The sequence below is a fragment of the Bradyrhizobium sp. I1.14.4 genome (assembly GCF_050435825.1).
Classification (GTDB): domain Bacteria; phylum Pseudomonadota; class Alphaproteobacteria; order Rhizobiales; family Xanthobacteraceae; genus Bradyrhizobium.
Genome location: NZ_JBNDLA010000017.1, coordinates 55,141 through 111,956, shown reverse-complemented (window position 1 = coordinate 111,956; position 56,816 = coordinate 55,141). Strand labels below are relative to the sequence as shown.

The window sequence follows — 56,816 nt, the reverse complement described above, 5'->3', positions numbered from 1 at the left end:
CCGAAGGGGTCGGCGGTCTGGACCGGGGAGGCCGGCGCCGGTGCCGGGGTCTGCGATGCGGCGGGGCTGTCGGCCGGCGACTTGGTCTCGGCCGGCGGGGGCACGGGTGTTGCCGATGGCGCAGGCGCGGGGGTTGGGCTCGGGCTGGCTGCCGGAGCGGGCGAGGCTGATGGCGACTGGGCGGGCGCCGGGCTTGCCAGTGCGATCGCGGCCAAAGGGAGCAGCGCGACCAGGGCCGCGCGGAGCGTGTTGATACGGTTCATTTTTTCTTCTCCATCCCCTTCCTCAAACGGCCGCTCGATCTGTCCCGGCGCGCGCGGTCCGCGAGGTCCGATATTCCTAACACGCGAGTTCTGCATTCGTCCCATGACAGATGCGTCATGGGGCCCTGCAGACTGGCCAACAGGCCACCACTCGCCATATAACCGGGCAGAATTTGGGAAAGTCGATGAGCGCGCTCGCCAATCACGCATTCGCCAAGATGAACGGCATCGGCAACGAGATCGTCGTCGTCGACCTGCGCGATTCCAAGGCACAAGGTCGGGCGCAGGTTTCGGCGGAAGAGGCGCGCGCGGTGGCCTCGCCGGCCGGTGTCCCCTATGACCAGTTGATGGTGCTGCAGCCGCCACGGCTCGACGGCACCGAAGCGTTCATATCGATCTACAACAATGACGGCTCGGAGGCCGGTGCCTGCGGCAACGGCATGCGCTGCGTGGTGCGGCGGATTTTCGAGAAGACCGGCCAGACCACGGCGACGTTCCAGACCCGCGCCGGCCTGCTCAATTGCTGGCAGGGGCCGGCGCCCGATCTCTACACCGTCGACATGGGCGCGCCGAAGTTTGGCTGGCGGGACATTCCGCTGGCTGAAGAATTTCGCGACACCCGCTACATCGAGCTGCAGGTCGGGCCGATCGACAAGCCGGTGCTGCATTCGCCCTCGGTGGTCTCGATGGGCAATCCGCATGCGATCTTCTGGGTCGATGACGTCAATGCCTACGACCTCGAACGGTTCGGGCCGCTGCTCGAGAACCATCCGATCTTCCCGGAGCGCGCCAATATCACGCTCGCCCATATCGTCGATCGCGACCACATCACGATCCGCACCTGGGAGCGCGGCGCCGGCCTCACCAGGGCCTGCGGCTCGGCGGCCAGCGCGACGGCGGTCGCGGCGGCGCGGCTGAAGCGCGCCAACCGCATCGTCGAGATCACGCTGCCCGGCGGCAAGCTCGGCATCGAGTGGCGCGAGCGCGACGATCACGTGCTGATGACCGGCACCGCCGATTTCGAGTATGAGGGCCGCTTCGATCCGGCGCTGTTCGCAAGCGTCGCCTGATCGGTCATGGAATCCGTCTTGGGATCGGTTATGGGCGTCGACGTTGTCACCTTTGGCTGCCGCCTCAACGCGTTTGAATCCGAGGTGATTCGCCGCGAGGCGGAGCAGGCGGGACTGACCGACACCATCGTCATCAACAGCTGCGCCGTCACCAATGAGGCGGTGGCACAGGCCCGGCAGTCGATCCGCAAATTGAAGCGCGAGCGCCCGGCGGCGCGCATCGTGGTCACCGGCTGCGCGGCACAGACGCAAGGCCAGATGTTTGCTGACATGGCCGAGGTCGATCGCGTCGTCGGCAATGACGATAAGATGCGCGGTGATGCCTGGCAGGCGACGCGCGCCGCGTTAGAGGCGCCGTTCGGCACCGACGCCAGCGAGAAAGTCGCGGTCGCCGACATCATGGCTGTGACCGAGATGGCGCCGCATCTGCTGGATGGATTCGAGCGTGGCCTGCCTCGCGTATTCGTGCAGGTGCAGAACGGCTGCGATCATCGCTGCACCTTCTGCATTATCCCGTATGGCCGCGGCAATTCGCGCTCGGTGCCGATGGGGGCCGTGGTCGATCAGGTCCGCGCGCTGGTCGAGCGGGGCCACGCCGAGATCGTGCTGACCGGCGTCGATCTCACGAGCTACGGCGCCGACCTGCCGGGCACGCCGAAGCTCGGCCAATTGGTCAGGCAGATCCTGCGCCACGTGCCCGAGCTGAAGCGGCTGCGGATCTCGTCGATCGATTCGATCGAGGCCGACCGCGACCTGCTCGATGTCATCGCCGACGATGCGCGGCTGATGCCGCATCTGCATCTGTCGCTGCAGTCTGGCGACGACATGATCCTGAAGCGGATGAAGCGCCGGCATTCGCGCCAGGACGCGATCGATTTCTGCGCGCAGGTACGCCGGCTGCGGCCGGACATCGCGTTCGGCGCCGACATCATCGCCGGCTTCCCGACCGAATCTGAAGAGATGTTTGCGCGCTCGCTCGATCTGGTCGAGCAATGCGATCTCACCTTCCTGCATGTGTTTCCCTATTCGCGGCGTCCGGGCACGCCGGCGGCGCGGATGCCGCAGGTCGCGGGCGGCGCGATCCGGGAGCGCGCGAAACGGCTGCGCGCGGCAGGCGAAGCGGCGCTGCTGCGGCGGCTCGCGGCGGAGGTGGGTGCGACGCGCGAGGTGCTGATCGAAAGCTACAGGCAGGGCCGTACCGAGCATTTCCTGCCGGTGGCGGTCAACGATGATGTGCCGGGCGAGGTGCGGCGGCTCATTGTGACCAGTCATGATGGTGCGCGTCTCGTTGGGGCGTGCGGCGATGCTATCTAGCCATGCAGGATCAAGTAAATGCGACCCCGAAGCCCAGGCGAGTGCCGTCGAACGAGGGAAAGCTGGCCGGGGCAAAGCCACCGTTGCGACCCAAACACGTCTGGTCGATCCGGACAAAGCTCCAGATCGAGGGACGCGCTCGCGACTTCGCCATGTTCAATCTGGCAATCGACAGCAAGCTTCGTGGCTGTGATGTCGTTGCCATCCGGGTAGAGGATGTCGCTGCCGGTGGATACGGCGGATCGCGCAACGGTCCGGCAAAAGGAAAACTGGGCGGCCCGTCAGATTTGAATTGAGCGAGCAGACCCGCCAAGCCGTCTAGACCAAGCCGTCTAGAACCAGAAATTGAACTGCGCGCGCGAGCGATCCGCCCCGCGGTGGTTACGCTGCCCAATCTATAACTGCGTCTATAAAGGTTTGAGCCTGACGGATCGCATCTAGTCTGGTGGCGCAAACGCCGACCGTAACCGTTTTGCCCTTTCCCACGGTCCATTTCCAACTGCGCGGAAAGTTCATTTCAACGACCGAGAAACTGATGCCGCGATGTTCCACGGAGGGCCTCCGTTGACCATTTCGTTGCGCGCCGATGGAAACTACTGCTTTCGCCAGACGAGGTCCAGCTCAGCTTCGAAATGGGCACGGCATGTCGCAAACATGCCATCGATAAGCGACGTCACCCGCAAAGGCGTGCGCTCAGCCGTTTCCGAACAGGTGGCCCGGCCCAGGAACTTGCGGTTCCCCTGTTTCCAGAAACATCGCGACCGAGATCGCAAATTGTGATGCGCGATATGCGGCGCGTACGCGGGCGCAGTGGGCGAAGCCATTGCGCCCGTTGGACCGGCACGAACACGAACTCAACGCGCGTCGGAAAGACCCGCCAGCATCATCGCCTCCTTAAGCTCGCGCACGCTCTCATCTGCGCTGCGCTCAGGCGCCAGCGACCATGGCGTCGGATTCAGCGGCAGTTGCGAAACATTGGCCGGTCCGCGCGGCGGCTCGAACAAATTCGCCTCGCTTGCATTTGAGCGAATCTGGTTCAGCTGCCGGATGGCGCTGCGCATCTCCGCCAATTCGGCATTGAGCGTCGCTCCGATCGGCTTGGCTGCGGAGCGGACGCCAAGTGCGCGCGCCGCATCGGGGAGGCCGGCGCCGGTCAGCCAGGGATGACCGATCGGCTGAGCGGTGCCCTTGAGAATCTGGAACAGTCGCTCGACCCGTTGAAAATCCCGTCTGGCGAAGCCGCCCTTGAAATCGCTGTGGTGGGCGAGGATCAGCGCCGCGAGCGCCGTCACATGCGCCGTAGCGAGCGAGGTGCCGTCGCACACCGCGTAGGTGTCCGGCGACTGGCAGGCAATGACAGCCACTCCGGGTGCGCATACGTCGAGCTCGGGTCCGCGACAGGAGAACGCCGGCACGAACAGTCCGCGCGCGACCGATATGGTCGCTGCCGCTTCGGCCGCCTGCGGGCTATCGTTTGGAGAGCTCCCCAGTTGTCCGATCGCGCCGACCGCCACCACCTGCGGGGAGCTCGCGGGGAACAGCACCGCAGCAGCGGAATTTCCGGCCGCGGCGATGACACCGACGCCCTGCTGCTTCGCCGCGGCGATGCGCTGCCCGACGATCGCCGAGCCCCGTTCGCAGCCGTAGCCGAGGCACGCGACATCGATGCCGTTCTGCAGGCAATAATCGAGTGCGGCGACAAGGTCGCTGCAACGCGCGTCGGCAGGAAGCTTGCACACATGCAGTTCCGCTTCCGGCGCATAGCCGCGGATACCGCGGGCGGTATCCGCAACCGCGCTGATGACGCTCGCGCACGGCGTGCCATGGCCGATATCGTCCTGCGACCAGGATCGTTGTTCGCCGCTGCCTCCGATATCGACGCCGCGATTGATCCCCTTCAATTGCTCGTGGGTGACGGCAACGCCGCTGTCGATCAGGGCGATCTTGATTCCGGCACCGCGACACCCGGTGGGGAGTTGATCGAATCGCATCGCTTGAGCGCCCCAATCCGGCCTCTCGGGCAGCGACAATGCTTGCAGGGTGAAACTGTTCACGGTGTCGGACCGAAGCTCGGGCCGCTGCCGCCACAAGCCCCAATGGCTGGAACGCGGCCTGATCAAGAGCCCGGACATGGTCTCCGGCAATTCACCGTAGAGCGTGAGATCGGCTTTGCCGTTGCCGTCGGTCAGGCCTTGAATCGTCCCGCGTTCCCCGACGAGGAGGATAGCGGCGTGTTCGACCGGCTTGCCATTCTCGCTCAGCGCCTGGATCGTCACCGTAAAGGCCGGGCCGAGTTCCGTCATCGCAGCCATCAGCGGTGTTTGGGGCGAGGCGCCTGTAACCGAGGCCGCTCGCAAGGCACGGTCCGGCTCGATCACGAACGCACCGGCAAGAGACCGGCGCAACGCGACCATGGTTTCGTCTGACGCCCGCACCACAGATATCGGCGGGCAGATATTTTCGCGCTCCGCGTAGGTTCGCCGGATTTCAATATTGCCGAGCTGGTTCAGTCGATCGACCAGGGTTTGTCTAGTGACGTCCAATCCTGCCGGCGCGATCATGTATTGGCTGTTGCGCACACTTGCCGGCCGGCGCGAGGTGGGGCCCTTACCATCCGAATTTTCGCTCATGGCGTTACCTCCAAGAATTCAATGAACGGACGACAAGATCTGATCAGCCGCAGCCGCGCGCAGTGGCGGAACCCGGGGATCGCCGGTTCGGATCATTTCTATCGCACGGTAGGACAGCCAAAGCAGGTTGAAGGCCTGCGCATAGTCGCGGCCTGCGAAGCGGTGCGCGGCCTGCGTGACGATCGGAACGCAATTCTGAAGGCCGGCATATTGTCCGGCATTGGCCTCAAGATAGGCAGAGAGCGCGCGCAACTGCTCTGCGATGATGTCGCCAATGAAGTTTTCCGCCGCCTGACGGTCAAGTGCTGGATTTGCAAGCGCCGGATTCGCAAGCGCGAAATTGCCGAGTCCGCCCTGAAGCCCGCCCTGGAACGGGGGCTCGAAGGTGTGGGACGCAAAACCTCCCTGCGGGAAAGCTTGCGATTGCAAGCGCTGGAGGAGCGGCATCAAATCGCCGAGCAAGCCGACGAGTTGCTGGATTTCGGCCGACGGCGGCTGTGAAGCGGTCGTGTTGGAAGGATTGGAGGCGGACATGGTTGTTCTCCTTGATCGGGCGTGTCGATATTGACGCGTTGAAAGCGATCGACGGCGGCCGCCGCGCCAGGCAGGCGGCGGCCGCAGATTGCCGGTACAGCCGACAGTGTAGTTGCTGTCAGATCATCCGCTGCTGATTGAAAGCCTGAAGGTTGCCGATGACCTGGGGAATCACGCCGATCAGCTGGCGCGTGACGTCAGCGACGTCCTGCTGTGTCAGTTGTCGCGGTTGTTGTCCCCAAGGGGACGGGGCGCCGAACGCGGATTGGAATTGCGGCACACCAAATGGCGTCCCGAATGTCTGGGCCGGATGGCCTTGGGCCAATTGACCCAAGCCATATTGGCCCAAGCCTTGCTGTCCGAAGCCTTGCTGACCCAAACCTTGCCCGCCCTGCATGGCGGCGTATTGCAGCTGCGGTTGGTTCTGCAGCATTCCAACGATCTGCGGCACGATCGGCAGCAGCTGGCGAACCACTTCGTTCACATCCTGCTGACTCAATTGGCGTGTCGGTTGACCGAAGGCCGCGTAGCCGATCGCCCCATACGGCTGTTGCGCCTGCGCCAAGATTTGAGGCAGCGCCGGCACCAATTGCCGAACCACCTCATTGACGTCGTGCTGCGAAAGCTGGCGCTGTTGCTGACCGCCCCACTGAGCCCATGGCGGTTGCTGCTGGCCCCAGCCCTGAGGCTGCGCGCCAAATCCGATATTATATCCGGAGCCGCCGAGCGAAGGCTGGCTGCCATATTGACCGTATTGCTGGCCGTAAGCCGGCTGTCCCATTCCATAACCACCTTGAGGGCCGTGGCCGCCAAATCCATATCCGCCCATCGCCTGCATCAACGGCGCGTTGCTCCAGGCGCCATAGGCCTGGGCGGCTTGGGGCTGGGCGGCTTGAGAGAAGGCCGCCCATGCTTGCGGATTGAATTGCGAATTGTGTTGCTGGGTTTCGAAGTAGGTCATCGCTTGTTCTCCTTGCGATGGTTGGTGCCCTCAGCCCACGACGAACGAAGACGACGTGCTCCCGTCTTCGCACTCGAACTGGTCTTTGCGATCGAACATTTCGCGACGAGCAAGCCGCCATCCCAGCGGCATCACGCACACGCGCGCGATCACTCGATGGGAATCAATCGGAACCGGTTGTATGCAAAAAGATAGTTCAGCCCATACCCGTCAACGTCTCTGCCACTTACCGGGCGAGCGCTGCGTTACGCAGGCCAAGACAGCCATGATGGGACAACGTAGAAAGGAGAATTGCTAATCCAGAACTGTTGCTTTCCGCGCTGATCCCGGTTGCGAGCTAACCTTCGTCTGGGTTGCTCTCGTTCTGGGGTATTTGCTCCTGACTTTTTTCGTTGTGCATTCAATGCTCCACAATGCGCCACACGAGCGATGGTTTCGCGAAGGTCTCGCGTTATTTTTGTGATAACACTGTGCACGGTTCCAGATTGCGACGTGTTTCGCCGCGCATTCGGCAAACGCGTTGACCTAATTGGACCAGCAATTCACTTTGCAGGTCATTTTTTGCAGGTCATTTTCTTCTGTTCGAGCACGATCTTTTCGGAAAACCGGGTCCCACTTTTCCGGGGCATGCCTTAAGCGAGGCAGAGCAGCGCGCCGACCCGTTCCGATGTCGCGGGGTGGCTGCGAAGCAAGCGCATCGTACCGTCGTCTCGCGCGGCCGCGGACGGGACCAGCAAACCGGCGTGGTGGCGTTCCAGCTTGTGGAGCGCTGCGATCAGCGCTTGCCAGTCTCCGGTCAATTCGAGGGCGGTGGCATCCGCGTCCAACTCGCGAGTACGCGACAATGCCAAGCAAAGCAGCTGAGCGATCGAAGGCGCGGCACGCAGCAGTGCGGCAAGCGGTGGGCTGACCGCCATGCAACCATGTTGCGCGCGCAACAAGGCAAGGCCGGCGAGCGACGTCCATTCGATCGAGCGATGCAGCGCTGCCGCCCAACTCATCGTCCAGATATCATTGTTGCGGATATGGGCGACCTCATGGGCGAGGATGCCGGCGATCTCATCGCGCGTCATGCCGCGCAGCAATCCCTCGGTCAGTATGATCGCGGCGCCTTCGGGACCGCCGAGCGCGTAGGCATTCATCTGCGAAGGCGCGGGAAGACAATAGATATCCGGCAAACGAGACAAGCGGGCGCGCTGGCAGACGTCCACCAGGATGCTGAACAATCCCGGCGCTTCGGCTGGGCGGAGCAGGCGGGCGCCGAACCAGCGGAAGATGGTTTCGTGCGCAATTGCCGATCCGTCTTGTCGCGGCGCGCCTCCGGTAAGTGCCCGGTGAATGCCCTCGGTTCCACCGACGATCCAGCCGCAGACCGCCAACAGCAATGTCATCCCGGCGATCGCCAAGGCCGACGACCGGTGATTTGCGGCTTGATGAAAGGAGCGCCGAAGCTGCGACAGATCCGGGGAGCACAGATCGACACGGCAGCTCAAGAATATCCCCGGCTGATCCGTCGGCAAATGCAGGTCCAGGACGATCGACGCGCCGGATCGCACGAGCTGCAGCATTTGCGCGCGAGGTACGGCATGGATCAACGCAAATGAAATGCCGGGAGACGACGCGGCGTCCCTGACGACGCATTGTCCGGTTCGATCCTCACGCCACGCCACAGCGCCGACGTTGAACACCCCAAAATCCCCCCAGCCACCCATGCCAACCACAATAGACTCCACTTCCTGCGCCGTCATGCCAATTTCATGCCATAGCCACAGGATTGTCATTGGGGAGCGCCGGGTTGGTTAGCCAGCGCCCGGGCCCCTTAAAATTTAAGTTAGGTTTCCGCCGGAATCTCCTTTGTCGAGGTCAGCGGCGGCGCCGTCGGGAGCGGAATCTGGCGACCAAGCCTGACTAACTTGTTGCGTAGGTCTCCTTAGGGTCAAAAGCCGTCGATGACGGCCGGGTTCGGCGATTTCTGCTTCGCTTTCAGGAGGCGACGTCAAAGGGTACGCATCCCAAGGCGACGCCTGCGGGAAGCTGTTGAACGTGCGGCGCGAGAGCTGTGCGCGCGCGCGTGCACGATGCGTGGCGGAATGGATGGCTTGACCGGGCGACCCAGTACGCCGTGGCCTCTCGGCTCAAGCATCGGTGTCTCTGGAATACTGGATCACCCGCATGCGCGGGTGATGACACGGAATACGCTGTTTGACAGGTCGAATCGGAATCAGTCGCATCGCGCGCAACGTTGTCAGTGAGCACGTCCGCCGGGCTTTGGAGGTTGCGGCGCGCGAACCTGCCAGAACCGCAGCAGGCGATCGGCGTTCGCGCGGGTCAGTTTCGCAAACTGGCTCTTCGCTTGGGCGAGCTCGACCGGTCCCATCGAGCCGGTCGAATAGCGGCATTCCATCACTGCGGCGGTGGTCTCCCAACTCAGGCCCGCCGCGCGGCACGGCACCAGCAGGCCTTCGCTGCGCAGGCTTTGCATCAGGGGGCGGATCACCTCGATGCGCGACTGCGCAAGATCCGCCAGCGCGGCGATGGTCTCTTCATATTTTCGCTGTCTGGCGAAGCCGAGCAGGGCGGCCTCGTGCAGCTCGCCGGCGTCCTTCAGCTTTGCAATGTGGCGCCTGGCCGCGGTGAAATCACGGACCTGCGACATGTCGCGCTCGACGCCGGCGGCGACCGCGGCGATCGCGTGCCGGATCTCCTCGAACAGATACGGGGGCGCGCGTTCCAGCAACCGGCCGCGAACCTCTTCCGTCGCGTCGTGCAGGAGCTGAAGGCGGAGCTCCGACGGCAGGTCCGCGCGGATGCCGGTCTCGACGGCGAGGACCGGATCGTGCTCGGCTTGCGCGAGGATGACCGCAAATCCGGCGGGCGATACCTTGGCGCCGGGATTGCTGACCAGGCGGTGGCTCACGCTCGCAAAGCGACGGGCCAGAAGTGCATCAGTGACGACTTCCTTCAACCACCAGCGGCCGGCGACAGCGAGCAGATGCTGCTCGCTCTTGGTCTGCGCGATCACGACCAGATCGTCCGCGCTGAGCCGCGACGACTCTTGCAGGATCGGTCGCGCGATCCCGATCTCGTCGTTCCCCGCGAGGCGGCGGACGATCGCGGGAGGTGCCTGGGCCACCGGCGCGAGTTGCTCGCTGATGTCGACGAGCGCCATCCGGGCGCTGATATCGGCCAGCGCCCTCAGCTCGATGGTCTTGACCAGCCGCTCGAGTACATTGTCGAACAGCTCGACCTGCTCGCTGTTGAATTTGCCGGCGGAGGCAAGGAAGAGGCTGGTGACGCGCCTGGCCGTGGCGATGCATCTTTCGGGCGAGCCGGCGCGTATCGCCGCCTCGACTTCGTCGACAATTGCCTGCCCGGCATTCAGCATTGCTCGTCCTGAGCCTGTCGTGGTGCGCTTTTCTAAGCCGCCTGCAGGACTACCGGACGAGGCTGAAGGTTCCGTAAAGGATAATGGTCCGTAAAATCCCGGAGATCACTGCCCGTTCCAGCCGCAGCTTTTCAGCCGCTCCCGCATGTGCTCCGGCGCCGGCGCGACGACATGCACCGGCTCCTTGTTCCTGGAGATCGGGATGCCGATCTCGCGTGAATGCAGATGCAGGGTCGGCTCGCCGAAGCGCGGACCATTGCCATAGATATTGTCGCCGACGATCGGCCAGCCCATAGCCGCCGAATGCACCCGCAGCTGATGGGTGCGGCCGGTGACCGGCTCCATTGCGAGCCAGGCAATGCCTTGACCGCGGCCCAGCACCTTCCAGTTGGTGATCGCCTTCTGCCCATCCGGGTCCGGCTTCTGCCACCAGCCGCGCTCGGCGTTGAGCCGGCCGAGCGGCATGTCGATGGTGCCTTCGTCCGCAGTGGGGCCGCCCTCGACCACGGTCCAGTAGGTCTTCGAGATCTTGCTGTGCTTGAACAACAGCCCGAGCGAGGCGGTCGCCTTGCGGTGGCGTCCCAACACGAGGCAGCCGGAGGTGTCCTTGTCGAGCCGATGCGCCAGCACCGGCGGCCGCGGCAGGCCGAACCGCAGCGCGTCGAACGAGGCCTCCAGATTGGGGCCGCCCTTGGGGCCGCGATGCACCGGCAGGCCGGCCGGCTTGTCGATGACCAGCATCAGCCCGTCGCGGTGGAGCACCCGCGCCAGGATTTCTTCCGCGGTCAATTGGGGAACATCGATCAATTCGTCGAGACTTTCGTTTATGGGCCGAAACGGCTAACACGTCCGCGCCATGAACGATACCACTGCGGGAACTCCCAAACAGAGCTGGTGGCAGCGGCTGAAAGGCGGCCTCAAGCGGACCTCGAGTTCGATCGGGACCGCGGTCGCCGACCTCGTCACTAAGCGTAAGCTCGATTCTGCCATGCTCGATGACATCGAGGATGTGCTGCTGCGCGCCGACCTCGGCACCGATGTCGCGGTCCGTATTGCGGAGGCTGTCGGTAAGGGCCGGTACGACAAGGCGATCTCGGCCGACGAGGTCAGGGAGGTCGTTGCGACCGAGGTCGAGAAGGTGCTGGCGCCGGTGGCCAAGCCGCTCGAGATCGATACGACGCTGAAGCCGTTCGTGATCCTCGTGGTCGGCGTCAACGGCTCCGGCAAGACCACGACGATCGGCAAGCTGGCCGCGAAATTTTCCGCCGAGGGCCGCAAGGTGATGCTGGCCGCCGGCGACACCTTTCGCGCCGCGGCGATCGAGCAGCTCAAGGTCTGGGGCGAGCGCACCAAGTCGCCGGTGATCGCCGGCGCCCAGGGCTCGGATTCGGCGAGCCTCGCCTTCAGCGCGCTGACCGCTGCGAAGGAGCAGCAGCGCGACGTGCTGCTGATCGACACCGCCGGCCGCCTGCAGAACAAGTCCGAGCTGATGAACGAGCTCGAGAAGGTCGTACGCGTCATCAAGAAGGTCGATGCGACGGCGCCGCACGCGGTGCTGCTCGTGCTCGATGCCACGGTGGGACAAAATGCGCTGTCGCAGGTCGAGGCGTTTCATCGTACGGCAGGCGTCACCGGCCTCGTGATGACCAAGCTTGACGGCACGGCACGCGGCGGCATCCTCGTCGCGCTGTCGGAGAAGCACAAGCTGCCGGTGCATTTCATCGGCGTCGGTGAAAGCGTCGAGGACCTGGCGCCGTTCACGGCGAAGGATTTTGCCAACGCGATTGCAGGAATCGAATCTTAGGTTTTCGTCATGCCCCGCGAAGGCGGGGCATCCAGTACGCCGCGCCGCTGACTGGAATCGAGGCCTCTCGGAGTACTGGATCACCCGCCTTCGCGGGTGATGACGGCAACAAAGGTTACATAATGGACAAGACGCAGCCGCACCCGCTGTTCAAGCTCGCGACCGAACTCGGTCCGCTGCTGGTGTTCTTCATCGCGAACGCAAAGTACCATCTGTTCGTCGCAACCGGCGCGTTCATGGTGGCGATCGTGGCGGCGATGATCGCGTCCTATGTGGTGACCAGGCACGTGCCGATCATGGCGCTGGTGACCGGCGCGATCGTGCTGGTGTTCGGCACCCTGACATTGGTGCTGCACGACGAGACTTTCATCAAGGTCAAGCCGACCATCATCTACGGCCTGTTCGCGGCCGTGCTCGGCGGAGGTCTGCTGTTCGGCCGTTCCTTTATCGCCGTGATGTTCGACCAGATGTTCAACCTGACGCCGCAGGGATGGCGCATCCTCACCCTGCGCTGGGCGCTGTTCTTCGCCGGCATGGCTGTTCTCAACGAGATCGTCTGGCGCACGCAGACCACTGATTTCTGGGTGAACTTCAAAGTGTTCGGCGTGACGCCGCTGACCATGATCTTCGCCATCGCGCAGATGCCGCTGACCAAGCGCTATCACCTCGAGCCGGTCTCGCTCGAGACCAGCGAAGCGGACGCCGGCGACCTAAGAAAATAAATCCGGACGCAGCGCGGTGATTGTGCCGCGCTGCGTCCCGAGGCTTTGGCGATCAGCTCTTCTGCTTGGCGACGATCTTGTCCTTGATCTTGTCGTAGGTCGCCTGCGGCAGGATGTTCTTCTGCACCAGTTCATCCTTGCCCTTGTAGGGGCGGCCCTTGATGATCGCGGCCGAATAGGCCTTGCCGACGCCAGGCAGCGCGTCGAGCTGGTCGGCGTTGGCGCTGTTGATGTCGAGCAGGTCGTCCTTCGCCATTCCCGTCGTCTTCAAGTCAGGGGTGGCGGCTTTCGGAGCCGGAGCCATCTTGCTCTCGGACTTCGCGGCCGGCGCGGCCGGCTGCGGAGTTTGGGCCATCGACGGCGTCGCCGTGATCATGCCGAGTGTGAGCGCGGTGGCGAGAAGTGAAGCGAGCGTGGTCTTGCGCATATGTCCCCTCCTGAGGAACGTTGATGTCAACGCTGCTGAGTTGGGGGTGCGTTCATGGCGTTGCCGTGGCCGCGAAATGAACCGCAGATAAACGTGTCGAATTATTTTGTCGCAGGTTTGCGCGCGATCTGTTCGCGCTTCGCGTGGTGGCGACGCGGTTACTTGTCCGCGCGCAGCGCCTTCTCGATCTCGGCCCTGAGTGCGGTGTTGACATTCTCAGGCGTCACGGGGCCGACCAGCTTGTAGACGATCTTGCCCTCGCGCCCGACCAGGAAGGTCTCGGGCACGCCGTAGACGCCCCATTCGATGGAGGCGCGGCCGTCGCCGTCGACGCCGACGATGCCGAACGGGTTGCCGTAGCGGCCGAGGAAGCGCCGGGCATTCTCGGGCGTGTCCTTGTAGTTGATGCCGATGATCTGGAAGCGGTTGTCCTTGCCGAGCTCCGTCAGCAGCGGCGCCTCGTCATGGCAGGGCACGCACCACGACGCCCAGACATTGACGACGCTGACCTTGCCCTTGAAGGCGGCGGGATCGAGACCCGGGACCGGCGCGCCGTCCCGCACCAGGCCGTCGAGCGCGGGCAGCGCGGTTTGCGGCGCCGGCCGCCCGATCAGTGCCGACGGAATTTTGGAGGGATCGCCGCCATAGAGCCGCAGCAGAAACAGTCCTGCGAGCCCAAGGAAAATGACCAGCGGCAGCACCACCAGCAGGCGGCGGCCTTGTGGCGGACTGTTTGTCGCCTGGTCGCTCATCGGATACCCGCCGCGCTGCGGCCGGAGCGGCGCGTGACGCCGCTGGCCTCGATTTCCTTGAGGCGCGCCTGCTGCCGGCGATAGTCGGCGGCGATCCAGACGATCAACAGCAACACAACCGCCGCGACCAGCGCATAGGACGTCACGATGAAGGAGGCGTAGGGACCAAGCGACATCGTGCTACGCCGCCCCAATTTCTTTTGACGCGTGTCCTTCACGCGAACCGGTGCCCACTTCGCTCGTGAACGCGATGCGGCTGGCCTGCATCATCTGCAAGCTGCGCACGCGCCGGCGCAGGATCTCGTTTCGCATCGCCGCCAGATGCAGCGTGATGAAGAGCAGCGAAAACGCGATCGCCATCACCAGCAACGGCCACAGGAACGCCTTGTCGAGCGTCGACCCGCCCATGCGGAGCACGGAGGCCGGCTGGTGCAGCGTGTTCCACCAGTCGACCGAGAATTTGATGATCGGGATGTTGATCGCGCCGACCAGGGTCAGGACCGCGGCTGCCCTTGCCGCGCGCGAAGGGTCCTCCACCGCGCGCCACAGCGCCATCAGGCCGAGATACATCAGGAACAGGATCAAGACCGAGGTCAGCCGCGCATCCCACTCCCAGTAGGTGCCCCACATCGGCCGGCCCCACAGCGAGCCGGTGACGAGCGCAAGGAAGGTGAAGGCGGCACCGATCGGAGCTGCGGCTTTCGCGGCGACGTCGGCAAGCGGATGCCGCCACACCAGCGTGCCCAGCGCCGCCACGCTCATGACGCCCCAGACGAACATCGACAGCCACGCATTCGGCACGTGGATGAACATGATCTTCACCGTGGCGCCCTGCTGGTAGTCGTCGGGCGCCATTGCCGACTGGTAGAGCCCGATCGCGAGCAGGATCGCGGTCACGCCCGCCAGCCATGGCAAGATGCGCGCGGTCAGCACCAGAAACTTGGTCGGGTTGGCGAGGTCGGTCAGCGTCATAGCACCCTGATAGTCGTCCGCTGTGTCGCAGGCAATTGGCCGAATTCCTCTCGGCGAGATTTGATTAGGGCTGGATTGATCTTGCCCATTTCAGTCCAGCCCGTGCCGCAGGCTCGCGGCGGCGGCAAATGGGCCGATCACGAGGCTGGCAAGCGACAGCGCGCAGAGGATCGAGAACGGTGTTCCAAAGGGCAAGGAGCCCGATATCGCCGCCTGTGAGGCCGCGACGCCGAAGATCAGCACCGGGATCGACAGCGGCAGCACCAGCACCGCGAGCAGCAGTCCGCCGCGATGCAGCGTCACCGCCAATGCCGCGCCTATCATGCCGGTGAAGGTCAGCGCCGGTGTTCCCGCCAGCAAAGTCGCCGCGACCGCAAGCGTCGCGGTACCGTCGAGATTGAGCAGCAGGCCCAGCACCGGCGTCGCGACGATCAGCGGCAGTCCGGCGGCGATCCAATGCGCCAGTGCCTTGGCCGCGCAGGCGAGTTCCAACGGCGTCCGGCTCATCACGATGAGGTCGAGCGAGCCGTCCTCATGGTCGGCCGTGAACAGGCGGTCGAGGGTGAGCAGGCTCGCCAGCAGCGCACCGAGCCAGAGGATGGCGGGGCCAAGCCGCGACAGCAGCGCCAGATCCGGCCCGACCGCGAACGGCATCAGCACCGTGACAGTGAGAAAGAACAGCACGCCGATCAGCGCGCCGCCGCCGACGCGCAGCGCGATGCGGATATCGCGGCGGATCAATGCGGCAAGCGCACTCATGAGTTAAATCCGCGGTGAGCGCCGATGACTTGCCGCGTAGCCGCTGCGCACCCTCCCCCTTTGCGGGGGAGGGCGGGGGAGAGGGGTGGCCCCGGGCGAGATGCTTGATGCGGGAGGCGTACTCGCAGTCTCGGCCGTGCATCGTCGACACGCATAATGAGAGAGCACGTCGTGCGGCACCCCTCTCCCTGACCCTCCCCCGCAAGGGGGGAGGGGACGGAAAGACCTCTGCTCAGTGACAAGAGGCGTCGCACGCTCATGCCGCGCCTCCCATCCGCAAATCGCGCGCGGCGATGCCGAGCGGCAGATGGGTTGCCGCGACGATCAGGCCGCCGCCTGCGAGATGGTCGCGCATCAGGTCGACGAACAGCGCCTGTCCGGCCGCATCGAGCGCCGATGTCGGCTCGTCCAGCAGCCAGACCGGCCGCCGCACCGAGATCAGGCGCGCGATCGACAGGCGGCGGCGCTGCCCGGCCGAGAGGTAGGCTGCCGGCAGGTGCGCGGCGTGGTCGAGCGCCACGGCAGTAAGGCATTGGCCGGCGTCCCGGGTCTCGCCACCGAGGAATTCCCGCCAGAAGGAAAGATTTTCCGCGACGCTCAGCGCCGGCTTCAGGGCGTCGCGATGGCCGAGATAGTGGGCCTGTTCGGGCAGGCTGAGCTCGGCGTCGCCGCCTTCGAGCGCGATCGACCCTTCGGCGGGAACCAATAGCCCGGCGAGGACGCGCAGCAGCGAGGTCTTGCCCGCGCCGTTGGGCCCGGTGATGGCAACTGCCTCGCCGGCTGCGGCCGACAGATCGAGGCCGGAGAACACCTCGCGGCCGCCGCGCACGCATTTCAGATTTCGTCCCGAAAGCCGCATGGTTCGTCTTGTCACAGCCCTCTGAAATCTTTCGCTACCGCGTGAGAATTTTTGGGTCGCGCAACGCTGTCGCACGTTTGTCGGTGTGGCGGCGCTTCTGGAAAGGTTCTATAAGCCCGGAACTTGATGCAGCACACACAATCGGCGGCCGCAAGCCATCCAGGCCATCCCTCGGCCAGTGTCGATCGCCGGTGTTTAGTTACCCTTGCCGGGTATAACTGAGAATTGGGATTCCTCGCATGACCTCGCTCGACAGCTTCAAATGCCGCAAGACCATGAAGGTCGGCGGCAAGTCCTACGTCTATTACAGCCTGCCCCAGGCAGAGAAGAACGGACTAAAGGGGATTTCGAAGCTGCCGTATTCGATGAAGGTTCTGCTGGAGAACCTGCTGCGCAACGAGGACGGCCGCACCGTCAAGAAGGAAGACATCGTTGCGGTGTCGAAGTGGCTGAAGAAGCGCCATCTCGAGCACGAGATCGCGTTCCGCCCGGCGCGCGTCCTGATGCAGGACTTCACCGGCGTTCCGGCCGTGGTCGATCTCGCGGCGATGCGCAACGCGATGCAGAGCCTCGGCGGCGATGCCGAGAAGATCAACCCGCTGGTGCCGGTCGATCTCGTCATCGACCACTCGGTGATTGTCAACTTCTTCGGTGACAACAAGGCGTTCGCGAAGAACGTCACCGAGGAATACAAGCAGAACCAGGAGCGCTACGAGTTCCTGAAGTGGGGCCAGAAGGCGTTCTCGAACTTCTCGGTGGTGCCGCCCGGCACCGGCATCTGCCACCAGGTCAATCTCGAATATCTCGCCCAGACCGTGTGGACCAAGAAGGAGAAGATGACGGTCGGCAAGAAGACCGGCACTTTCGAGGTCGCCTATCCCGACTCGCTGGTCGGCACCGACTCGCACACCACGATGGTCAACGGCCTCGCCGTGCTCGGCTGGGGTGTCGGCGGCATCGAGGCGGAAGCCTGCATGCTCGGCCAGCCGCTGTCGATGCTGCTGCCGGAAGTGGTCGGCTTCAAGCTCAAGGGCCAGCTCAAGGAAGGCGTCACCGCAACCGACCTGGTGCTGACCGTCACCCAGATGCTGCGCAAGCTCGGCGTGGTCGGCAAGTTCGTCGAGTTCTTCGGCCCCGGCCTCGATTTCCTTTCGGTGGCGGACAAGGCGACCATCGGCAACATGGCGCCCGAATACGGTGCGACCTGCGGCTTCTTCCCGGTCGATGCCGCCACCATCGATTACCTGAAGACCTCGGGCCGCAAGGCCGATCGCGTCAAGCTGGTTCAGGCCTATGCCAAGGCGCAGGGTCTGTTCCGCACCGCCAAGTCGGCCGATCCGGTGTTCACTACCACGCTGACGCTCGACCTCGCCGACGTGGTGCCGTCGATGGCCGGACCGAAGCGCCCCGAAGGCCGCATCGCGCTGCCGGCGGTCCCGACCGGTTTCGCCACCGCGCTGGTCAGCGAGTACAAGAAGCCTGAGGGTGAAGCGAAGCGCTTTGCGGTCGAGGGCCGCAACTTCGATCTCGGTCATGGCGACGTCGTGATCGCGGCGATCACGTCCTGCACCAACACCTCGAATCCGAGCGTGCTGATCGGCGCCGGCCTGTTGGCGCGCAAGGCGGCCGCCAAGGGCCTCAAGGCCAAGCCGTGGGTGAAGACCTCGCTCGCGCCGGGCAGCCAGGTGGTGGCGGAATATCTCGCCAATTCCGGCCTGCAGGCCGATCTCGACAAGGTTGGCTTCAACCTGGTCGGCTTCGGCTGCACCACCTGCATCGGCAATTCCGGCCCGTTGCCGGAAGACATCTCGAAGTCGATCAACGAAAACGGCATCGTCGCCGCCGCCGTGCTGTCGGGCAACCGCAACTTCGAGGGCCGCGTCTCGCCCGACGTGCAGGCGAACTACCTCGCCTCGCCGCCGCTGGTGGTCGCGCATGCGCTTGCCGGCACCGTGACGAAGGATCTCGCGGTCGAGCCGCTCGGCATCGGCAAGGACGGCAAGCCGGTGTTCCTCAAGGACATCTGGCCGACCGCCAAGGAGATCAACGCCTTCATGAAGAAGTACGTCACCGCGACGATCTTCAAGAAGAAGTACGCCGACGTGTTCAAGGGCGATACCAACTGGCGCAAGATCAAGACCACGGAAAGCGAGACCTATCGCTGGAACATGGGCTCGACCTATGTGCAGAACCCGCCCTACTTCGAAGGCATGAAGAAGCAGCCGGAGCCGATCGTCGATGTGGTCGACGCCCGGATCCTCGCGATGTTTGGCGACAAGATCACCACCGACCACATCTCGCCGGCCGGTTCGATCAAGCTGACCTCGCCCGCCGGCAAGTTCCTCAGCGAGCACCAGGTGCGCCCCGCCGACTTCAACCAGTACGGCACGCGGCGCGGCAACCATGAAGTGATGATGCGCGGCACCTTCGCCAACATCCGCATCAAGAACTTCATGCTGAAGGGCGCCGACGGCAATATTCCGGAAGGCGGTCTGACCAAGCACTGGCCCGACGGCGAGCAGATGTCGATCTACGACGCCGCGATGAAGTACCAGCAGGAGAGCGTCCCGCTGGTGGTGTTCGCCGGCGCCGAATATGGCAACGGCTCGTCGCGCGACTGGGCCGCGAAGGGCACCCGCCTGCTTGGGGTGCGTGCGGTGATCTGCCAGAGCTTCGAGCGCATCCATCGCTCCAACCTGGTCGGCATGGGCGTGCTTCCGCTCACCTTCCAGGACGGCACGTCGTGGTCCTCGCTCGGCCTCAAGGGCGACGAGAAGGTCACGATCCGCGGGCTGCAGGGCGATTTGAAGCCGCGTCAGACGCTGACTGCGGAAATCGTCTCCGCTGAGGGCGGCAAGCGGGAAGTCCCGCTGCTCTGCCGCATCGATACGCTGGACGAGCTCGATTACTATCGCAACGGCGGCATCCTGCACTACGTGCTGCGCAAACTCGCGGCCTAACGCGGATTTGTGATCGGTGCCTCACTGCTTAGTGAGTAGCGGCTAAAAAGAAGGCGGCCTATGACAAGGCCGCCTTCTGGCGTTCTGGGGCACGCAAGTTCAAGGGACAACTTCATGCTCCGTACAAATACGGATGGAAATCATCACGACTGGTTCGCAGTATGACAGCGATGATGGCCTATAACTGTATCTCGCGATGGTCCAGCGCTCTTGGTATCTGCGCGATCGTCGCGATCATCCGCCCTGCTCACGCCGATCCGCGTGCCGTCGTCGAACTCTTCACCTCGCAGGGCTGCTCGTCCTGTCCGCCCGCGGACAAGATCATCGGTGATCTCGCAAAGGATCCCAACGTCATCGCGCTGAGCATGCCGATCGACTATTGGGACTATCTCGGCTGGAAGGACACGCTGGCCGATTCCCGCTTCAGCGCGCGCCAGAAGGCGTACTCGCATATGCGCGGCGATCGCGACGTCTACACGCCGCAGGCCGTGATCAACGGCTCCGCGCATGTGATCGGCAGTGACCGCGCCAGCATCGAGGGTGCCATCAGGGACACCGAGATGAGCGGCAGCGTGATGTCGGTGCCGGTAACGATGACGCTGAGCGGCAAGCAGATCAATGTTTCGGTCGCCGCATCGAAGTCGCCCACGGTGTCGCGCGGCGAAGTTTGGATCTGCTCGATCTCGAAGTCGGTGCCGATCTCGATCGCGCGCGGCGAGAACCGCGGCCGCGAGATCACCTACCACAATGTGGTGCGCAATCTCCTGAAGGTCGGCGACTGGAACGGCTCGTCCGGGAACTGGACCGTGCCGCTCGAGAACATCACGCGCGATGGCGTCGATGCTGCGGCGGTCTACGTCCAGGACGGCAATCGCGATAAGCCGGGCCCGATGCTCGGCGCCGCATTTACCTCGCTTCACTAGAGCATTTTCGGTTCTGATTGATTCAGAACCGAAGCTCTGGATTCTTGTATTGACGCGTTTTCTTCACGCGAACCGGCGTCCACTCCGCTCGAAAACGCTCTAGCGCGTTGCTGCGCAAGCCTGCCGTCAGTCGCGTCGTTGGGCCGCACACAGGTCATTGCGCGGGTAGACCCGGCAGCAAACGCGCATCAGTGATTTGCTGAAGGGAAGGCGCTGAGCTTCGCGCGCGCGTCGCGATCGCGCGTTATTGAGCCGGTCCCAAAAACAAAAAGGACCAACTTTCGTTGGCCCAGTGTTGGGATTTGACTCCCCTGCGAACAGGCCCGATCCCGACGGCCCCGGGGGGCTGGGGGCTGAGGAATCCGGAACCGAAAGGACCGGGCCAACGCAGTGTTTTCTTTTCGCAGGGCAGCGGGGCGGGCGATGGGCGGAAGTGGGGCAGCAATATGATTCCGCTAACGTTCCCGTGACTCTTCGGTTTTCCGGACAATCCGCCGCGCCTGACCGTGGCTAAGGCCCGTTTGCATTGCGAAGGCCCCTTGCAGGCTCCGTCGCTTAGCGCAATCATGTCACTCTCGTGACGATCCCGAAGTGGGGGCACCGGCCTTCGGAACCGACACCGAGATGACAGGAGGCGCTCGATGAGTTTGATCTCGGAGGACACTGATCCGAGCGGGAGCCGCGCCGCGGCGCGCCCCGCCGCCGCGATCCCGCAGCCCAACCGCGTGACCTTCAATCGACTTGAGCTCAACCGCATTCTCAATCTCTACGGCCGTATGGTCGCCGACGGTGAGTGGCGCGACTATGCGATCGACTTCCTGAAGGACCGTGCCGTGTTCTCCGTGTTCCGGCGCGCCTCCGAAATGCCGATCTACCGGATCGAGAAGGATCCCCGGCTTGCGCGCAAGCAGGGCATGTACAGCGTGATCTCCGCGACCGGCCTGATCCTGCGCCGCGGCCATGAACTCGAACGCGTGCTGTTCGTGATCGACCGCAAGCTGTCGCTGGTGTAGGCGCGGCAAACTCAACAGAGCATAGCGGTCATCGTTCTAAAGCATGATCCGGAAAAGTGCGAAGCGGTTTTCCGAAAAGATCATGCTCAAACAAGGAGCTAAAGCGCGATGGCGATTCAACCAGACCTCATCGCGCTTTAGTCCGCCGGCACCGTCGCGCCGCCATCGCCGAGCGCGCGCTGCATCATTACGGTGTCGAGCCAGCGGCCGAATTTCAGGCCGACATTCGGGTGGGTCCCGATCAGCTCGAAACCGCAGCGGCGGTGCAGCCCGATCGAGCCGGTATTGGCCGAGTCCCCGATCACGGCGATCATCTGCCGGAAGCCGCGCGCGTCGCATTCGGCGATCAGGCGGTCCATCAGCTTGAGGCCGATGCCGCGGCGATGCACCGTGGGGTCCAGATAGACCGAGTTCTCGACCGTGAAGCGATAGGCCGGCCGCGGCCGGTAGGGGCCGGCATAGGCATAGCCGGCGACGCGGCTGTCGAGCACCGCGATGAAATAGGGGAAGCCGTCATCCATCAGCGCCCGGTAGCGGCGTGTCATCTCGGCGAGATCGGGCGGGATCAGCTCGAAGGTCGCGGTGCCGAAGCGCACCGCATGCTCATAGATCGCGGTGACGGCAGGCAGGTCCGCCTCGGCCGCAGGCCTGATTTCCGCATCGGACAGAGCAGGATTGGACATCGGGCGACAGTATTTTTGCCTCGCGCAAAAGAAAAGCCCCGGCCGCATGGCCGGGGCTTGGATCAATCGGCTGGCTCGAGGCGCTTAGTCGCGCTGGCCGAGCAGCTGCAGGAGCAGCGTGAACAGGTTGATGAAGTTCAGGTAGAGCGACAGCGCACCAGTGATCGCCGCACGCTCTGCCATCACGCCGCCCTGCGAGGCGTAGCCGTAGATGTAGTCGTTCTTCAGCCGCTGGGTGTCCCAGGCGGTGAGGCCCGCGAATACCAGCACGCCGACCACCGACACGATGAACTGCAGCGCCGAGCTCGCCAGGAACAGGTTGACCAGGCTCGCGATGATGATGCCGATCAGGCCCATGAACAGGAACGAGCCCATGCCGCTCATGTCACGCTTGGTGGTGTAGCCGTAGAGGCTCAGCGCACCGAACGTCGCCGCGGTGATGAAGAACACGCGCACGATCGAGGTGTGCGTGTACACCAGGAAGATCGACGACAGCGACAAGCCCATCAGCGCCGAGAACACCCAGAACAGCAGCTGGGCGGTCGCGGGCTGCAGGCGGTTGATGCCGGCCGAGATGACGAACACCATCGCCAGAGGGGCGAGGATAAACAGCCACTTCAGCGGGCTCACGAACATCGCGTAGCCGAACTGCGTCAGATAGGCGTTGCCAAACTTGGCGACGGCGGCGGACTGGTCGGTGGTCACCGCACCCATGTAGACGCCGAGCGCGGCAAGGCCGGTGATGGCCAGGCCGATGCTCATGTAGTTATAGATGCGCAGCATGTAGGCGCGCAGACCGGCGTCGACGGCCGCAGCGTCAATGCGCCCGGCGGCCCGGCCGAAAGGAGAAGCGTAGTTGCGGTCTAGGTCCGACATGGTCGAATTCCCGTGGTTGGTCCCGGTGGAGCGCAAGGGATTTGCGGCGCCGGTTGTAAATCTATCTCAGATGGCTCGGTTTGCGGAACATTAATTCCGTGTCATTCAAACCGACTATCCGACCCGATTGGTATGTGGGAAATTAACACATCCGACGCAAGCTTCCACGCGCGGCCGAATGTCGCTCTGGTGCGGCATTATAGGCAAAAACGGGGCCGGCGCCGCTACAAATTGTCACAAATTCCGCAACACCGAGGCCGGCTTCTGGTTCAGCGCGAGCAGTGTCCCGGCGAGCCCCAATCCGACCGTGACGACCAGCGCGGCGACCACGACCAGCGCGGCGCTGCCGGCCTGCCAGATGAAACTCAGCGTCATCAGCCGCGTCACGATCAGCCAGGCCGCGATCGAACCGGCGATCACCCCGAAGACGGCGGTTGCAAAGCCGATCATGAGATACTCCAGCGCGTAGGCGCCGAGCAGCCGCACCCGCGTGGCGCCGAGCGTCTTGAGGATCACGGCGTCGTAGACGCGGTGGCGGTGCCCGGCGGCGAGCGCGCCGCCCAGCACCAGGATCGCCGAGATCAGCGTCACGGCGCTGGCGCCACGGATCGCCAGCACCAGATTGCTGACGACGCTGCCGACCGTTTCCAGCGCCTCGCGGACCCGCACGCTGGTCACCATCGGGAACGCGTCGGCGACCTGCTTGATGATGCGGGCGTCGTCGGTAGAGCTCGCATGGGGTTCCGTCAGGGTCGCGACGTGGCTGTGCGGCGCGCCCTTGAAGGCGTTCGGCGAGAACACCAGCACGAAGTTGATGCCGAGCCCCTGCCAGTCGATGTTGCGCAGATTGGCGATCTTCGCCGGCACGTCGCGGCCGAGCACGTTGACCACGATTTCGTCGCCGATCTTCAAGGACAGGCCGTCGGCTATCTTCTTCTCCATCGAGACCAGCGGAGGTCCGCCGTAGTCCGCCCCCCACCATTCGCCCTCGACGATCTTCGAGCCCTTGGGAATTTCGCCGGTATAGGTCAGGCCGCGGTCGCTCTGCAGCACCCATTCAGCATCGACCGAGGGCTTGAGCTGGTCGGCCTTGACGCCGCGCGCGGCAACGATCCGCCCGCGCAGCATGGGCACGTCCTCGACGGTCGAGCCGGTTGCGATCTGCGCCAGGAAGCCGGCAAAGCGATCGGCTTCCGGGGAGGGGATGTCAATGAAGAAGAACGACGGCGCCCGCTCCGGCAGCGCGGCCAAGAATTGCCGGCGCAGATTGCCGTCGATCTGGGTGATGGTGACGAGCACCGCGAGCCCGAGGCCTAGCGACAGCACGACTGATGGTGTCAGCGCGCCCGGCCTGTGGATGTTGGCGATCGCCAGCCGCAGCATGGTCATGCGGCTACGCGGCAGCCGACGCGCCACCGCCATCAGGATTTCAGCAATTCCGCGCAGCAGCAGGAACACCGCGATCGAGGCGGCGACGAACACGGCGGCGACCCGCTTGTCATAGGCAAGCCCGATCGCGACGCCGATCAGGAGTGCGATCACCACGGCCATCAGCGCGAGATAGCTCCAGCGCGGGCGGTGCCACTCGCTGGCGACGGTCTCACGGAACAGCGCCGCGACCGGCACGTCATGGACCCGGCCGAGCGGCCACAGCCCGAACGCCAGCGCGGTGAGCTGGCCGTAGAGGAAGGAGAGCGCGAGTTCGTCGGGATGCAGCGCAGGCACCACGGGCAGCGGCAGCAGCTTGCCGAACAGGCCGACAATGACAAAAGGCAGCGCGGCGCCGAGCACGAGCCCGATCACCGAACCGATCCCGGCCAGCACCACCACTTGCGTGCAGTAGATCGTGAAGACGTCGCGGCCGGTGGCGCCGAGCGCCTTGAACGCGGCGATGACATCGCGCCGCCGGTCGATATGGCTCTTCACCGCGTTGGCGACGCCGACGCCGCCGACCAGCAGCGCGGCGAGGCCGACCAGGGTCAGGAACTGGGTGAAGCGGCTGATGGTGCGCTCAAGCTGCGGCGAGGCATTGCTGCGGCTGCGGACCTCCCAGCCGGCCTCCGGTGCCGCGCTGCGTGCGCCGTCGATCAGCGCCGTGGTGGCGCGATCGTCGTTGGCGCCGTCGGGCAGCTTCACCCGGTAGATCCAGCGCACTAGGCTGCCGGGCTGCAACAGGTCGGTGGCGCGCAGGCTGGCTTCGCTGATCAGGAAGCGCGGACCGAGGCCGACGCCGCCGGCGAGCTTGTCGGGCTCGGCCGCCACCACGCTGCGGATCTGGTAGGTCGCGCTGCCGATGGTGACGCGGTCGCCGAGCTTGAGGTCGAGCCGCGCCAACAGCGTTGAATCGGCAGCCGCGCCAAACGCGCCGTCGCGTTCGGCGAGCAGATCGGCGATCGGCATGTTCGGCTCGAGCGTCAGCTCGCCGAGCATCGGATATTTGCCGTCGACCGCCTTGAGCTCGACCAGCGCCAGCTTGCCGTCATTGCTGCGCGCCATCGCGCGGAGCGTCGCTGCAACCGAAACCTCGCCGCGCGTGTGCAAGTACGCGACCTCGTCGGGCTTGGCTTCGCGCGAGATCAGCGAGAACGCGACGTCACCGCCGAGCAGCGTGCGTCCCTCGCGCGACAGGCCGTCGCCAAGGCTCGCGGCGACCGAGCCGACGCCGGCAATCGCCATCACGCCGAGCGCGATGCAGGCGATGAACACGTAGAATCCGCGCAGGCCGCCGCGCAGTTCGCGCAGCGCGTAACGGAAGGCAAGCGACGACGCGCGGCCCTGCACCGCGACTTCGGACGCGATGCTCATGTCGTGGATTGTCCGTCGATGCGGCCGGAACGCAGCCGCACCACACGATCGCAGCGCTGCGCCAGCGAGAGGTCGTGCGTCACCAGCACCAGCGTCATGCCGCGCTCGGTGTGCTTGGTGAAGAGCAGGTCGATGATCTGCTTTCCCGTCGTCTCGTCGAGATTTCCGGTCGGCTCATCGGCAACCAGGATCGCGGGATCGGGCGCGAGCGCACGCGCGATCGCGACGCGCTGCTGCTCGCCGCCGGAAAGCTGCGTCGGATAGTGATGCAGCCGTTCGCCGAGTCCGACCGATTGCAGTTCCTGCGCCGCGCGCGCGGCGGCATCGGGACTGCCGGCGAGCTCGAGCGGCACGGCGACGTTCTCCAGCGCCGTCATGGTCGGGATCAGATGGAACGACTGGAAGACGATGCCGACCTGTCGGCCGCGGAAGCGCGCCAGCGCATCTTCATCGAGGGCATTGAACGACGTGCCGTTGACGACCACTTCTCCGCTGTCAGGACGTTCAAGCCCCGCCATTACCATCAGCAAGGTCGACTTGCCCGAACCCGACGGGCCGATCAGGCCGATGGCCTCACCCGCTGCCACACGAAGGCTGATATCTTTGAGGATATGGACCCGTGCCGCGCCGGTGCCGAGCGAGAGATTGACGTTCCTGACGGCAATGGTGTCCGGCTCGACGTCGGTCAGTGAAGAGGATTCGATGAGACTGTCCATGGTTCGGTCATATGGCACTTCCGCTGCTGCGGTCGAGAGCCGGTTGAGAATCTTCGTGCACATACTCGTGTTGCTTATGGGCTTGATGACGGCGGCAAGTGCGCAGACGCCAGGGGTGGAGAAAAGCCCGGCGCAAGGTTCGGCGAAACCGATCAAGATGGTGGTTCTCGGCGATTCTCTGAGCGCCGGTTACGGCCTTCCGGCCGCGGCGGCATTTCCGGTCCGGCTACAAAAAGCCTTGGAAACCAAGGGGATAAAGGTCAGTATGACCAATGCCGGGGTATCCGGCGACACCGCCTCAGGCGGCCGCGAGCGGCTCGACTGGTCGGTGGCTGACGGAACTGACGCCGTGATCGTCGAGCTCGGCGCCAACGATGCGCTGCGCGGCATCGATCCCGCGGTCACGCGTGCCGCGCTCTCCGACGTCATCACAAAGTTGCAGGCGCGCAAGATCGCCGTGCTCTTGTGCGGCATGCTCGCGCCACCGAACTATGGCAGTGAGTATGCAGCGAAGTTCAACGCGATCTATCCGGATCTCTCGAAGTCCCTTGGCGTGCCGCTCTATCCGTTCTTCCTCGATGGCGTGGCTGCCGATGCCAAGCTCAATCAGGCCGACGGCATGCATCCGACGGCGGAAGGTGTGGACATCGTCGTCAAGAATATGCTGCCCACGGTGGAGGCATTTCTCGGCGCATTATCAGGGCAACGCAGTTGAAATGCAGGCAGCGCGCCGAATTGTGCCCGTAGGTTTACGAGCTGTTAACGGGTCATGCTTCGCAGAGTCACATATCTCGGGTACAAATAGGCATCGGTGATTCGTCGCCGGGCTTGTTACAGGGGCGGGCTCCCAAAACCCGCGCCAAGCATCGAGGATTAATGCGATGCCGCGTCTCTTCACTGGACTGGAAATTCCGGCCGAGATCGGCCAGACACTTTCCAACTTGCGTGGCGGCCTTCCCGGCGCACGTTGGATCGATCCCGAAAATTATCATGTCACGCTGCGCTTCATCGGCGATATCGATGGCCTCTGGGCCAACGAGATCGCAACGATGCTGTTTCGGGTAAACCGAAAACCGTTCGAGGTCAAACTGCAGGGCCTGTCGAGCTTCGGTGGACGCAAGCCGCGCGCGGTGGTTGCCGCCGTCGAGCCCAGTCGGCCGCTGATCGAACTGCAGGCCGAGCTCGAGCGAATGATGCAGCGGATGGGGCTCGATCCCGAGGGCAGGAAATTCACGCCCCATGTCACGCTCGCGCGTTTGCATGACGCATCGAGCCAGGACGTCGCGGATTATCTGTCGGTGCGCGGCTACTTTCCGAGCCGCAGCTTCATGGCGGACCGCTTCGTGCTGTTCTCGTCGCGTGCGTCGACGGGCGGCGGCCCCTACGTGGTCGAGGATTCCTACGCGCTCTGCGCGTGAGGTTTCGCAGATCGCGTTTGGATCGCGTTTCATCGCGTCTCCCGGCGCCCGGCATGGCTCGTGCGGTCGGCCGTGGTATGCAAGGGCTTGCGCTTGCACACCCACTTGCATACCCCACTGGCACAATTCACGGCTTGCAATTTTCCGCGCACTAGGGCCGTAAGGTGGGCCCATGCTGTCCACCTCGCCGAGTTCCTTTCTCGAACACTACAACGCCCTGGTCGCCTCCGGCGCGATCGAGGCTGATCCTGCGCAGGCCCGCGCTGCCGACGCATTCGGCGCGCTGGAGGAGCGGCTCGCGAGCTACAAGCCGCAGCGCAAGCAGAGCCTGCTTGGACGGCTGTTCGGCGGCGACAAGGACGACAAGCCGCCGCGCGGGCTCTACGTCCATGGTGAGGTCGGTCGCGGCAAGACCATGCTGATGGACCTGTTCTTCCAGCAGAGCCCGGTCGAGCACAAGCGCCGCGCGCACTTCCACGAATTCATGGCCGAGGCGCATGAGCGGATCTATGGCTACCGCCAGCAGATCGCGCGCGGCGAGATCGTGGACGGCGACGTGATCGCGCTCACCGCGCAGGCGATCTTCGACGAGGCCTGGCTGCTCTGCTTCGACGAATTCCACGTCACCGACATCGCGGACGCGATGATCCTCGGGCGGCTGTTCGCAAAGCTGTTCGATCTCGGCACCGTCGTGGTCGCGACCTCGAACGTCGCGCCGGATGATCTCTACAAGGGCGGCCTCAATCGCGCGCTGTTCCTGCCGTTCATCGCACAGATCTCCGACCATATGGACGTGCTGCGGCTCGATGCACGCACCGACTTCCGGCTGGAGAAACTCGTCGGCGTAAAGATGTGGCTGGTGCCCGCGGATGACGCGGCCGATGCCGCGCTCAACGCGGCCTGGCGCAAGATGACCGGCAACGCGCCTTGCAAGGCGCGCCTCATTCCGATCAAGGGACGCATCCTGAACGTGCCGTGCTCGGCGCACGGCGTCGCGCGCTTCAGCTTCATGGACATCTGCGAGAAGCCGCTTGCCGCGTCCGACTACCTCAGGCTCGCGCACGACTACCACACCATCCTGATCGACCACATTCCGGTGATGGATTACGCCGAGCGCAACGCCGCCAAGCGCTTCATCTCGCTGATCGACACGCTCTATGACAATGCCGTGAAGCTGATGGCCTCGGCCGAGGCCGATCCGGTGTCGCTGTACCTTGCGACCGACGGCATCGAGGCGATGGAGTTCAAGCGCACGTCCTCGCGCCTGATCGAGATGAGCTCGGAATCCTACCTGGCGCTGCCGCATGGCCGGAAGGACTCGTCGGCGAGCGGCGCGTCGACCGGCCTGGTCGAGACCTGAAATTCGGCCTCGAAACTCGGTCTTGAAATTCGGTCTTGCGCGCGGTCCGGATCGGAGCAACTTTTCGTGTCTCCGGGGTGGATGTCGCTGGCATGCCTGATCGAATTGGAGGCAGGGCCCGCGATCGGGCAGACCGCGACTTGAATGGATCATTCGAAAGGGATAACCACCCTTGCAATCGACTTCCCTCCCTCCTGCACCAGTTCAAAGGACTGATTTCCCATGGCACGCGACAAGATTGCTCTGATTGGCTCCGGACAGATCGGCGGAACGCTGGCGCACCTCGTTGGCCTCAAGGAACTCGGAGACGTCGTGCTGTTCGATATCGCCGAGGGCGTGCCGCAGGGCAAGGCGCTCGACATCGCGCAGTCGTCGCCGGTCGACGGCTTCGACTCCAATCTGGTCGGCGCCAACTCCTATGAAGCGCTCGACGGCGCCAAGGTCTGCATCGTCACCGCGGGCGTGCCGCGCAAGCCCGGCATGAGCCGCGACGATCTCCTCTCCATCAACCTCAAGGTCATGGAGCAGGTCGGCGCCGGCATCAAGAAGTACGCGCCCGACGCCTTCGTCATCTGCATCACCAACCCGCTGGACGCGATGGTCTGGGCGCTGCAGAAGGCCTCCGGCCTGCCGCACAAGAAGGTGGTCGGCATGGCTGGCGTGCTCGACTCGGCGCGCTTCCGCTATTTCCTGGCCGACGAATTCAACGTTTCGGTCGAAGACGTCACCGCCTTCGTGCTCGGCGGCCACGGCGATACCATGGTGCCGCTGACCCGCTACTCGACCGTTGCCGGCATTCCGCTGCCCGACCTCGTCAAGATGGGGTGGACCTCGCAGGCGCGCATCGATGAGATCGTCGATCGCACCCGCAATGGCGGCGCCGAGATCGTCAATCTCCTCAAGACCGGCTCCGCCTTCTACGCGCCGGCGGCTTCGGCGATCCAGATGGCCGAGAGCTATCTGAAGGACAAGAAGCGCGTGCTGCCCTGCGCCGCCTATCTCAACGGCGAGTACGGCGTGAAGGACATGTATGTCGGCGTGCCCACCGTGATCGGCTCCAAAGGGGTCGAGCGCATCGTCGAGATCGAGCTCGCCGGCAAGGACCGTGAGGCCTTCGACAAGTCGGTTGCCTCAGTGCAGGGCCTGGTCGACGCCTGCAAGAAGATCGCGCCCGATCTGCTCGGCAAGTAATCTCAATCGGCAATGGCCCGATAGGCGATCTCAATCGCCTGTCGGGTGCAAGATGATGAAATTCGAGCGGATTTAGTAGTTGCGCGGACTCTGGTATATGGTATGCCAACGTCAAGGCTGACGTGAAGTTCGCCGCACGAGGGTTTGGGAGCGTCTTTCCATGAATATCCACGAATACCAGGCCAAGGCTCTGCTGCACGAATTCGGCGTGCCGATCTCGCGCGGCGTTCCGATACTGAAATCGGAAGAGGCCGACGCGGCAGCGAAGCAACTGCCCGGCCCGATCTGGGTGGTGAAGAGCCAGATCCATGCCGGCGGCCGCGGCAAGGGCAAGTTCAAGGAGGCATCTGCCGGCGACAAGGGCGGTGTCCGCATCGCCAAGTCGGTCGCCGAGGTCGACGAATTCGCCAAGCAGATGCTCGGCGCGACGCTGGTCACGGTGCAGACCGGCCCGCACGGCAAGCAGGTCAACCGCCTCTACATCGAGGAAGGCTCCGACATCGACAAGGAGTTCTACCTCTCGATCCTGGTCAATCGCGAGACCTCCGAAATTTCCTTCGTGGTATCGACCGAAGGCGGCGTCAACATCGAGGACGTCGCGCATTCGACGCCGGAAAAGATCGTCTCGTTTTCGGTCGATCCCGCCACCGGCATCATGCCTCACCACGGTCGCACCGTCGCCGAGGCGCTGAAGCTAAAGGGCGATCTCGCCAAACAGGCCGAGAAGCTGACCAGTCAGCTCTACGCCGCGTTCGTCGCCAAGGACATGGCGATGCTCGAGATCAATCCGCTGGTCGTCACCAAGCAGGGCCAGCTCCGCGTGCTCGACGCCAAGGTGTCATTCGACAGCAACGCGCTTTATCGCCACCTGGATATCGTGGCGCTGCGCGACGAGACCGAAGAGGATGCCAAGGAGATCGAGGCCTCGAAGTTCGACCTCAACTACGTCGCGCTCGACGGCACGATCGGCTGCATGGTCAATGGTGCCGGCCTGGCCATGGCGACGATGGACATCATCAAGCTCTACGGCATGGAGCCGGCGAACTTCCTCGACGTCGGCGGCGGCGCCAGCAAGGAGAAGGTCGCGGCGGCCTTCAAGATCATCACCGCCGATCCGAACGTGAAGGGCATCCTGGTCAACATCTTCGGCGGCATCATGAAGTGCGACGTGATCGCCGAGGGCGTCGTTGCGGCCGTGAAGGAAGTCGGCCTCAAGGTGCCGCTGGTGGTACGTCTGGAAGGCACCAATGTCGAGCAGGGCAAGAAGATCATCCGCGACAGCGGTCTCAACGTTCTGCCCGCCGACAATCTCGATGACGCCGCACAGAAGATCGTGAAAGCCGTCAAGGAAGGCTGACGATGGCCGATCATCTCGACGCCCCGACACCACTGGAAGAGCACCGCAAGCTCGCGGTCTTCGCCGGCGAGTGGAACGGCGAAGAGATGGTCCATCCCTCGCGCTGGACCGCGGGCGGCCCGGCCTCCTCGCATGTCGTTGCGCGCATCGCGCTCAACGGCTTCTACCTGATCCAGGACAGCGTGCAGACCCGTGACGGCAAGGAGAGCTTTGCCACCCACGGCGTCTTCACCTACGACCGCGACGATCGGGCCTACAAATTATTCTGGCACGATTCGCTCGGCTACTATCCGCCGTCGCCGGCCTCCGGCGGCTGGGCGGCCAAGTCGCTGATCCTGGTGCGCGGCTCGCTGCGCGGCAATGCCCGTCACGTCTACGAGGTCGTCGACGACGACACCTACAACTTGAAGATCCAATTCTCGCCTGACGCGGAAGGATGGGCCGACGTGCTCACCGGCGTCTACCGGCGTGTTCACTGAAACCCTTCACCGCTCGTCTCGCGAAAGCAACCCATGTCAATTTTGATCGACAAGAACACCAAGGTCATCTGCCAGGGCTTCACCGGCAAGAACGGTACATTCCATTCGGAAGCGGCGATCGCTTACGGCACCAAGATGGTCGGCGGCGTGGCGCCGGGCAAAGGCGGCTCGACCCACCTCAGCCTGCCGGTGTTCGATACCGTCGCCGAAGCGCGTGAGAAGACCGGCGCCGACGCCAGCGTGGTCTATGTCCCGCCGCCGGGGGCGGCGGACGCGATCTGCGAGGCGATCGATGCGGAGATCCCGCTGATCGTCTGCATCACCGAGGGCATCCCGGTGCTCGACATGGTGCGCGTGAAGCGCTCGCTGTCCGGCTCGAAGTCGCGGCTGATCGGGCCGAACTGCCCGGGCGTGATGACCGCCGGCGAGTGCAAGATCGGCATCATGCCGGCCAACATCTTCAAGCCCGGCTCGGTCGGCATCGTCTCGCGCTCCGGCACCCTGACCTATGAGGCGGTGTTCCAGACCACCCAGGAGGGCCTGGGCCAAACCACCGCGGTCGGCATCGGCGGCGACCCGGTCAAGGGCACCGAGTTCATCGACGTGCTGGAGATGTTCCTGGCCGACGAGAGGACCAAGTCGATCGTCATGATCGGCGAGATCGGCGGCTCCGCCGAGGAAGACGCCGCCCAGTTCCTCAAGGACGAGGCCAAGCGCGGCCGCAAGAAGCCGATGGTCGGCTTTATTGCCGGTGTCACCGCACCTCCCGGCCGCCGCATGGGCCATGCCGGCGCGATCATCTCCGGCGGCAAGGGCGATGCCGGCTCCAAGACCGCGGCGATGGAGGCGGCCGGTATCAAGGTGTCGCCGTCGCCGGCGCGGCTCGGGCACACCCTCGCCGAGATGCTGAAGTAGCCGCCGCCGGCGAAGTTCCTTCGAGGTTTGGCGTGGTTTGGGGCGGGTTCTCCTTGGGGAACCCGCCTTTTTATTACGTTTTGCCGTCAGAATGCTGATCAATAAAATATGAAAATAGGTTCATTTCTTAGTTCTTTTAGGCAGGAATATCTGTCCTAGATAGGGTAAAGGGTATCAATCCAGCCGGCGCACTTCCAGACCGGCACCAGCGCCGTCTTCTACGCGCGAACCGAAAAAAATCACCAGGACTGCCCCATGTCTCGCCAAGACGCGAACGCCGCTTTTGCACTCTCATCATTCCTGCAGGGCACCAACGCCGCCTACATCGACGACCTCTACGCCCGCTATGAGCAGGACCCGTCCTCCGTCGACGCCGAATGGCAGGATTTCTTCAAGAGCCTGAAGGACGCCCCGGCGGACGTGCAGAAGAACGCCGAGGGCGCCTCGTGGGGCCGGGTCAACTGGCCGGTGACGCCACGTGACGAACTGACCTCGGCGCTCGACGGCAACTGGGCCCAGGTCGAGAAGGCGGTCGGTACCAAGCTTGCGGCCAAGGCGCAGGCCAAGGGCGCCGAGCTTTCCGACGCCGACGTACATCAGGCCACCCGCGATTCGGTTCGCGCGCTGATGCTGATCCGCGCCTATCGCATGCGCGGCCATTTTCACGCCAAGCTCGATCCGCTCGGCATCGAGGCGCCGCGTGATCGCGAGGAACTCGATCCGCGCTCCTACGGCTTCACCGAGGCCGACTTCGACCGCAAGATCTTCCTCGACCATGTGCTCGGCCTCGAATACGGCACGCTGCGCGAGATCGTGCAGATCTGCGAACGCACCTATTGCCAGACGCTCGGCGTCGAATTCATGCACATCTCCAATGCCGCGCAGAAGGCGTGGATCCAGGAGCGCATCGAAGGTCCGGACAAGGAGATCAGCTTCACGCCCGAGGGACGCCGCGCGATCCTCAACAAGCTGATCGAGGCGGACGGATTTGAAAAGTTCTGCGACACCAAGTTCACCGGCACCAAGCGCTTCGGCCTCGACGGTGCTGAATCGCTGATCCCGGCGCTCGAGCAGATCATCAAGCGCGGCGGCAATCTCGGCGTGAAGGAGATCGTGGTCGGCATGCCGCATCGCGGCCGCCTCAATGTGCTGACCCAGGTGATGGGCAAGCCGCACCGCGCGCTGTTCCATGAATTCAAGGGTGGTTCGGCCAACCCGGACTCGGTCGAAGGCTCCGGCGACGTCAAGTATCACCTCGGTGCCTCCTCGGACCGCGAGTTCGACGGCAACAACATCCATCTGTCGCTGACCGCAAATCCGTCGCATCTCGAGATCGTCGATCCGGTCGTGATGGGCAAGGTGCGCGCCAAGCAGGATCAGCACGGCGATCCGCCGGACATGCGCATCTCGGTGCTGCCGCTCCTGATGCACGGCGACGCGGCGTTCGCGGGCCAGGGCGTGGTGGCGGAATGCTTCAGCCTGTCCGACCTGAAGGGCTACCGCACCGGCGGCTCGCTGCACTTCATCGTCAACAACCAGATCGGCTTCACCACCTATCCGCGCTATTCGCGCTCGTCGCCCTATCCGTCTGACGTGGCGAAGATGATCGATGCGCCGATCTTCCATGTGAATGGCGACGATCCGGAGGCCGTGGTGTTCGCGGCCAAGGTCGCGATCGAGTTCCGGCAGAAATTCCACAAGCCGGTCGTCATCGACATGTTCTGCTACCGGCGCCACGGCCACAACGAGGGCGACGAGCCGGCGTTCACCCAGCCGGTGATGTACAAGAAGATCGCCTCTCACCCGTCGACGCTGGAGATCTACGCCAAGCGGCTGGTTGCCGACGGCGTGTTGACCGAGGGCGAGGTCGAGAAGGCCAAGGCCGATTGGCGCGCGCGGCTCGATGCCGAGCTCGAAGCCGGCTCGGGCTACAAGCCGAACAAGGCCGACTGGCTCGACGGCAAATGGGCCGGGTTCAAGTCGGCCGATCAGGAAGAAGATGCGCGCCGTGGCATCACCGGTGTCGATGTCGCAGTGCTCAAGGACATCGGCCGCAAGATCACCAAGGTGCCCGATGGCTTCCGGGTTCACCGTACCATCCAGCGGTTCCTGGACAATCGCGCCAAGGCGATCGACACCGGCGTCGGCATCGACTGGGCGACCGGCGAGGCGCTGGCGTTCTGCACGCTGCTGCAGGAAGGCCATCATGTCCGCCTGTCCGGCCAGGATTCCGAACGCGGCACCTTCTCGCAGCGCCACTCGGTCCTGATCGATCAGGAGGATGAGAGCCGTTACACGCCGTTCAACCATCTCGGCGGCGCCGATACCGGCCACTATGAGGTCATCAACTCGCTGCTGTCGGAAGAGGCGGTGCTCGGCTTCGAGTACGGCTATTCGCTCGCCGAGCCGAATGCGCTGGCGCTTTGGGAAGCGCAGTTCGGCGACTTCGCCAACGGTGCGCAGGTGGTGTTCGACCAGTTCATCTCCTCGGGCGAACGCAAGTGGCTCCGCATGTCGGGCCTCGTCTGCCTGCTGCCGCATGGCTACGAAGGGCAGGGACCGGAGCACTCCTCCGCGCGCCTCGAGCGTTTCCTGCAGATGTGCGCCGAAGACAACATGCAGGTGGTCAATCCGACCACGCCGGCGAACTATTTCCACGTGCTGCGGCGCCAGCTGCATCGTGAGATCCGCAAGCCGCTGATCCTGATGACGCCGAAGTCGCTGCTCCGCCACAAGCGCGCCGTGTCGCGGCTCGACGAACTCGGCCAGAACGCCACCTTCCACCGCATCCTGTACGACGACGCGCAGATGCTGCCGGACGAGAAGATCAAGCTGGTGCCTGACGCCAAGATCCGCCGCGTCGTGCTGTGCTCCGGCAAGGTCTATTACGACCTCTACGAGGAGCGCGAGAAGCGCGGCATCAACGACATCTATCTGCTGCGCATCGAGCAGCTCTATCCGGTGCCGTTGAAGGCGCTGGTGCAGGAGCTCGGCCGCTTCAAGGGTGCCGAGGTGGTCTGGTGCCAGGAGGAGCCGCGCAATATGGGCTCCTGGCACTTCATCGAGCCGTATCTGGAGTGGGTGCTGAACCAGATCCACGCAGCCAACAAGCGTCCGCGCTATGCCGGCCGTCCGGCCTCGGCGGCGACCGCCACTGGCTTGATGTCGAAACATCTGGCGCAGCTCAAGGCGCTGCTCGACGACGCACTGAACTAACGACCTTCACTGAAGCCATGCCCCGCGAAAGCGGGGCATCCGGTATCCCGCGTCACCCAGCAGAATGGTTGTCGTCACGGAGTACCGGGTCGTTCGCTTTGGCGGACGGTGGCAGGGCAAGTTACGACCGCAAATTATGCGACCGCAAGGTTATCGAGGAAAAGACCATGACTGAAATTCGCGTTCCAACGCTCGGCGAATCCGTGACCGAGGCGACGATTGGCCGCTGGTTCAAGCAGGCCGGTGAGGCCGTCGCGGTGGACGAGCCGTTGGTGGAGCTGGAGACCGACAAGGTCACCATCGAGGTGCCCGCGCCGGTCGCCGGCACGCTTGGTGAGATCATCGCCAGGGACGGCGAGACCGTCGCCGTCGGCGCGCTGCTCGGCCAGATCAATGACGGCGCTGCCCCGGCCAAGTCCGCTGCCGCGGCAGCTCCCGCCAAGACCGCCGCGCCTGCGGCAGCTGCGGCCCCCGCACCGGCTCCTGCCGCTGCGCCGAAGGCGCCGCCGGTGGATGCGCCGCTGGCACCCTCGGTCCGCAAGCTGTCCGCCGAAAGCGGCATCGATGCCTCCACCGTCCCGGGCTCGGGCAAGGATGGCCGTGTGACCAAGGGCGATATGCTGGCCGCGATCGAGAAGGCCGCCTCGGCGCCGACCCCGGTCAACCAGCCGGCCGCCGCCGTGCAGGTCCGCGCGCCGTCCCCGGCGGACGACGCCGCGCGCGAGGAGCGCGTGAAGATGACCCGGCTGCGCCAGACCATCGCGCGCCGCCTCAAGGACGTGCAGAACACCGCCGCGATGCTGACGACCTTCAACGAGGTCGACATGACCGAGGTGATGAAGCTGCGTGCGCTCTACAAGGACACGTTCGAGAAGAAGCACGGCTCGAAGCTCGGTTTCATGGGCTTCTTCACCAAAGCGGTGGTGCAGGGATTGAAGGACATTCCGGCCGTCAACGCCGAGATCGACGGCTCTGACCTGATCTACAAGAACTACTATCACATCGGCGTTGCGGTCGGCACCGACCGCGGTCTCGTTGTGCCCGTGGTACGCGACTGCGACCACAAGTCGATCGCCGAGATCGAGAAGGGAATCGCCGATTACGGCCGCCGCGCCCGCGATGGTCAGCTCAAGATCGACGAGATGCAGGGCGGCACCTTCACCATCACCAATGGCGGCATCTACGGCTCGCTGATGTCGACGCCGATCCTCAATGCGCCGCAGTCCGGCATCCTCGGCATGCACAAGATCCAGGAGCGGCCGATGGTGGTCGGCGGCAAGATCGAGGTGCGGCCGATGATGTATCTGGCGCTGTCCTACGATCACCGCGTCATCGACGGCAAGGAAGCGGTCACCTTCCTGGTGCGCGTCAAGGAGAGCCTGGAAGACCCGGCCCGCCTGGTGCTGGATCTGTAAAGACATTCGCGCGTGGCGCCCGATCGGCTCGGGCGTCACGATCTGTTGGGTGCTCACCTTTGGGGATCAATGTGACGGATAAGGTCGTTGTCATCACCGGCGGCAGCCGCGGCATCGGCCGCGCTACCGCGCTTGCCGCTGCTGCGCGCGGCTACCACATCGTGGTTGGGTATGCGTCCAACCAGGCAGCAGCGGACGAGGTCGTCGCCGCGATCGAGGCCAGGAACAGCAAGGCGATCGCGGTGAGATGCGATGTCGGCAGCGAGCAGGACATCCTGGCGCTGTTCAAGACTGCCGATAGCTTCGGCACGCTCGGCGCGCTGGTCAACAATGCCGGCATTGTCGGCAAGAGTGGCGTACGTGTCGACGAGATGTCGGCCGAGCGCATCCAGCAGATGATGGCGGTCAACGTCACCGGCAGCATCTTGTGCGCGCGCGAGGCGGTAAAGCGCATGTCGACAAAGCACGGCGGCAAGGGTGGCGTGATCGTCAACCTCTCCTCGGTCGCGGCGCGGCTCGGCGCACCCAACACCTATGTCGACTATGCCGCCTCCAAGGGCGCGATCGATTCCTTCACGGTCGGCCTCGGCTACGAAGTCGCTGGCGAAGGCATCCGTGTCGCCGGCATTCGTCCCGGCCTGATCGATACCGACATCCATGCCGCGGGCGGCGAGCCTGATCGCGCGCATCGACTCGCCCACATGGTGCCGATGAAGCGTGTCGGCACGGCCGATGAAATCGCCAACGCCATCGTCTGGCTGATCTCGGACGAGGCTTCCTACGTCACCAGCGCGATCCTCGACGTGTCGGGCGGTCGCTAGCACACCATCAAAAAGCAGGACGCGGCGGTCTCCGGACAAGATCGCGCCCGCCTAACTGTCACAGAGTTTAGCTACAGGACCTTCCATCATGGCATCTTACGATCTCGTCGTTATCGGCACCGGCCCCGGCGGATATGTCTGCGCGATCCGCGCGGCGCAACTCGGCATGAAGGTTGCCGTCGTCGAGAAGGACGCGACGCTGGGCGGCACCTGCCTCAACGTCGGCTGCATGCCGTCGAAGGCGCTGCTGCACGCCTCCGAGATGTTCGAGGAAGCCGCGCACTCCTTCGCCAAGATGGGCGTCAGCGTCCCGGCGCCGAAGCTCGATCTGCCCGCGATGATGAACTTCAAGCAACAGGGCATCGACGGCAACGTCAAGGGCGTCGAGTTCCTGATGAAGAAGAACAAGATCGACGTGCTCAAGGGCACCGGCAAGATCCTCGGTGCCGGAAAGGTCGAGGTCTCCGGCAACGGCAAGGCTGAAACCGTCGAGACCAGGAACATCGTGATCGCCACCGGCTCCGATATCGCGCGGCTCAAGGGCATCGACATCGACGAGAAGCGCATCGTGTCGTCGACCGGCGCGCTGTCGCTCGAAAAGGTGCCGGAAAAATTACTGATCGTCGGCGCCGGCGTGATCGGGCTCGAGCTCGGCTCGGTGTGGCGCCGCCTCGGCGCGGAGGTCATGGTCGTGGAATTCCTCGACCGTATCCTGCCCGGCATGGATGGCGAAGTGGCAAAGCAATTCCAGCGCATGCTGGAGAAGCAGGGGTTCGTCTTCAAGCTGAGCACCAAGGTTACTTCGGTTGACACGTCGGGCAAGACGCTGCTGGCCAAGGTCGAACCGGCCGCCGGCGGTGCTGCGGAAACCATCGAAGCCGACGTGGTGCTCGTGTGCATCGGCCGCGTGCCCTACACCGAGGGCCTCGGGCTGAAGGAAGCCGGCGTTGCGCTCGACAATCGCGGCCGCGTCGAGATCGACGCGCACTTTTCGACCAATGTGAAGGGCATCTACGCGATCGGCGACGTCGTGGCCGGGCCGATGCTTGCGCACAAGGCGGAAGACGAAGGCGTTGCCTGCGCGGAGATCATCGCGGGTCAGGCCGGCCATGTGAACTACGACGTCATTCCAGGTGTTGTGTATACCACGCCGGAAGTGTCGTCGGTCGGCAAGACCGAGGAAGACCTCAAGCAGGCAGGTGTCGCGTATACCGTCGGCAAATTCCCGTTCACCGCAAACGGCCGCTCCAAGGTCAACCAGACCACCGACGGTTTCGTGAAGGTTCTCGCAGATGCGAGGACCGATCGGGTGCTCGGCGTGCATATTGTCGGCCGCGAAGCCGGTGAAATGATCCACGAAGCCTGCGTTCTGATGGAATTCGGCGGTTCGGCGGAGGATCTGGCGCGCACCTGCCACGCCCATCCGACCCGCTCCGAGGCGATCAAGGAAGCCGCGCTTGCGGTGGGCAAGCGCGCCATCCATATGTGATCGAACGTTCGGCGCGAGCCGGGTAGAGATCATAGCGATGTTGCGCCGCCTGTTTCAGCCGTTCTGGGTTCTGCTTGCGATCATCTTCCTGATCGAGGCCTGGCTATGGGACCACCTCGAGCCGATCGTGGCCCGGGTGGTCGCGTGGATCCCGCTGCGCGCGCTCAAGCAGTGGCTTGCCGACCGGGTCGATTCGCTGTCGCCGGCGATGACGCTGATCGTCTTCGTCGTGCCGCTCATCCCGCTGTTTCCGCTCAAGCTGGTCGGACTCTGGCTGTTGGCGAACCAATACTGGTTCAGTGCGGTCTCGCTGATCCTGTTCGCCAAGATCGTCGGCGTCGGTGTCACCGCCTTCCTGTTCGACGTGACACGGTCAAAGCTGCTTGAGATGCCCTGGTTCGAGGCGCTCTATAATTTCGTCATGGGGTTGCGGGCCAAGGCCACCGCGCTGGTCGAACCGGTCAAGCGGCGCATCCTCGAGGTGATCAGTGGCGACGGCGAGGGCTGGACCGCGCGCACGCTGCGTCTGATCGCGCGCTTCCGCAAAAGCGTGCATCAGACCAGCAAGGTTCTTTGATCAAGGCTCACTGCTCCGTCACAAAGCGGAGCCTTGCACCTCAATGCAGATGCAGCAGATGCGGCTGGAACAGGCCGAGCAATGTCATCACGACGCCGGCGAGCGTCACCAGGCCTGACACCCAGGCCAGCGCAATGATCCCCGTGATGATCGTCGCAGACGCCAGCACGATGGCGATCTGGAAGGCGGCGGAGGCAAGCTCGAAGTGATGATACTTCGCGGTGGCCTCGTCGCGCTCATGCTCGGCGTGCTTGGCGCGTTCGGAGAGCTGCTCTGAACCCTCGCCGGTCTCCGGCTCCGAGCGGTAGCGTGCCGCGGTCTTCTGCCAGTCGTCGATCTGCTTCTGCAGCGCGGCCTTTGCCGCCTCGTCGGTGGTGGTTGCGAGGTTCAGCTTGCCCTGTTCGGCGGCGGTCTGCACTGCGGTGCGGCGGATGCTCTTGGCCTGGAAGAAAGCCCAGAGGTTGGACGCCTCGACATTCTTGCTGATCGATTCGGTCTGGGCGCCCTTGCCGAGCGTTTCCGACAGCGCCAGGCAGAGTGCGATCACGGCGATCAGGAGCGCGATCTTCCTGTTCTCGCCCGACGCATGCTCGGCGTGCTCCATACTTTCATGTGCGCTCATGATTCCCCTCCGGATGAGACCGCGCCACGATTGCCGAATGCGGCGCCCAAGGCAAGGGCCGCGCGGTTTGTGGCAGCCGTATGAATGAAGATGAACGGCGCAAGATGAACGGCGCGTCGCTGCGGGGCTTGAGTCCGCGCCTCATTTTGAGCTTGGACCCGGGCGCTCAGCCGCGCGGGTGCGCGAAGCGATAGACTTCGAGCAGGCGTTCGCTGTCGATGCCGGTGTAGATCTGCGTGGTCGACAGCGATGCGTGGCCGAGCAATTCCTGGATCGCGCGCAGGTCGCCGCCGCGGCTCAGCAGATGCGTGGCGAAGGAGTGCCGCAACGCATGGGGCGTTGCGCTGTCGGGCAGGCCCAGCGCGCCGCGCAGCCGCTCCATGGTGAGCTGGATGATGCGTGGGCTGAGGGGGCCGCCGCGCGCGCCCACGAACATCGCCCCGGTCGGACTGAGCTGATGCGGGCAGATCGCCGCATAGTCCGCGATCAGTTGCAGCACGTTCTGCAGCACCGGCACCATGCGGGTCTTGTTGCCCTTGCCGGTCACAACAAGCACGTCGCCTTCGCCCGGCTTCGGCACGTCGCGGCGCTTCAGCCCCAGCGCCTCGGAGATGCGCAGGCCCGAACCATAGAGCAGCGCCATGACGGCCGCGTCGCGCACCAGGATCCAGGTCTCGCGGGTCTCGTCGGCGCGCTCGTCGGCGTCGGCCAAGCGCTTCGCCGCTTCCATATGGATCGGCTTCGGCAGGCTCTTCGCCACCTTGGGTGCGCGAATCGCCGAGAGAGCGCCGACCTTGCCCTTGCCTTCGCGTTCCAGAAAGCGTCCGAACGAACGCAGGCCGGCCAGCGCCCGCATCAGCGATCGCCCGCCGATTTCGTCCGCGCGGCGCATCGCCATAAAGGCGCGGACATCGCTCGCCTCGAGCGCGGAAAATGCCGCAAGCGTGACGCGCGCGCCCCAGTGCTCGGCCAGAAAGGCCAGGCATTGGCGTACATCACGCGTGTAGGCCTCGAGCGTCTTCGGCGACAGCCGTCGTTCCGCGCGCAGATGCGACAGCCAGCGCGTCATCTCCTGCGTGACCGATGCGTCGGCGCAGTCGAGTTCGAGCGGTGGGATGGGCTGATCGGTCCGGACCATGTCTTGAGCGGCCATGTCTTGAGCGGCCATGTCCTGGGGGCTATTGGCGCTGCGATTCTCCTGATTATATCGCACTGCCTTCGTTTACCGTTCGCTAAGAGAGCGAAGCGGTGCTAGCCCGTTTCGGTTCAAAGTTCTGATCCAATGGACCATACCACGCGCCCCGGCCCAGCCTCCGCATCGACGACACGAATCGTCGACGTGCTGGTGCCTGTCGCGCTGAACCAGACCTATTCCTACCGCGTGCCGCGCGGCATGGAGCTTGCGCCCGGCGATGTGATCTGCGTTCCGCTCGGGCCGCGCGAGGTCGTCGCCGTGGTGTGGGCCGAGAATGCCAAGCCCGATCCGCGGCTGCACAACCGGCTCAAGGACGTCAGCGAGAAGCTCGATGTTGCGCCGCTCAGAGCGGAGCTGCGCCAGCTCGTCGACTGGGTTTCCAATTACACCCTGTCGGCGCGCGGCATGGTGCTGCGGATGACGCTGCGAATGGGCGAGAATCTCGGCCCCGAGCGGATGCGTCTCGGCGTCCGCCTGATCGGCGAGCCGCCGCGGCGCCTGACACCGGCGCGCCGGCGCGTGATCGAGGTGCTGTCGGACCGGCTGCTGCACGGCAAATCCGACGCGGCGCGGGAGGCCGGCGTCAGTTCCGGCGTGATCGACGGCCTGGTCGACGAGGGCACGCTGACGGTCGAGGCAATGCCGCCGCCGGCTGCGCCACCCGTTCCGGATCCCTCTTTCGCGCAGCCGGATTTTTCGCGCGAGCAGCGCGATGCGGTCGATGTGATGCGGACGCTGGCGGCGAGCGGCAGCTTTCACGTCGCACTGCTCGACGGCGTCACCGGTTCCGGCAAGACCGAAGTCTATTTCGAGGCGATCGCCGAGAATATCCGCCGCGGCAAGCAGACGTTGATCCTGATGCCGGAAATCGCATTGACCGGCCAGTTCCTCGACCGTTTCGCGCAGCGCTTTGGCGTGCGGCCGCTGGAGTGGCATTCGGAGCTGACGCCGCGCACGCGGGCGCGAAACTGGGCCGCGATCTCGGAGGGCAAGGCGCCGGTCGTGGTCGGCGCCCGCTCGGCGCTGTTCTTGCCCTATGCCGATCTCGGCCTCATCATCGTCGATGAGGAGCACGACCAGGCCTACAAGCAGGATGAGGGCGCGCATTACCACGCGCGCGACATGGCGGTGGTCCGCGCCCATATTGCAAAGATCCCGATCGTGCTGGCGTCGGCCACGCCGTCGGTCGAGAGCGAGGTCAATGCGCGCAAGGGACGCTACCAGCGCGTCGCGCTGCCGTCGCGGTTCGGCGGCCAGCACATGCCGCATATCGAGGCGATCGACATGCGCCGCGCCCCGCCGCCGCGCGGGCGTTTCATCTCGCCGGTGCTGGCCGAGCAGATTCGCCATGCGATCGAGCGCCGCGAGCAGGCGCTGCTGTTCCTCAACCGCCGCGGCTACGCGCCGCTGACGCTGTGCCGCGCCTGCGGCCACCGCTTTGCCTGCACGATCTGCGACGCATGGCTGGTCGACCATCGTTTTCGCCAGCGGCTGGTCTGTCATCACTGCGGCTTCTCGATGCCGCGCCCGAACATCTGCCCGCATTGCGCAGCCGAGGAATCGCTGGTCGCGGTCGGCCCCGGCGTCGAGCGCCTGCAGGAGGAGGCCGCGAGCATTTTTCCCGAGGCCCGCACCATGGTGCTGTCGAGCGATCTCATCACCTCGATCGAGACCATGCGTAGCGAGCTGAACGAGATCGCCGAGGGCCGCGTCGACATCATTATCGGCACGCAGCTGGTGGCTAAGGGACACAATTTCCCGCGGCTCAATCTGGTCGGCGTCATCGACGCCGATCTCGGCTTGAGCAACGGCGATCCGCGCGCCGCCGAGCGAACGTTCCAGCTGCTGAACCAGGTGGTCGGCCGCGCCGGCCGCGACCAGGGCCGCGGCGTCGGCTATCTGCAGACGCACCAGCCGGAGCATCCGGTCATCAAGGCCTTGATCGCAAGCGACCGCGAGGCGTTCTACGGCAGCGAGATCGAGATTCGCGAACGCACCGGCTATCCGCCGTTCGGCCGGCTGGCGAGCCTGATCGTCTCCGCCGGCGACCGCCCGACGGCGGAAGGGTTTGCCCGCAAGCTCGCCGCGGTGGCGCCGCTCGATGAGCGCATCCAGGTGCTCGGCCCCGCCGAGGCGCCGCTTGCCGTCATCAAGGGCCGTTATCGCTTCCGTCTGCTGGTGAAGTCGCTGCGCAATGTCGACCTCTCGCAATATCTGCGCGAATGGCTGGCCGCGGGTCCCAAGACCCAGGGCAATCTGAAGCTCGAGGTCGACGTCGATCCCCAGAGCTTCTTGTAGGCGGGCCTAGAAAGAAAAAGCCTGCCATCATTTGCGACGGCAGGCCATTTCGGCGCGCGAGGCAGGCCTCGCGGCCACTACGCAACGCAACGCTTACTGAACGCGTTAGGAGACGACCTCGGCAGTGACGCGGCCGACGCCGGCCCCAGTCAGGCCGATGGCTCGGGCTGCGCCGGTGGAGAGGTCGAGCACGCGGCCGCGGATGAACGGGCCACGATCGTTGATGGTGACGACGACGCTGCGGCCGCCATGGGTGACGCGGAGCCTGGTGCCGAACGGCAGCGAGCGGTGGGCCGCGGTCATGGCGTTCTGGTTGAAGCGCTGGCCGGAAGCGGTGCGGCTGCCCGATTCATTGCCGTAGAAGGAGGCCATCCCCGAGAACGCGTGGCCGCCGGACGGTTGGATCGATGCGTTGGCGTCGCGCCATGACGAGCCTTCGGCGCGGGCTTGATGATGGTGGTGGCGATGATGGTGATGCCTGGACTTCGCGGACGCCTCCGTCACGCTGCCCCCGACCAGGATAGTTGCGGCGACAAACGCAAGCGCCGTACGCGACCGGGTTACATTGCCCAGCGTCGCCTTCTTGATATTCAGCATTGATTAAGACCCTCAGACAGTATTGCCACAAGCGCGGCAAGTGGAACCCCCGTCCCTTCGTTGACCAAGGCCGTTTGGTTTCGCAATGCGGCACGAATTGGGCAGTAAATCCCGATTGTCTCGGCCTGAAATATCTTGTTACCGCTTTAGGGTATTCAATCGAGGTCCCATAATCTTGCTCGTTAACTAATTTTTAACGAAAATTATATTTGTGAATACTGATTAAGCCATTAGCGGTAAGTTTTCGGTAAGTAATCGTCAAATGAAGCGACGGCCGCTTCGGGTTCCTTGCGGGACCGGACGTGGGCCCATGCAAATTTTGATGGAACAAATCCGTGGTGGCACGAATCTGCACCGGCGCGCCGAATTTCCGAGCGCTGAATTTGATTGATTCGGTGGTCGGCTGCGGCCGTCAAAAAGCGCGTGCGACAAGGCGGCTCTCACGATGCCGTCATGTTGCACCTGCGCGATTGCTATGTTAGCAAAGCCGCGATTTTAACGGTCCCGGCACGTCCTGTGCCGGTCGAAAATCGAGGTCCCGCTTGAATTCCAAGGGCTTGGATCGCTAGGCGCTGCTTCGGCGGCGACGGTTTTTCCCTTGCGAATTTGACAGCAAAAAGAGCGAGCTCGTGGCTGCTGAAGATCCGTCCGTTTCGGGAGTGTCCGGTCGTTACGCAACGGCCCTGTTCGAGTTGGCGCGCGACGAGCAATCCGTCGATCAAGTCAGGGCCGACCTCGACAAATTCGAAGCCATGCTCAACGAGAGCGCCGATCTCAAGCGCCTCGTTCGCAGCCCGGTGTTTTCCGCGGACGCCCAGTTGAAGGCGCTGACCGTGGTGCTCGACAAGGCCGGTATCACCGGCACCTCGGCAAAATTCCTGAAAGTGCTCACCGCCAATCGCCGGCTGTTCGCCATTGCCGATGTGATCCGTGCCTACCGCGCGCTGGTGGCGAAGTTCAAGGGCGAGGCGACTGCGGAAGTCACCGTCGCCGAGCAGCTCAATGACAAGAATCTCGACGCGCTGAAGACCGCACTGAAATCAGTGACCGGCAAGGACGTCGCGCTCAACGTGAAGGTCGATCCCTCCATTATTGGTGGCCTGGTGGTCAAGCTCGGCAGCCGCATGGTGGATAGTTCGCTTCGCACCAAACTCAATTCGATCAAGAACGCGATGAAAGAGGCAGGCTGATGGACATCCGCGCCGCAGAAATTTCTGCGATCCTCAAGGACCAGATCAAGAATTTCGGCCAGGAAGCCGAAGTCACCGAAGTTGGCCAGGTGCTGTCGGTCGGTGACGGTATTGCCCGCGTCTACGGCCTCGACAATGTTCAGGCCGGTGAAATGGTCGAGTTCGAGAACGGCACCCGCGGCATGGCGCTCAACCTCGAAACCGACAACGTCGGTATCGTGATCTTCGGTGCCGACCGCGAAATCAAGGAAGGCCAGACCGTCAAGCGTACTCGCGCCATCGTGGACGCGCCGATCGGCAAGGGCCTGCTCGGCCGCGTCGTCGACGCGCTCGGCAACCCGATCGACGGCAAGGGTCCGATCCAGGCGACCGAACGCAAGCGCGTCGACGTCAAGGCGCCCGGCATCATTCCGCGCAAGTCGGTGAACGAGCCGATGGCCACCGGCCTGAAGGCGATCGATGCGCTGATTCCGATCGGCCGCGGCCAGCGCGAGCTGATCATTGGCGACCGTCAGACCGGCAAGACCGCGATCGCGCTCGACACCATTCTGAACCAGAAGCCGCTCAACTCCCAGCCGGACGAGAACCTCAAGCTGTATTGCGTCTATGTCGCGATCGGCCAGAAGCGCTCCACTGTCGCGCAGTTCGTCAAGGTGCTCGAAGAGCAGGGCGCACTGGAATACTCGATCATCGTCGCGGCGACCGCGTCCGATCCGGCGCCGATGCAGTACATCGCGCCGTTCACCGCCTGCACGATGGGCGAGTACTTCCGCGACAACGGCATGCATGCCGTGATCATTTATGACGATCTGTCCAAGCAGGCCGTCGCCTATCGCCAGATGTCGCTGCTGCTGCGCCGCCCGCCGGGTCGCGAGGCCTATCCGGGCGACGTGTTCTACCTGCATTCCCGCCTGCTCGAGCGCGCCGCCAAGCTCAACAAGGAGCATGGTTTGGGCTCGCTGACTGCGCTGCCAGTCATCGAAACCCAGGCCAACGACGTGTCGGCCTACATTCCGACCAACGTGATTTCGATCACCGACGGCCAGATCTTTCTGGAAACCGACCTGTTCTTCCAGGGCATCCGCCCTGCCGTGAACGTCGGTCTGTCGGTGTCGCGCGTCGGTTCGTCGGCGCAGACCAAGGCCACCAAGAAGGTCGCCGGCAAGATCAAGGGCGAGCTCGCGCAGTACCGCGAAATGGCGGCGTTCGCGCAGTTCGGCTCCGACCTCGACGCCTCGACCCAGCGCCTGCTCAACCGCGGCTCGCGCTTGACCGAGCTCCTGAAGCAGCCGCAGTTCTCGCCGCTGAAGATGGAAGAGCAGGTCTGCGTGATCTGGGCCGGCACCAACGGCTATCTCGATCCGCTGCCGCTGAACAAGGTGAAGGCTTTCGAGGACGGCTTGTTGTCGCTGCTGCGCGGCAAGAACACCGAGATCCTCAACGCGATTCGCGACAGCCGCGATCTTTCCGACGACACCGCCGCCAAGCTCAAGACGGTGGTCGAAGGCTTCGCCAAGACGTTTGCATAACGAATGGGGCGTCGCCCGGCTCGCCGCCGGGCGTGACGAACAGAGGCTTGCGATCTGACCGTTGTGGTCGGATCGCCGGGGTGAACGAAGAATGGCGTCACTAAAAGACATGCGGGTCCGCATCGCCTCGACCAAGGCGACGCAGAAGATCACCAAGGCCATGCAGATGGTCGCAGCCTCGAAGCTGCGCCGCGCACAGAACGCCGCCGAAGCGGCGCGGCCCTATGCCACCAAGATGGACGCGGTGATTTCCAACATCGCCGCCGCGGCCAACGGCTCGCCCGGCGCGCCGGCGCTGCTCGCGGGCACCGGCAACGACCAGGTGCACCTGCTGCTGGTCTGCACCGGCGAGCGCGGCCTGTCGGGTGCATTCAACTCGGCCATCGTGCGTCTGGCGCGCGACCGGGCCCAGTCGCTGATTGCGCAGGGCAAGGAAGTCAAATTCTTCTGCGTCGGCCGCAAGGGCTACGAGCAGCTGCGGCGGACCTTCGAGAGCCGGATCGTCGAGCACCTCGACCTGCGTTCGGTGCGCCAGCTCGGCTTCGTCAATGCCGAGGATATCGCCAAGAAGGTGCTGGCCCGGTTCGACGCCGGCGAATTCGATGTCTGCACGCTGTTCTATTCTCGCTTCCAGTCGGTGATTGCGCAGATTCCGACCGCGCAGCAGATCATCCCGCTGGAGGTCGCCGCGCCCGCGGCCAATGCCGGTCCCAGCACTTCCTATGAATACGAGCCGGAAGAGGACGAGATCCTCGGCAGCCTGCTGCCGCGCAACCTTGCAGTGCAGGTCTTCCGCGCGCTGCTCGAGAACAACGCCTCGTTCTACGGCGCGCAGATGAGCGCGATGGACAGCGCCACGCGCAACGCCGGTGAAATGATCCGCAAGCAAACCCTGATTTACAACCGGACCCGCCAGGCCCAGATCACGAAGGAGCTGATTGAAATCATCTCCGGCGCTGAGGCGGTCTAAGGCAGATTTCGAAGGAGAACAGTCCATGGCTACAGCAGCCAACCAGATCGGTCGCGTTACCCAGGTCACAGGCGCCGTGGTCGACGTGCAGTTCGAAGGCCACCTTCCGGCGATTCTGAATGCGCTCGAGACCAAGAATGGCGGCAACCGCCTGGTGCTCGAAGTTGCGCAGCATCTCGGTGAATCGACCGTCCGCACCATCGCGATGGATATCACCGAAGGTCTGGTGCGCGGCCAGGAGGTGACCGACACCGGCGAGCCGATCCGGGTGCCGGTCGGCGAAGGCACGCTCGGCCGCATCATCAACGTCATCGGCGAGCCGATCGACGAAGCCGGCCCGATCAAGTCTGAAGGCCTGCGCGCCATCCATCAGGAAGCGCCGAGCTACACCGACCAGTCGACCGAAGCCGAAATCCTCGTCACCGGCATCAAGGTCGTCGATCTTCTTGCTCCGTACGCCAAGGGCGGCAAGATCGGCCTGTTCGGCGGCGCCGGCGTCGGCAAGACGGTGCTGATTCAGGAGCTGATCAACAACGTCGCGAAGGCGCACGGTGGTTACTCCGTGTTCGCCGGCGTCGGCGAGCGGACCCGCGAAGGCAACGACCTCTATCACGAGTTCATCGAATCGAAGGTCAACGCCGATCCGCACAATCCGGATCCGAGCGTGAAGTCGAAGTGTGCGCTGGTGTTCGGCCAGATGAACGAGCCGCCGGGCGCCCGCGCCCGCGTCGGCCTCACCGGTCTGACGGTCGCCGAGCACTTCCGCGACCAGGGCCAGGACGTGCTGTTCTTCGTCGACAACATCTTCCGCTTCACCCAGGCGGGCTCGGAAGTGTCGGCGCTGCTCGGCCGCATTCCTTCGGCGGTGGGTTATCAGCCGACGCTCGCGACCGACATGGGCGCACTGCAGGAGCGCATCACCACCACCCAGAAGGGCTCGATCACTTCGGTGCAGGCGATCTACGTGCCGGCCGACGATTTGACCGACCCGGCGCCCGCCACCTCGTTCGCGCACTTGGACGCCACCACGGTGCTGTCGCGCGCGATCTCGGAAAAGGGCATCTATCCGGCGGTGGACCCGCTCGACTCGACCTCGCGCATGCTGTCGGCGCTCGTCGTCGGCGAGGAGCACTACAACACCGCGCGCATGGTCCAGCAGATTCTGCAGCGCTACAAGTCGCTGCAGGACATCATCGCCATTCTCGGCATGGACGAGCTGTCGGAAGAGGACAAGCTGACGGTGGCACGCGCCCGCAAGGTCGAGCGTTTCCTGTCGCAGCCCTTCCACGTGGCTGAAGTGTTCACGGGTTCGCCGGGCAAGTTCGTCGACCTCGCCGACACCATCAAGGGCTTCCGCGACCTCTGCCAGGGCAAGTACGACCACCTGCCGGAAGCGGCGTTCTACATGGTCGGTACCATCGACGAAGCCGTCGAGAAGGGCAAGAAGCTCGCCGCCGAAGCGGCCTAAGCTTTGGGATGTCGTCATCGCCGGACTTGATCCGGCGATCCATCGCACGAGAAGTTATTTTGACTGATGGACCCGCGGGTCGCGCCCGCGGGTGACAGCGCAAAGAACGGAAAGACCATGGCCACCTTCCACTTCGATCTCGTCTCTCCCGAAAAGCTCGCCTTCTCCGGCGAGGTCGATCAGGTTGACGTCCCCGGTGTGGAGGGTGATTTCGGTGTGCTCGCCGGACACGCTCCCGTCGTCGCCACGGTTCGTCCGGGTATCCTGACGATCACGGCCGCAGGCAAGCGCGAGAAGGTGATCGTGCTCGGCGGCCTTGCCGAGGTGTCGGACAAGGGCCTCACCGTGCTCGCCGACGTCGCGACCGCGATTGCGGAGCTCGACCGGGCGAAGTTCGCCGAGACGATCAACGAGATGCAGGAGAAGCTCTCCGAGAAGGAAGGCTCCGAGCTCGACCATGCGATCGAGCGGCTCGATCACTTCAAGAGCATCCAGCACGAACTCAACGCGACTGCTATGCACTAGGGCGCGGTTGCTGACCAGCGATCGCGCCTTGGCCCGGTGAGCGGGCAGGATCAGCCGGCAAACTTCACAAATCGGGTCGCGACCGCGCGATAGACATCGCGCCGGAACGGCACCACCAGGTCGGCGACGCGGTCGAGGCGCTCCCAGCGCCATTGATCGAATTCCGCTGGCTGGCCGTTGCGCGGCGTCAACGGATCGATGTCGTCGTCGTGTCCGGTGAAGCGCAGCGCAAACCATTTCTGGCGCTGGCCGCGGAACTTGGCGAGCCGGTGCGATGCCGGACCGTCATAGGCAGGGAATTCGTAGGTCATCCAGTCGGTCTCGCCGAGATAATCGGCGCTGACCGCTCCGGTCTCTTCCCATAATTCGCGCATCACGGCCTGACGCGGATGCTCGCCCGCGTCGATGCCGCCTTGCGGCATCTGCCATTCGAGGCCGGGCAGCACGATCTCCGGACCGTCGTTCTTGATCCGGTGGCCGATCAGCACGCGTCCGTCGGCGTTGAACAGCGCGATGCCCACGTTGGGGCGATAGGGCTTATGTGATGACATCTCGGTGGGTACGTCGTGCGATGAGTTAGAGCATGATCCGGAAAAGTGTGAAGCGGTTTTCCGAAAAGATCATGCTCAAACAATGAGCTAAAGCGCGATGGCGATTCAACCCAATCTCATCGCGCTTTAGCCGTTCACTTGGCCGCCAGACCGGCGAATTCCTTCACGACGCGCTCATAGACCGGGCGCTTGAACGGCACAATCAGCTCCGGCAGATTCTTCATCGGCTCCCAGCGCCAGGTGATGAACTCGGCCTTGTGGCCGCCGCCGGGGTTGGCGACGTTGATCTCGTTCTCGTCGCCGGTGAAGCGCAACGCGAACCACTTTTGCCGCTGGCCGCGATAGCGGCCCTTCCAGGCGCGGCCCGCGACGGTGCGCGGGATATCATAGATCAGCCAGTCCGGGACCTCGCCGAGCTTCTCCACGGACTTGATGCTGGTCTCCTCATAGAGCTCGCGCCTGGCGGCCTGAAACGTATCCTCGCCGGGATCGACGCCGCCTTGCGGCATCTGCCAGACATGCGCGTCGTCGACATGCTCGATGCCGCCGGCGCGGCGTCCGATGAAGACCAGCCCGGCCGTATTCAGCAGCATGATGCCGACGCAGGTTCGATAGGGCAGGTCTTCATAACGTGCCATGCTGCCGCTACCTCAGTTTCTTTGGAGCCGCCCGACCCGGCCCCCCGGCAAGGTCTCCAGCCGCACCAACGGATTGATCTTTAGCCCGATTTTGATTTGAGCATCGCCGTTGTCAATGGCACAAGCATGATGCCCTTGGAGTCCAATGTCTTGAGCCAGGCGCCGAGCCGCTCGATCGAGACCGGCAGCGCCGAGGCGACGCCCACAGCCGTGCCGCGCTCCTTGGCGATGGTTTCCAGCTTGACCAGTGCGCGGTCGATTTCCGCTGACGTCGGCACCGCGTCGATGGCGAAATCCGCCTTGGCGAACGGCAGCGACTGGCCTGCGGAGAGGGTCTGCGCGACGCTGCGTGGGGTGGAACCGTCGTCGAAATAGCTCAAGCCGCGCTTGGCCGCTTCGCGGACGATGGGCTGCATCACGGGATCGGTCGCGACGAAGCGGGCACCCATGAAATTGGCGATTCCGGCATAGCCCTGCAGGCGGCTCAGGTGCCAGTAGAAGCGGTCGAGGTTCTGTTCGCTGCTCAATGTGGTCAGCAGGGTCTGCGGGCCCGGATCGTTGTCGGGATAGTCGAACGGCTCCATCGGGATCTGCAGCAGGATCTCGTGGCGCTGCGTCCGGGCGCGTTCCGCAAACTTGCCGGGGTCGGCGCCGTAGGGCGTGAAGGCCAGCGTTACGGCCGGCGGCAGCTTCATGATGGCGTCGGCGGTCTTGGCGGCGCCAACGCCGAGCCCCGCGACCACGATGGCGACCACGGGCATCCGGGCTGCCTTGGCGCGGTCGGCTTCGGCCGCATAGACCGTGAACGGCTTCAGGCCGTCGGCGACCACCGGGATCATGCCGTAGCGCGACTTTTCCAGCAGACGCGGGTCGATGCCGGTCATCGCGAGCGGCGGCGCATCGCCATCCGCCTTCTCAGCCGGATCGCCGGCGCCGATTACCACGTCCTGGCGCTTGCCGCTGGAGCCGTCGATGATGGTGACGGTCTTGGCATCGCTGGCTGCGGCCGGCGTCTTGGCAGCGGATTTGACCGCCGGTTCGGCCGGGGCGTGCTTGTCGTCGGCGGCTGCGGGCGCTGGGTTACGGAGTGCGATACGGGCGATCGGTTCGCCGCCGAGCGGGTTGTCGTTGAACAGCGCGACGCCGACGAAACCGACCAGCACCAGCCCCAGCAGCACGGCGAGCGCTTGCATCGCCGTGAATGGCAGGCGGAAACGGCGCATCCTGCTCACCGTCTTCTGCCCAAGCGGCGTGCTCAGTTCGTCGGCCGCTTCTGCCATGACCCTCCCCGAATCAACAGCGCGAACGATAGCACGATGCGGTGCATTCCCGCGCACCGGCCTCCCCGTCAAAGCACGGTGGGGGTGGACGCCGAAAGCAGAAAGGGCGGCCCGAGGGCCGCCCTTTTCACCGAATCGATTGGATGGATCAGTTCGCGGCCTTGTTGCCCGGCTTGTCGACCGCGGCCTTGTCGCCGGGGGCTGCCGGTGTCGGCGTCGCACTCGAGGTCGACTTGATGCCATGCAGCAGGTCGTCGGCCATCTTCAGCGCCTTGTCGTCCTTGGCGTCCGGCGGCACATAGGACTGCGAGCCGGTCTTCTCGTCGCCGTCGTTCGTCTTCAAGTGGCCGCGCAGCGAGGCTTCGCCCTTGGTGTCGGTGCGCGCCTTCAACTCATCCGGCACGTCCTGCAGCACCTCGATATCGGGCACGATGCCCTTGGCCTGGATCGATTTGCCCGACGGAGTGTAGTAGCGCGCGGTGGTCAGGCGCAGCGCGCCATTGCCTGAGCCGAGCGGGATGATGGTCTGCACCGAACCCTTGCCGAACGAGCGGGTGCCGACCAGCGTCGCACGCTTGTGGTCCTGCAGCGCACCGGCGACGATTTCGGAGGCCGACGCCGAGCCGCCGTTGATCAGCACGATGACCGGCTTGCCCTTGGCCAGGTCACCCGGATGGGCGGCACGACGCTGGGTTTCCTCGGCATTGCGGCCGCGGGTCGAGACGATCTCGCCACGCTCCAGGAAGGAGTCGGACACGGTGACCGCTTCTTCAAGCAGGCCGCCGGGATTGTTTCTGAGGTCGATGACGTAGCCCTTCAGCTTGTCGCCGATCTGGCCCTGCAAATTGGTCATCTCCTTCTTCAGGCCTTCGGTGGTCTGCTCGTTGAAAGTGGTGATGCGAATGTAGGCGATGTCGTCGGCCTCGACGCGCGCGCGCACCGAGCGGACGCGGATGTTGTCGCGCACCAGCGTGATGTCGATCGGATTGTCCTGGCCCTTGCGGATGATCTTGAGCTTGATCTTGGTGTTGACAGGACCGCGCATCTTCTCGACGGCCTGGTTCAGCGTCAGGCCCTGCACGGCCTCGTCGTCCAGATTGGTGATGATGTCGTTGGCCATGACGCCAGCCTTCGAAGCCGGGGTGTCATCGATCGGCGAGACGACCTTGATCAGACCGTCTTCCATTGTGACCTCGATGCCGAGGCCGCCGAACTCGCCGCGGGTCTGCACCTGCATGTCGCGGAAGCTCTTGGCATCCATGTAGCTCGAATGCGGGTCGAGGCCGGACAGCATGCCCGAGATCGCGGATTCGACCAGCTTCGAGTCGTCGGGCTTCTCGACATAGTCGCTGCGCACGCGCTCGAACACGTCGCCGAACAGGTTGAGCTGGCGATAGGTGTCCGACGTCGCGGCGCGCGCGCTCGATCCCATCAGCACAGCGCGGGGCTGCGTGACGAAAAGCGTCAGGGCCGCGCCGGTGGCGGCGCTAAGGAGAATTACCGAAGTCTTGCGCATCATCCGCGAACCTTTTCGCCTTCATTTGCGGCCCACCATGGACCTGGATCGATTGGAGTGCCGTCTTTCCGGAACTCGACATAGAGCACTGGCTGGCTCGCATTGGTCGCGAGAATGGATGCAACTTGGGACGTCGACCCCATGGTCGCAACCGGCTCCCCCGTAAGTACAAACTGGCCGATGTTTACCGAAATACGCTCCATCCCGGCGATCAGGACATGATACCCGCCCCCGGCATTGAGGATCAAGAGTTGTCCATAGCTGCGGAAAGGACCAGCGTAAACAACCCAGCCGTCACACGGGGTTGTGACCTGCGCGCCCGGCTTGGCCGCCAAAGAAATGCCTTTTTGTACGCCCCCCGCGCCGTCGGAACCGCCAAATTCGCGAATCTTGGTGCCATTCACGGGATAGGAGAACAGGCCTTTGGCCGAGGCGAAGGCGACCGCCGGACTCATGCGGGCAGGGTCCTTCAGGGCCCCCAGATTCGGCTTGCCATTGACCGTCGCCGGCGCCCCCTGGAGGCTGGCCGTGGCGGCAGCCTTGGCCGCGCTCTTGAGATCCTGCTCCATCTTGGCGATCAGGCTCTGCAGACTGTCGGCCTGCTTGGACAGCGCGATGGCGCGGGCGCCCTCGGCCTCCATGTCCTTTTCGGCCGCGCTCTGCTGCCGCTGCCGTTCGTCGACCAGCGCCGCCAGGCGGGTCTGGTCTTCCTTCAGCTTGTCGCGGTCCTGCGCCAGCGCATCGCGTTCGGTCGAGATCGTCTTGCGCAGCGCGACCAGTTCGCCGAGATCGGCCGCAAGCTTCTCGGCGCGGACGCGCAGTTCCGGCACCACGGCGCCAAGCAGCATCGCGGTGCGTAGCGATTGCAGCGCGTCCTCGGGCCGCACCAGCAGCGCCGGCGGCGTGCGCCGCCCGGCGCGCTGCAGCGCAGCCAGCACCTCGATCACCTCGGAACGGCGTGAATCGAGCGAGCTGCGGATTTCGCGCTCGCGGCCGTCGAGCGCCAGCAACCGTGCCTCGTTGTCCGCGATCCGCGTCTCGACGCCGCGCACCTGGCCTGCAATGTCGATCAGCTGCTGATTGAGCTTGCTGCGGTCCTGGCCGATCGCGGCGATGTCGGCCTTGAGCTTCTCCTGCAGCTCGGTCGCCTTGCGCTGCTGTTCGCGAGCGGCGTCGAGCTCCTGCTCGCGCTGCTTGATGGCATCGGGCGACGTCTCGGCCGTCGCCGCCTGCTGTGCCGGCGGCGCCGACTGTTGCGCTGATGGTGTCGCCTGCGCATGCGCCGCAGCCGGCGGATAGGCGGCGAACACGGCGATCGACAAAGGCAGCGATGCCGGCAGCCAGCGGCGGCGCGCGGTGCCGAGATACGAAGCCAGATACGAAGCTGTGTCCCGCTTGTGCTGCATTCGCGTGAGTTCAGCGCTTTCGACTGTCCGTCACCGCGCCTCAGGCGCGATGATAGGGGTGGCCGGCCAAAATGGTTGCGGCCCGATAAATCTGTTCCAGAAGCATGACGCGGACCATTTGGTGCGGCCAGGTCGCGGAGCCGAATGCAATACGCAGTGAAGCCTTGCGCTGCAATTCAGGCGAAAGTCCGTCGGCGCCGCCGATCACGAAGACAGTATGCGCCGATCCCTCGTCGCGCCAGCGGCCGAGCTGCTGCGCAAAGCTTGCACTGTCGATGCTCTTGCCGCGTTCGTCGAGCGCGACCAGCATGTGCTTTTCAGGCAGCAGCGCCGAGATCGCCGCGGCTTCTTCCGCGATGCGCGCG

General features: G+C 64.3%; 52 protein-coding genes (2 of these 52 only partly in view). 27 read left to right on the top strand and 25 right to left on the bottom strand.

Going from position 1 to position 56,816, the window contains the following annotated elements:
- Window positions 1-263, bottom strand: partial view of a GyrI-like domain-containing protein gene (locus ABIB78_RS27555; RefSeq protein ID WP_429030001.1) — the 5' portion only. 448 nt of this gene lie to the left of the window's left edge; 263 of the gene's 711 nt are visible here — the first part of the coding sequence; it begins with the start codon at window positions 261-263; the stop codon falls past the left edge of the window.
- A gap of 185 nt (window positions 264-448) precedes the next feature.
- Between ABIB78_RS27555 and dapF the strand changes: the two genes are divergently transcribed.
- Genes dapF through ABIB78_RS27540 form a run of 3 tightly spaced genes read left to right on the top strand, consistent with a single transcriptional unit; the run spans window position 449 to window position 2,943 of the window.
- On the top strand, window positions 449-1,333 hold the full coding sequence (gene dapF / locus ABIB78_RS27550; protein WP_429030000.1) for a diaminopimelate epimerase: 885 nt from the start codon (window positions 449-451) through the stop codon (window positions 1,331-1,333).
- A 30-nt stretch (window positions 1,334-1,363) separates the two neighbouring features.
- Window positions 1,364-2,647, top strand: coding sequence for a tRNA (N(6)-L-threonylcarbamoyladenosine(37)-C(2))-methylthiotransferase MtaB (gene mtaB / locus ABIB78_RS27545; RefSeq protein ID WP_429029997.1), 1,284 nt, complete (start codon window positions 1,364-1,366; stop codon window positions 2,645-2,647).
- A gap of 2 nt (window positions 2,648-2,649) precedes the next feature.
- On the top strand, window positions 2,650-2,943 hold the full coding sequence (locus ABIB78_RS27540; RefSeq protein ID WP_429029996.1) for a hypothetical protein: 294 nt from the start codon (window positions 2,650-2,652) through the stop codon (window positions 2,941-2,943).
- A 558-nt stretch (window positions 2,944-3,501) separates the two neighbouring features.
- Here the strand turns inward: ABIB78_RS27540 and ABIB78_RS27535 are convergent.
- Window positions 3,502-5,277, bottom strand: coding sequence for a S8 family peptidase (locus ABIB78_RS27535; protein WP_429029994.1), 1,776 nt, complete (start codon window positions 5,275-5,277; stop codon window positions 3,502-3,504).
- Between the two features lie 21 nt (window positions 5,278-5,298).
- On the opposite strand from ABIB78_RS27535, the gene ABIB78_RS27530 reads away from it, so the two are divergent.
- Entirely contained in the window at window positions 5,299-5,778 is a 480-nt protein-coding gene (locus ABIB78_RS27530) for a hypothetical protein (RefSeq protein WP_429029992.1), read from the top strand.
- A gap of 151 nt (window positions 5,779-5,929) precedes the next feature.
- Here ABIB78_RS27530 and ABIB78_RS27525 read toward each other — a convergent pair whose 3' ends face one another.
- From ABIB78_RS27525 to ABIB78_RS27510, 4 genes are all read right to left on the bottom strand, one after another.
- The gene (locus tag ABIB78_RS27525; RefSeq protein ID WP_429029989.1) at window positions 5,930-6,772 is read right to left on the bottom strand and encodes a hypothetical protein; all 843 of its coding nucleotides are present in this window, start codon (window positions 6,770-6,772) and stop codon (window positions 5,930-5,932) included.
- 632 nt (window positions 6,773-7,404) lie between these two features.
- Entirely contained in the window at window positions 7,405-8,553 is a 1,149-nt protein-coding gene (locus ABIB78_RS27520; protein ID WP_429029986.1) for a zinc metalloprotease HtpX, read from the bottom strand.
- A gap of 464 nt (window positions 8,554-9,017) precedes the next feature.
- Complete coding sequence (locus ABIB78_RS27515; RefSeq protein ID WP_429029984.1) at window positions 9,018-10,157, bottom strand: DUF2336 domain-containing protein; 1,140 nt, start codon at window positions 10,155-10,157, stop codon at window positions 9,018-9,020.
- A 105-nt stretch (window positions 10,158-10,262) separates the two neighbouring features.
- On the bottom strand, window positions 10,263-10,964 hold the full coding sequence (locus ABIB78_RS27510) for an RluA family pseudouridine synthase (protein ID WP_429029981.1): 702 nt from the start codon (window positions 10,962-10,964) through the stop codon (window positions 10,263-10,265).
- 49 nt (window positions 10,965-11,013) lie between these two features.
- Between ABIB78_RS27510 and ftsY the strand changes: the two genes are divergently transcribed.
- Together ftsY and ABIB78_RS27500 are read left to right on the top strand one after the other, a co-directional pair.
- Window positions 11,014-11,961: a signal recognition particle-docking protein FtsY gene (ftsY, locus tag ABIB78_RS27505; protein ID WP_429029979.1), complete on the top strand. Its 948-nt coding sequence runs from the start codon at window positions 11,014-11,016 to the stop codon at window positions 11,959-11,961.
- A gap of 122 nt (window positions 11,962-12,083) precedes the next feature.
- A complete protein-coding gene (locus tag ABIB78_RS27500) occupies window positions 12,084-12,683 on the top strand; it encodes a septation protein A (RefSeq protein WP_429029977.1) in 600 nt (199 codons plus the stop codon).
- 52 nt (window positions 12,684-12,735) lie between these two features.
- On the opposite strand, the gene ABIB78_RS27495 is transcribed toward ABIB78_RS27500, so the two are convergent.
- The 6 genes from ABIB78_RS27495 to ccmA form a co-directional block, all read right to left on the bottom strand.
- On the bottom strand, window positions 12,736-13,110 hold the full coding sequence (locus ABIB78_RS27495) for a helix-hairpin-helix domain-containing protein (RefSeq protein ID WP_429029975.1): 375 nt from the start codon (window positions 13,108-13,110) through the stop codon (window positions 12,736-12,738).
- A 158-nt stretch (window positions 13,111-13,268) separates the two neighbouring features.
- Window positions 13,269-13,862 (bottom strand): DsbE family thiol:disulfide interchange protein, encoded by a 594-nt coding sequence (locus ABIB78_RS27490; RefSeq protein ID WP_429029973.1) that lies wholly within the window; start codon window positions 13,860-13,862, stop codon window positions 13,269-13,271.
- Complete coding sequence (ccmD, locus tag ABIB78_RS27485; RefSeq protein ID WP_429029970.1) at window positions 13,859-14,038, bottom strand: heme exporter protein CcmD; 180 nt, start codon at window positions 14,036-14,038, stop codon at window positions 13,859-13,861. The genes ABIB78_RS27490 and ccmD overlap by 4 nt, the downstream gene beginning before the upstream one ends.
- A gap of 4 nt (window positions 14,039-14,042) precedes the next feature.
- Window positions 14,043-14,834 carry a heme ABC transporter permease gene (locus ABIB78_RS27480; RefSeq protein ID WP_429029967.1) on the bottom strand — a complete coding sequence of 264 codons (792 nt, stop codon included), beginning with the start codon at window positions 14,832-14,834 and terminating at the stop codon, window positions 14,043-14,045.
- A gap of 90 nt (window positions 14,835-14,924) precedes the next feature.
- Window positions 14,925-15,593 carry a heme exporter protein CcmB gene (ccmB, locus tag ABIB78_RS27475; RefSeq protein ID WP_429029965.1) on the bottom strand — a complete coding sequence of 223 codons (669 nt, stop codon included), beginning with the start codon at window positions 15,591-15,593 and terminating at the stop codon, window positions 14,925-14,927.
- Window positions 15,594-15,849: 256 nt separating this feature from the next.
- Window positions 15,850-16,452 (bottom strand): heme ABC exporter ATP-binding protein CcmA, encoded by a 603-nt coding sequence (gene ccmA / locus ABIB78_RS27470; protein WP_429029962.1) that lies wholly within the window; start codon window positions 16,450-16,452, stop codon window positions 15,850-15,852.
- A 239-nt stretch (window positions 16,453-16,691) separates the two neighbouring features.
- Here ccmA and acnA point away from each other — a divergent pair, with 239 nt between their 5' ends.
- The 3 genes from acnA (at window position 16,692) to ABIB78_RS27455 (ending at window position 21,348) form a co-directional block, all read left to right on the top strand.
- On the top strand, window positions 16,692-19,412 hold the full coding sequence (acnA, locus tag ABIB78_RS27465; RefSeq protein ID WP_429029959.1) for an aconitate hydratase AcnA: 2,721 nt from the start codon (window positions 16,692-16,694) through the stop codon (window positions 19,410-19,412).
- A 161-nt stretch (window positions 19,413-19,573) separates the two neighbouring features.
- A complete protein-coding gene (locus ABIB78_RS27460; RefSeq protein ID WP_429029956.1) occupies window positions 19,574-20,335 on the top strand; it encodes a DUF1223 domain-containing protein in 762 nt (253 codons plus the stop codon).
- A gap of 641 nt (window positions 20,336-20,976) precedes the next feature.
- A complete protein-coding gene (locus ABIB78_RS27455) occupies window positions 20,977-21,348 on the top strand; it encodes a DUF2794 domain-containing protein (protein ID WP_429029954.1) in 372 nt (123 codons plus the stop codon).
- A 137-nt stretch (window positions 21,349-21,485) separates the two neighbouring features.
- Here the strand turns inward: ABIB78_RS27455 and ABIB78_RS27450 are convergent, their stop codons facing one another.
- The 4 genes from ABIB78_RS27450 to ABIB78_RS27435 form a co-directional block, all read right to left on the bottom strand.
- The gene (locus ABIB78_RS27450) at window positions 21,486-22,016 is read right to left on the bottom strand and encodes an N-acetyltransferase family protein (protein WP_429030071.1); all 531 of its coding nucleotides are present in this window, start codon (window positions 22,014-22,016) and stop codon (window positions 21,486-21,488) included.
- A gap of 99 nt (window positions 22,017-22,115) precedes the next feature.
- Window positions 22,116-22,907 (bottom strand): Bax inhibitor-1/YccA family protein, encoded by a 792-nt coding sequence (locus ABIB78_RS27445; RefSeq protein WP_021078796.1) that lies wholly within the window; start codon window positions 22,905-22,907, stop codon window positions 22,116-22,118.
- 234 nt (window positions 22,908-23,141) lie between these two features.
- Window positions 23,142-25,712: an ABC transporter permease gene (locus ABIB78_RS27440; protein WP_429029951.1), complete on the bottom strand. Its 2,571-nt coding sequence runs from the start codon at window positions 25,710-25,712 to the stop codon at window positions 23,142-23,144.
- Window positions 25,709-26,428: an ABC transporter ATP-binding protein gene (locus tag ABIB78_RS27435; RefSeq protein ID WP_429029948.1), complete on the bottom strand. Its 720-nt coding sequence runs from the start codon at window positions 26,426-26,428 to the stop codon at window positions 25,709-25,711. The genes ABIB78_RS27440 and ABIB78_RS27435 overlap by 4 nt, the downstream gene beginning before the upstream one ends.
- A 55-nt stretch (window positions 26,429-26,483) precedes the next feature.
- Here ABIB78_RS27435 and ABIB78_RS27430 point away from each other — a divergent pair, with 55 nt between their 5' ends.
- From ABIB78_RS27430 to ABIB78_RS27375, 12 genes are all read left to right on the top strand, one after another.
- Window positions 26,484-27,143, top strand: coding sequence for an arylesterase (locus tag ABIB78_RS27430; protein ID WP_429030070.1), 660 nt, complete (start codon window positions 26,484-26,486; stop codon window positions 27,141-27,143).
- Window positions 27,144-27,309: 166 nt separating this feature from the next.
- Window positions 27,310-27,846, top strand: coding sequence for an RNA 2',3'-cyclic phosphodiesterase (gene thpR, locus ABIB78_RS27425; RefSeq protein ID WP_092121595.1), 537 nt, complete (start codon window positions 27,310-27,312; stop codon window positions 27,844-27,846).
- 172 nt (window positions 27,847-28,018) lie between these two features.
- Window positions 28,019-29,206, top strand: a complete 1,188-nt coding sequence (zapE, locus tag ABIB78_RS27420; RefSeq protein WP_429029944.1) for a cell division protein ZapE — start codon at window positions 28,019-28,021, stop codon at window positions 29,204-29,206.
- Window positions 29,207-29,428: 222 nt separating this feature from the next.
- Entirely contained in the window at window positions 29,429-30,397 is a 969-nt protein-coding gene (gene mdh, locus ABIB78_RS27415) for a malate dehydrogenase (RefSeq protein WP_166213281.1), read from the top strand.
- A 160-nt stretch (window positions 30,398-30,557) separates the two neighbouring features.
- On the top strand, window positions 30,558-31,754 hold the full coding sequence (gene sucC / locus ABIB78_RS27410) for an ADP-forming succinate--CoA ligase subunit beta (protein ID WP_429029940.1): 1,197 nt from the start codon (window positions 30,558-30,560) through the stop codon (window positions 31,752-31,754).
- Window positions 31,755-31,756: 2 nt separating this feature from the next.
- Window positions 31,757-32,233 carry a DUF1579 family protein gene (locus tag ABIB78_RS27405; protein WP_429029938.1) on the top strand — a complete coding sequence of 159 codons (477 nt, stop codon included), beginning with the start codon at window positions 31,757-31,759 and terminating at the stop codon, window positions 32,231-32,233.
- A gap of 33 nt (window positions 32,234-32,266) precedes the next feature.
- Complete coding sequence (sucD, locus tag ABIB78_RS27400; protein ID WP_429029936.1) at window positions 32,267-33,148, top strand: succinate--CoA ligase subunit alpha; 882 nt, start codon at window positions 32,267-32,269, stop codon at window positions 33,146-33,148.
- Between the two features lie 255 nt (window positions 33,149-33,403).
- The gene (locus ABIB78_RS27395) at window positions 33,404-36,364 is read left to right on the top strand and encodes a 2-oxoglutarate dehydrogenase E1 component (protein ID WP_429029934.1); all 2,961 of its coding nucleotides are present in this window, start codon (window positions 33,404-33,406) and stop codon (window positions 36,362-36,364) included.
- A 167-nt stretch (window positions 36,365-36,531) separates the two neighbouring features.
- Window positions 36,532-37,779: a 2-oxoglutarate dehydrogenase complex dihydrolipoyllysine-residue succinyltransferase gene (odhB, locus tag ABIB78_RS27390; RefSeq protein WP_429029933.1), complete on the top strand. Its 1,248-nt coding sequence runs from the start codon at window positions 36,532-36,534 to the stop codon at window positions 37,777-37,779.
- 71 nt (window positions 37,780-37,850) lie between these two features.
- Window positions 37,851-38,600 (top strand): SDR family oxidoreductase, encoded by a 750-nt coding sequence (locus ABIB78_RS27385; protein WP_429029931.1) that lies wholly within the window; start codon window positions 37,851-37,853, stop codon window positions 38,598-38,600.
- 88 nt (window positions 38,601-38,688) lie between these two features.
- Window positions 38,689-40,089: a dihydrolipoyl dehydrogenase gene (lpdA, locus tag ABIB78_RS27380; RefSeq protein WP_429029929.1), complete on the top strand. Its 1,401-nt coding sequence runs from the start codon at window positions 38,689-38,691 to the stop codon at window positions 40,087-40,089.
- Between the two features lie 37 nt (window positions 40,090-40,126).
- A complete protein-coding gene (locus tag ABIB78_RS27375) occupies window positions 40,127-40,666 on the top strand; it encodes a hypothetical protein (RefSeq protein WP_429029926.1) in 540 nt (179 codons plus the stop codon).
- A gap of 40 nt (window positions 40,667-40,706) precedes the next feature.
- On the opposite strand, the gene ABIB78_RS27370 is transcribed toward ABIB78_RS27375, so the two are convergent.
- Both ABIB78_RS27370 and ABIB78_RS27365 read right to left on the bottom strand, forming a co-directional pair.
- Window positions 40,707-41,288 carry a DUF4337 domain-containing protein gene (locus ABIB78_RS27370; RefSeq protein ID WP_429029925.1) on the bottom strand — a complete coding sequence of 194 codons (582 nt, stop codon included), beginning with the start codon at window positions 41,286-41,288 and terminating at the stop codon, window positions 40,707-40,709.
- Window positions 41,289-41,454: 166 nt separating this feature from the next.
- On the bottom strand, window positions 41,455-42,426 hold the full coding sequence (locus ABIB78_RS27365; RefSeq protein WP_429030068.1) for a tyrosine recombinase XerC: 972 nt from the start codon (window positions 42,424-42,426) through the stop codon (window positions 41,455-41,457).
- Window positions 42,427-42,570: 144 nt separating this feature from the next.
- Between ABIB78_RS27365 and ABIB78_RS27360 the strand changes: the two genes are divergently transcribed.
- Complete coding sequence (locus ABIB78_RS27360) at window positions 42,571-44,781, top strand: primosomal protein N' (RefSeq protein WP_429029922.1); 2,211 nt, start codon at window positions 42,571-42,573, stop codon at window positions 44,779-44,781.
- A 105-nt stretch (window positions 44,782-44,886) separates the two neighbouring features.
- Here the strand turns inward: ABIB78_RS27360 and ABIB78_RS27355 are convergent, their stop codons facing one another.
- Window positions 44,887-45,378, bottom strand: a complete 492-nt coding sequence (locus ABIB78_RS27355) for a septal ring lytic transglycosylase RlpA family protein (RefSeq protein ID WP_429029919.1) — start codon at window positions 45,376-45,378, stop codon at window positions 44,887-44,889.
- Between the two features lie 629 nt (window positions 45,379-46,007).
- On the opposite strand from ABIB78_RS27355, the gene ABIB78_RS27350 reads away from it, so the two are divergent.
- The 5 genes from ABIB78_RS27350 (at window position 46,008) to ABIB78_RS27330 (ending at window position 51,060) form a co-directional block, all read left to right on the top strand.
- A complete protein-coding gene (locus ABIB78_RS27350; RefSeq protein WP_429029917.1) occupies window positions 46,008-46,568 on the top strand; it encodes a F0F1 ATP synthase subunit delta in 561 nt (186 codons plus the stop codon).
- Window positions 46,568-48,097, top strand: coding sequence for a F0F1 ATP synthase subunit alpha (gene atpA / locus ABIB78_RS27345; protein WP_429029915.1), 1,530 nt, complete (start codon window positions 46,568-46,570; stop codon window positions 48,095-48,097). The genes ABIB78_RS27350 and atpA overlap by 1 nt, the downstream gene beginning before the upstream one ends.
- Before the next feature lie 91 nt (window positions 48,098-48,188).
- Complete coding sequence (locus tag ABIB78_RS27340; RefSeq protein ID WP_429029914.1) at window positions 48,189-49,067, top strand: F0F1 ATP synthase subunit gamma; 879 nt, start codon at window positions 48,189-48,191, stop codon at window positions 49,065-49,067.
- A 25-nt stretch (window positions 49,068-49,092) separates the two neighbouring features.
- On the top strand, window positions 49,093-50,535 hold the full coding sequence (gene atpD / locus ABIB78_RS27335) for a F0F1 ATP synthase subunit beta (RefSeq protein WP_429029912.1): 1,443 nt from the start codon (window positions 49,093-49,095) through the stop codon (window positions 50,533-50,535).
- Window positions 50,536-50,652: 117 nt separating this feature from the next.
- Window positions 50,653-51,060: a F0F1 ATP synthase subunit epsilon gene (locus ABIB78_RS27330; protein ID WP_429029910.1), complete on the top strand. Its 408-nt coding sequence runs from the start codon at window positions 50,653-50,655 to the stop codon at window positions 51,058-51,060.
- 50 nt (window positions 51,061-51,110) lie between these two features.
- Here the strand turns inward: ABIB78_RS27330 and ABIB78_RS27325 are convergent, their stop codons facing one another.
- From ABIB78_RS27325 to rlmH, 6 genes are all read right to left on the bottom strand, one after another.
- The gene (locus tag ABIB78_RS27325) at window positions 51,111-51,611 is read right to left on the bottom strand and encodes an RNA pyrophosphohydrolase (protein WP_429029907.1); all 501 of its coding nucleotides are present in this window, start codon (window positions 51,609-51,611) and stop codon (window positions 51,111-51,113) included.
- Window positions 51,612-51,745: 134 nt separating this feature from the next.
- Window positions 51,746-52,249, bottom strand: coding sequence for an RNA pyrophosphohydrolase (locus tag ABIB78_RS27320; RefSeq protein WP_429029905.1), 504 nt, complete (start codon window positions 52,247-52,249; stop codon window positions 51,746-51,748).
- Window positions 52,250-52,329: 80 nt separating this feature from the next.
- The gene (locus tag ABIB78_RS27315; protein ID WP_429029902.1) at window positions 52,330-53,529 is read right to left on the bottom strand and encodes a divergent polysaccharide deacetylase family protein; all 1,200 of its coding nucleotides are present in this window, start codon (window positions 53,527-53,529) and stop codon (window positions 52,330-52,332) included.
- Between the two features lie 148 nt (window positions 53,530-53,677).
- A complete protein-coding gene (locus ABIB78_RS27310) occupies window positions 53,678-55,048 on the bottom strand; it encodes a S41 family peptidase (protein ID WP_429029900.1) in 1,371 nt (456 codons plus the stop codon).
- Complete coding sequence (locus tag ABIB78_RS27305; protein ID WP_429029898.1) at window positions 55,045-56,451, bottom strand: murein hydrolase activator EnvC family protein; 1,407 nt, start codon at window positions 56,449-56,451, stop codon at window positions 55,045-55,047. Before ABIB78_RS27305 ends, ABIB78_RS27310 begins: the two co-directional genes overlap by 4 nt.
- Before the next feature lie 40 nt (window positions 56,452-56,491).
- Window positions 56,492-56,816, bottom strand: the 3' portion of a protein-coding gene (rlmH, locus tag ABIB78_RS27300; RefSeq protein WP_429029895.1) for a 23S rRNA (pseudouridine(1915)-N(3))-methyltransferase RlmH. 158 nt of this gene lie beyond the right edge of the window; the window shows 325 of its 483 coding nt (coding positions 159-483); the start codon falls outside the window, past its right edge — the gene reads right to left on this strand; its stop codon occupies window positions 56,492-56,494.

Coding starts and splice junctions, on each gene's coding strand:
- mdh (WP_166213281.1), top strand. CDS start 29,429: ATGGCACGCGACAAGATTGCTCTGATTGGCTCCGGACAGATCGGCGGA.
- ABIB78_RS27405 (WP_429029938.1), top strand. CDS start 31,757: ATGGCCGATCATCTCGACGCCCCGACACCACTGGAAGAGCACCGCAAG.
- ABIB78_RS27540 (WP_429029996.1), top strand. CDS start 2,650: ATGCAGGATCAAGTAAATGCGACCCCGAAGCCCAGGCGAGTGCCGTCG.
- ABIB78_RS27480 (WP_429029967.1), bottom strand. CDS start 14,834: ATGACGCTGACCGACCTCGCCAACCCGACCAAGTTTCTGGTGCTGACC.
- ABIB78_RS27435 (WP_429029948.1), bottom strand. CDS start 26,428: ATGGACAGTCTCATCGAATCCTCTTCACTGACCGACGTCGAGCCGGAC.
- atpA (WP_429029915.1), top strand. CDS start 46,568: ATGGACATCCGCGCCGCAGAAATTTCTGCGATCCTCAAGGACCAGATC.
- zapE (WP_429029944.1), top strand. CDS start 28,019: ATGCTGTCCACCTCGCCGAGTTCCTTTCTCGAACACTACAACGCCCTG.
- sucD (WP_429029936.1), top strand. CDS start 32,267: ATGTCAATTTTGATCGACAAGAACACCAAGGTCATCTGCCAGGGCTTC.
- ABIB78_RS27375 (WP_429029926.1), top strand. CDS start 40,127: ATGTTGCGCCGCCTGTTTCAGCCGTTCTGGGTTCTGCTTGCGATCATC.
- ABIB78_RS27360 (WP_429029922.1), top strand. CDS start 42,571: ATGGACCATACCACGCGCCCCGGCCCAGCCTCCGCATCGACGACACGA.
- odhB (WP_429029933.1), top strand. CDS start 36,532: ATGACTGAAATTCGCGTTCCAACGCTCGGCGAATCCGTGACCGAGGCG.
- ABIB78_RS27500 (WP_429029977.1), top strand. CDS start 12,084: ATGGACAAGACGCAGCCGCACCCGCTGTTCAAGCTCGCGACCGAACTC.
- ftsY (WP_429029979.1), top strand. CDS start 11,014: ATGAACGATACCACTGCGGGAACTCCCAAACAGAGCTGGTGGCAGCGG.
- ccmD (WP_429029970.1), bottom strand. CDS start 14,038: ATGTCGCTTGGTCCCTACGCCTCCTTCATCGTGACGTCCTATGCGCTG.
- acnA (WP_429029959.1), top strand. CDS start 16,692: ATGACCTCGCTCGACAGCTTCAAATGCCGCAAGACCATGAAGGTCGGC.
- ABIB78_RS27440 (WP_429029951.1), bottom strand. CDS start 25,712: ATGAGCATCGCGTCCGAAGTCGCGGTGCAGGGCCGCGCGTCGTCGCTT.
- ABIB78_RS27515 (WP_429029984.1), bottom strand. CDS start 10,157: ATGCTGAATGCCGGGCAGGCAATTGTCGACGAAGTCGAGGCGGCGATA.
- lpdA (WP_429029929.1), top strand. CDS start 38,689: ATGGCATCTTACGATCTCGTCGTTATCGGCACCGGCCCCGGCGGATAT.
- ABIB78_RS27490 (WP_429029973.1), bottom strand. CDS start 13,862: ATGAGCGACCAGGCGACAAACAGTCCGCCACAAGGCCGCCGCCTGCTG.
- ABIB78_RS27325 (WP_429029907.1), bottom strand. CDS start 51,611: ATGTCATCACATAAGCCCTATCGCCCCAACGTGGGCATCGCGCTGTTC.
- ABIB78_RS27355 (WP_429029919.1), bottom strand. CDS start 45,378: ATGCTGAATATCAAGAAGGCGACGCTGGGCAATGTAACCCGGTCGCGT.
- ccmB (WP_429029965.1), bottom strand. CDS start 15,593: ATGAGTGCGCTTGCCGCATTGATCCGCCGCGATATCCGCATCGCGCTG.
- ABIB78_RS27320 (WP_429029905.1), bottom strand. CDS start 52,249: ATGGCACGTTATGAAGACCTGCCCTATCGAACCTGCGTCGGCATCATG.
- ccmA (WP_429029962.1), bottom strand. CDS start 16,452: ATGCGGCTTTCGGGACGAAATCTGAAATGCGTGCGCGGCGGCCGCGAG.
- ABIB78_RS27395 (WP_429029934.1), top strand. CDS start 33,404: ATGTCTCGCCAAGACGCGAACGCCGCTTTTGCACTCTCATCATTCCTG.
- ABIB78_RS27460 (WP_429029956.1), top strand. CDS start 19,574: ATGACAGCGATGATGGCCTATAACTGTATCTCGCGATGGTCCAGCGCT.
- ABIB78_RS27340 (WP_429029914.1), top strand. CDS start 48,189: ATGGCGTCACTAAAAGACATGCGGGTCCGCATCGCCTCGACCAAGGCG.
- ABIB78_RS27305 (WP_429029898.1), bottom strand. CDS start 56,451: ATGCAGCACAAGCGGGACACAGCTTCGTATCTGGCTTCGTATCTCGGC.
- ABIB78_RS27530 (WP_429029992.1), top strand. CDS start 5,299: ATGAACGGACGACAAGATCTGATCAGCCGCAGCCGCGCGCAGTGGCGG.
- ABIB78_RS27455 (WP_429029954.1), top strand. CDS start 20,977: ATGAGTTTGATCTCGGAGGACACTGATCCGAGCGGGAGCCGCGCCGCG.
- ABIB78_RS27315 (WP_429029902.1), bottom strand. CDS start 53,529: ATGGCAGAAGCGGCCGACGAACTGAGCACGCCGCTTGGGCAGAAGACG.
- thpR (WP_092121595.1), top strand. CDS start 27,310: ATGCCGCGTCTCTTCACTGGACTGGAAATTCCGGCCGAGATCGGCCAG.
- ABIB78_RS27370 (WP_429029925.1), bottom strand. CDS start 41,288: ATGAGCGCACATGAAAGTATGGAGCACGCCGAGCATGCGTCGGGCGAG.
- mtaB (WP_429029997.1), top strand. CDS start 1,364: ATGGGCGTCGACGTTGTCACCTTTGGCTGCCGCCTCAACGCGTTTGAA.
- ABIB78_RS27520 (WP_429029986.1), bottom strand. CDS start 8,553: ATGACAATCCTGTGGCTATGGCATGAAATTGGCATGACGGCGCAGGAA.
- ABIB78_RS27330 (WP_429029910.1), top strand. CDS start 50,653: ATGGCCACCTTCCACTTCGATCTCGTCTCTCCCGAAAAGCTCGCCTTC.
- ABIB78_RS27445 (WP_021078796.1), bottom strand. CDS start 22,907: ATGTCGGACCTAGACCGCAACTACGCTTCTCCTTTCGGCCGGGCCGCC.
- ABIB78_RS27535 (WP_429029994.1), bottom strand. CDS start 5,277: ATGAGCGAAAATTCGGATGGTAAGGGCCCCACCTCGCGCCGGCCGGCA.
- ABIB78_RS27310 (WP_429029900.1), bottom strand. CDS start 55,048: ATGATGCGCAAGACTTCGGTAATTCTCCTTAGCGCCGCCACCGGCGCG.
- ABIB78_RS27525 (WP_429029989.1), bottom strand. CDS start 6,772: ATGACCTACTTCGAAACCCAGCAACACAATTCGCAATTCAATCCGCAA.
- dapF (WP_429030000.1), top strand. CDS start 449: ATGAGCGCGCTCGCCAATCACGCATTCGCCAAGATGAACGGCATCGGC.
- ABIB78_RS27365 (WP_429030068.1), bottom strand. CDS start 42,426: ATGGTCCGGACCGATCAGCCCATCCCACCGCTCGAACTCGACTGCGCC.
- ABIB78_RS27495 (WP_429029975.1), bottom strand. CDS start 13,110: ATGCGCAAGACCACGCTCGCTTCACTTCTCGCCACCGCGCTCACACTC.
- sucC (WP_429029940.1), top strand. CDS start 30,558: ATGAATATCCACGAATACCAGGCCAAGGCTCTGCTGCACGAATTCGGC.
- atpD (WP_429029912.1), top strand. CDS start 49,093: ATGGCTACAGCAGCCAACCAGATCGGTCGCGTTACCCAGGTCACAGGC.